The sequence below is a fragment of the Streptosporangium sp. NPDC023615 genome (assembly GCF_040640155.1).
Lineage (GTDB): Bacteria > Actinomycetota > Actinomycetes > Streptosporangiales > Streptosporangiaceae > Streptosporangium.
This window is the reverse complement of the sequence record NZ_JBFABE010000045.1, coordinates 1-41,262: the sequence shown is the minus strand read 5'-3', so window position 1 is coordinate 41,262 and position 41,262 is coordinate 1. Positions and strand designations below refer to the sequence as shown.

General features: G+C 73.4%; 37 protein-coding genes and 1 pseudogene. 15 read left to right on the top strand and 23 right to left on the bottom strand.

The features are described from left to right. Together AB0G16_RS26520 and ugpC are read right to left on the bottom strand one after the other, a co-directional pair. Positions 1-807 (bottom strand): ice-binding family protein (locus AB0G16_RS26520; protein ID WP_362810330.1); only part of this gene is annotated, 807 nt, incomplete at its 3' end. A 344-nt stretch (positions 808-1,151) separates the two neighbouring features. Continuing rightward, positions 1,152-2,372, bottom strand: coding sequence for a sn-glycerol-3-phosphate ABC transporter ATP-binding protein UgpC (ugpC, locus tag AB0G16_RS26515; protein ID WP_362810326.1), 1,221 nt, complete (start codon positions 2,370-2,372; stop codon positions 1,152-1,154). Positions 2,373-2,549: 177 nt separating this feature from the next. Between ugpC and AB0G16_RS26510 the strand changes: the two genes are divergently transcribed. Beyond that, positions 2,550-3,548, top strand: coding sequence for a LacI family DNA-binding transcriptional regulator (locus AB0G16_RS26510; protein ID WP_362810323.1), 999 nt, complete (start codon positions 2,550-2,552; stop codon positions 3,546-3,548). On the opposite strand, the gene AB0G16_RS26505 is transcribed toward AB0G16_RS26510, so the two are convergent. Further along, positions 3,520-4,005: a glutathione peroxidase gene (locus tag AB0G16_RS26505; RefSeq protein WP_362810320.1), complete on the bottom strand. Its 486-nt coding sequence runs from the start codon at positions 4,003-4,005 to the stop codon at positions 3,520-3,522. The two genes, AB0G16_RS26510 and AB0G16_RS26505, sit on opposite strands and share 29 nt — an antisense overlap. 308 nt (positions 4,006-4,313) lie before the next feature. Here AB0G16_RS26505 and AB0G16_RS26500 point away from each other — a divergent pair. Together AB0G16_RS26500 and AB0G16_RS26495 are read left to right on the top strand one after the other, a co-directional pair. Next, positions 4,314-4,616: pseudogene (locus AB0G16_RS26500) on the top strand (transglycosylase SLT domain-containing protein); the annotation flags it as partial. 337 nt (positions 4,617-4,953) lie between these two features. After that, positions 4,954-5,451: a transglycosylase SLT domain-containing protein gene (locus AB0G16_RS26495; RefSeq protein ID WP_362810317.1), complete on the top strand. Its 498-nt coding sequence runs from the start codon at positions 4,954-4,956 to the stop codon at positions 5,449-5,451. A gap of 157 nt (positions 5,452-5,608) precedes the next feature. On the opposite strand, the gene AB0G16_RS26490 is transcribed toward AB0G16_RS26495, so the two are convergent. From AB0G16_RS26490 to AB0G16_RS26475, 4 genes are all read right to left on the bottom strand, one after another. Beyond that, positions 5,609-6,379 carry a hypothetical protein gene (locus AB0G16_RS26490; RefSeq protein WP_362810314.1) on the bottom strand — a complete coding sequence of 257 codons (771 nt, stop codon included), beginning with the start codon at positions 6,377-6,379 and terminating at the stop codon, positions 5,609-5,611. Between the two features lie 22 nt (positions 6,380-6,401). Beyond that, positions 6,402-6,836: a DUF202 domain-containing protein gene (locus AB0G16_RS26485; protein ID WP_362810311.1), complete on the bottom strand. Its 435-nt coding sequence runs from the start codon at positions 6,834-6,836 to the stop codon at positions 6,402-6,404. Beyond that, positions 6,833-7,174, bottom strand: coding sequence for a DUF202 domain-containing protein (locus tag AB0G16_RS26480; RefSeq protein ID WP_362810308.1), 342 nt, complete (start codon positions 7,172-7,174; stop codon positions 6,833-6,835). Before AB0G16_RS26480 ends, AB0G16_RS26485 begins: the two co-directional genes overlap by 4 nt. Before the next feature lie 92 nt (positions 7,175-7,266). Then, positions 7,267-7,668: a hypothetical protein gene (locus AB0G16_RS26475; protein ID WP_362810305.1), complete on the bottom strand. Its 402-nt coding sequence runs from the start codon at positions 7,666-7,668 to the stop codon at positions 7,267-7,269. 150 nt (positions 7,669-7,818) lie between these two features. On the opposite strand from AB0G16_RS26475, the gene AB0G16_RS26470 reads away from it, so the two are divergent. Next, positions 7,819-8,082: a UBP-type zinc finger domain-containing protein gene (locus AB0G16_RS26470; RefSeq protein ID WP_362810302.1), complete on the top strand. Its 264-nt coding sequence runs from the start codon at positions 7,819-7,821 to the stop codon at positions 8,080-8,082. 193 nt (positions 8,083-8,275) lie between these two features. Here AB0G16_RS26470 and AB0G16_RS26465 read toward each other — a convergent pair whose 3' ends face one another. Next, complete coding sequence (locus AB0G16_RS26465; protein ID WP_362810299.1) at positions 8,276-9,859, bottom strand: Na+/H+ antiporter; 1,584 nt, start codon at positions 9,857-9,859, stop codon at positions 8,276-8,278. Between the two features lie 257 nt (positions 9,860-10,116). Further along, a complete protein-coding gene (locus AB0G16_RS26460; RefSeq protein ID WP_362810296.1) occupies positions 10,117-11,571 on the bottom strand; it encodes a hypothetical protein in 1,455 nt (484 codons plus the stop codon). A gap of 317 nt (positions 11,572-11,888) precedes the next feature. Between AB0G16_RS26460 and AB0G16_RS26455 the strand changes: the two genes are divergently transcribed. Beyond that, complete coding sequence (locus tag AB0G16_RS26455) at positions 11,889-13,979, top strand: ATP-dependent DNA helicase (RefSeq protein ID WP_362810294.1); 2,091 nt, start codon at positions 11,889-11,891, stop codon at positions 13,977-13,979. Positions 13,980-14,181: 202 nt separating this feature from the next. Here the strand turns inward: AB0G16_RS26455 and AB0G16_RS26450 are convergent, their stop codons facing one another. Beyond that, the gene (locus tag AB0G16_RS26450) at positions 14,182-16,809 is read right to left on the bottom strand and encodes an AAA family ATPase (RefSeq protein ID WP_362810291.1); all 2,628 of its coding nucleotides are present in this window, start codon (positions 16,807-16,809) and stop codon (positions 14,182-14,184) included. Between the two features lie 96 nt (positions 16,810-16,905). On the opposite strand from AB0G16_RS26450, the gene AB0G16_RS26445 reads away from it, so the two are divergent. Then, positions 16,906-17,655 (top strand): alpha/beta hydrolase, encoded by a 750-nt coding sequence (locus AB0G16_RS26445; protein ID WP_362810288.1) that lies wholly within the window; start codon positions 16,906-16,908, stop codon positions 17,653-17,655. A 79-nt stretch (positions 17,656-17,734) separates the two neighbouring features. Here the strand turns inward: AB0G16_RS26445 and AB0G16_RS26440 are convergent, their stop codons facing one another. Beyond that, on the bottom strand, positions 17,735-20,446 hold the full coding sequence (locus AB0G16_RS26440) for an AAA family ATPase (protein ID WP_362810285.1): 2,712 nt from the start codon (positions 20,444-20,446) through the stop codon (positions 17,735-17,737). 126 nt (positions 20,447-20,572) lie between these two features. Here AB0G16_RS26440 and AB0G16_RS26435 point away from each other — a divergent pair, with 126 nt between their 5' ends. The 4 genes from AB0G16_RS26435 (at position 20,573) to AB0G16_RS26420 (ending at position 24,601) form a co-directional block, all read left to right on the top strand. Continuing rightward, a complete protein-coding gene (locus AB0G16_RS26435; protein WP_362810282.1) occupies positions 20,573-21,487 on the top strand; it encodes an alpha/beta hydrolase in 915 nt (304 codons plus the stop codon). A gap of 44 nt (positions 21,488-21,531) precedes the next feature. Next, positions 21,532-22,854 (top strand): MFS transporter, encoded by a 1,323-nt coding sequence (locus AB0G16_RS26430; RefSeq protein ID WP_362810279.1) that lies wholly within the window; start codon positions 21,532-21,534, stop codon positions 22,852-22,854. A 66-nt stretch (positions 22,855-22,920) separates the two neighbouring features. Beyond that, positions 22,921-23,745: an alpha/beta hydrolase gene (locus AB0G16_RS26425; RefSeq protein WP_362810276.1), complete on the top strand. Its 825-nt coding sequence runs from the start codon at positions 22,921-22,923 to the stop codon at positions 23,743-23,745. A gap of 19 nt (positions 23,746-23,764) precedes the next feature. Continuing rightward, positions 23,765-24,601 carry an alpha/beta hydrolase gene (locus AB0G16_RS26420; protein WP_362810273.1) on the top strand — a complete coding sequence of 279 codons (837 nt, stop codon included), beginning with the start codon at positions 23,765-23,767 and terminating at the stop codon, positions 24,599-24,601. A 41-nt stretch (positions 24,602-24,642) separates the two neighbouring features. Here AB0G16_RS26420 and aroQ read toward each other — a convergent pair whose 3' ends face one another. From aroQ to AB0G16_RS26390, 6 genes are all read right to left on the bottom strand, one after another. Further along, complete coding sequence (gene aroQ, locus AB0G16_RS26415; RefSeq protein ID WP_362810387.1) at positions 24,643-25,077, bottom strand: type II 3-dehydroquinate dehydratase; 435 nt, start codon at positions 25,075-25,077, stop codon at positions 24,643-24,645. Positions 25,078-25,266: 189 nt separating this feature from the next. Beyond that, on the bottom strand, positions 25,267-26,343 hold the full coding sequence (gene aroB / locus AB0G16_RS26410) for a 3-dehydroquinate synthase (protein WP_362810270.1): 1,077 nt from the start codon (positions 26,341-26,343) through the stop codon (positions 25,267-25,269). Positions 26,344-26,449: 106 nt separating this feature from the next. Next, positions 26,450-26,953 (bottom strand): shikimate kinase, encoded by a 504-nt coding sequence (locus tag AB0G16_RS26405; protein ID WP_362810267.1) that lies wholly within the window; start codon positions 26,951-26,953, stop codon positions 26,450-26,452. 64 nt (positions 26,954-27,017) lie between these two features. Beyond that, complete coding sequence (gene aroC / locus AB0G16_RS26400) at positions 27,018-28,196, bottom strand: chorismate synthase (RefSeq protein ID WP_362810263.1); 1,179 nt, start codon at positions 28,194-28,196, stop codon at positions 27,018-27,020. Positions 28,197-28,284: 88 nt separating this feature from the next. Further along, positions 28,285-29,079 (bottom strand): A24 family peptidase, encoded by a 795-nt coding sequence (locus AB0G16_RS26395; RefSeq protein WP_362810260.1) that lies wholly within the window; start codon positions 29,077-29,079, stop codon positions 28,285-28,287. A 109-nt stretch (positions 29,080-29,188) separates the two neighbouring features. Beyond that, on the bottom strand, positions 29,189-29,800 hold the full coding sequence (locus tag AB0G16_RS26390) for a TetR/AcrR family transcriptional regulator (protein WP_362810257.1): 612 nt from the start codon (positions 29,798-29,800) through the stop codon (positions 29,189-29,191). 58 nt (positions 29,801-29,858) lie between these two features. Between AB0G16_RS26390 and AB0G16_RS26385 the strand changes: the two genes are divergently transcribed. The 4 genes from AB0G16_RS26385 to AB0G16_RS26370 all read left to right on the top strand — a co-directional run bounded on the left by AB0G16_RS26385 (position 29,859) and on the right by AB0G16_RS26370 (position 32,919). After that, positions 29,859-30,275 carry a VOC family protein gene (locus AB0G16_RS26385; protein WP_362810254.1) on the top strand — a complete coding sequence of 139 codons (417 nt, stop codon included), beginning with the start codon at positions 29,859-29,861 and terminating at the stop codon, positions 30,273-30,275. A gap of 75 nt (positions 30,276-30,350) precedes the next feature. Then, positions 30,351-30,818: a DUF6196 family protein gene (locus AB0G16_RS26380; RefSeq protein WP_362810251.1), complete on the top strand. Its 468-nt coding sequence runs from the start codon at positions 30,351-30,353 to the stop codon at positions 30,816-30,818. A 110-nt stretch (positions 30,819-30,928) separates the two neighbouring features. Beyond that, the gene (locus AB0G16_RS26375; RefSeq protein WP_362810247.1) at positions 30,929-31,921 is read left to right on the top strand and encodes a hypothetical protein; all 993 of its coding nucleotides are present in this window, start codon (positions 30,929-30,931) and stop codon (positions 31,919-31,921) included. Beyond that, a complete protein-coding gene (locus tag AB0G16_RS26370) occupies positions 31,918-32,919 on the top strand; it encodes a hypothetical protein (RefSeq protein WP_362810244.1) in 1,002 nt (333 codons plus the stop codon). The genes AB0G16_RS26375 and AB0G16_RS26370 overlap by 4 nt, the downstream gene beginning before the upstream one ends. On the opposite strand, the gene AB0G16_RS26365 is transcribed toward AB0G16_RS26370, so the two are convergent. The 3 genes from AB0G16_RS26365 to AB0G16_RS26355 form a co-directional block, all read right to left on the bottom strand. Then, the gene (locus tag AB0G16_RS26365; RefSeq protein WP_362810241.1) at positions 32,840-33,394 is read right to left on the bottom strand and encodes an SseB family protein; all 555 of its coding nucleotides are present in this window, start codon (positions 33,392-33,394) and stop codon (positions 32,840-32,842) included. The two genes, AB0G16_RS26370 and AB0G16_RS26365, sit on opposite strands and share 80 nt — an antisense overlap. Positions 33,395-33,506: 112 nt before the next feature. Beyond that, positions 33,507-34,598, bottom strand: a complete 1,092-nt coding sequence (locus AB0G16_RS26360; RefSeq protein ID WP_362810238.1) for a ring-opening amidohydrolase — start codon at positions 34,596-34,598, stop codon at positions 33,507-33,509. 24 nt (positions 34,599-34,622) lie between these two features. After that, on the bottom strand, positions 34,623-35,579 hold the full coding sequence (locus AB0G16_RS26355) for a carbamate kinase (RefSeq protein WP_362810235.1): 957 nt from the start codon (positions 35,577-35,579) through the stop codon (positions 34,623-34,625). A gap of 207 nt (positions 35,580-35,786) precedes the next feature. Between AB0G16_RS26355 and AB0G16_RS26350 the strand changes: the two genes are divergently transcribed. Further along, the gene (locus tag AB0G16_RS26350; protein ID WP_362810232.1) at positions 35,787-36,698 is read left to right on the top strand and encodes an alpha/beta fold hydrolase; all 912 of its coding nucleotides are present in this window, start codon (positions 35,787-35,789) and stop codon (positions 36,696-36,698) included. A 105-nt stretch (positions 36,699-36,803) separates the two neighbouring features. On the opposite strand, the gene AB0G16_RS26345 is transcribed toward AB0G16_RS26350, so the two are convergent. The 3 genes from AB0G16_RS26345 to AB0G16_RS26335 all read right to left on the bottom strand — a co-directional run. After that, the gene (locus AB0G16_RS26345; RefSeq protein WP_362810229.1) at positions 36,804-37,532 is read right to left on the bottom strand and encodes an alpha/beta fold hydrolase; all 729 of its coding nucleotides are present in this window, start codon (positions 37,530-37,532) and stop codon (positions 36,804-36,806) included. Positions 37,533-37,557: 25 nt separating this feature from the next. After that, positions 37,558-37,770: an MbtH family protein gene (locus AB0G16_RS26340; protein ID WP_362810226.1), complete on the bottom strand. Its 213-nt coding sequence runs from the start codon at positions 37,768-37,770 to the stop codon at positions 37,558-37,560. Then, positions 37,767-41,262, bottom strand: a 3,496-nt coding sequence (locus AB0G16_RS26335) for an amino acid adenylation domain-containing protein (protein WP_362810223.1), incomplete at its 5' end; no start/stop codon positions are given. The genes AB0G16_RS26335 and AB0G16_RS26340, both read right to left, overlap by 4 nt.

The window sequence follows — 41,262 nt, the reverse complement described above, 5'->3', positions numbered from 1 at the left end:
GACGGTCGGCGTCACCGTCGGAGTCACCGTCGGGGTGACGGTCGGAGTCACCGTCGGGGTGGGGGTCGCGTCGCAGACGGCCCGGGTGATGGTGTTCGTGTCGAGGCTGACCTGTCCGTTGCGCGCCAGCACGCGGCCGTCGACGACGGCGCCGGTCGTCACCGTGATCGACGTCAGGGCGAGGATGTTGCCGACGAAGGTGGAGTTGGTCCCCAGCGTCGCCGAGCTGCCCACCTGCCAGAAGACGTTGCACGCCTGGGCGCCGTTGATGAGCTGGACCCGGCTCGCCGAGCCGGTGATGAGCGTGGAGGCGACCTGGAAGATGAAGATGGCGTCGGGGTCGCCCTGGGCGTCGAGGGTGAGGGTGCCGGTCAGCCCGAGCGAGGAGGTGGAGGTGTAGACGCCCGACACCAGCGTCCGGCCGACCAGGTCCCCCGCGACGAGGGCCGTCGAGGCCTGTCCCGCCGCGTTGTTGTAGGCGATGGTCAGGTCGTTCTGCGCCTGGAGCGCGACGGCGTCGGCGATGTTCTGGGTGCCGAACACGGTTCCCGGCGGGAAACCGGTCACCGCGGTGCCCGGGCTGAGGCCGAGGTTACCGGTGATCACGCTGGGGCCGGTGTTGGTGACGGTGGTCCCGGCCAGCACGGCGAAGGCGTCCGCGGTGCCGAGGTTCACCGGCTCCTGCACGACCTTCGCGCCGGACTGCGTGGCGACGAGCACGGCGATGACGGGAAGGGCGATGATCCCGGCGAGCACCCCGAACAGCACGGGTGACTTCCGGGCAAGACAAGTGAGAAAAACTATCATTTGCCGGATTTCTCCTTAAAGGGGCGGCGAACGCGCCTGGACTTATAGGAGCGGTGAAGACATCCGGCCGTTTGAGTCCCCCGCAGGTCGAAAGCGCCCGTCGGCGCGATCAACGGCCCGGGAGGTCCGAGAGCCCTACCCCGCGATTCCGCACGCTACCCGGGGATATCGGAAAGCCTCGAACCGAACCACTGAAACGAGAAACAAAGATCGCTCAATTCTTCATTGAACGATCAGGCGGACACGACAGGGCCCGCGCCACGGGAGGGGGTCGTGGCGCGGGCCCTGTCGGCCTTACGGGATGTGGTTCCGGGACGGGCCGGTGCCGGCCCGTCGTGAGGGGGTCAGACGCGGGCGTTGGCCGGGTGACCGATGGCGAGACCCGAGACCGGGTCGAAGAAGTGCAGGTTGTGCGTGTCGACGACCAGCTCGATGTTCTGGCCGGGACGGACGTGGCTGCGGGAGTTGACGCGGGCGGTCCACAGCGACTTGTCGCCGACCAGCGGCAGCGTGGCGTCCTCCTCGCCGTCGTCGGCGGCGGCGGCCACGGTGTCCTGGTGCTGGACCGGCGGGGCGTCGATCAGGAACAGCACGTTGATCTCGGAGCCGAGCTCCTCGGTGACCTCGGCGCGGACCTGCAGGCGGGTCCAGCCACCCGGGGTGCCGTTGGCGGCCACCGAGTCGTCGAAGTCGGAGGGGCGGATGCCCAGAATGATCTTCTTGCCGATGTAGTCCTCGAGGCCGCGCTTCTCGGCGAAGGTCTCGGCCGGCACCGGCAGGTTGAAACCGGCGAAGGTCACGGCGGCGCCACCGTCACCGCGTACCAGCTCGGCGTTGACGAAGTTCATCGAGGGAGAGCCCATGAACCCGGCGACGAACAGGTTGACCGGCTTGTCGAAGAGGTTCTGCGGGGTGTCGACCTGCTGGAGCAGGCCGTCGCGGAGGACGCAGACCCGGTCCCCGAGGGTCATCGCCTCGACCTGGTCGTGGGTGACGTAGACGGTCGTCACGCCCAGGCGCTCGTGCAGGGTGTTCAGGGAGGCGCGCATGGAGACACGGAGCTTGGCGTCCAGGTTGGACAGCGGCTCGTCCATCAGGAAGGCCTGGGGCTCGCGGACGATGGCGCGGCCCATGGCGACACGCTGGCGCTGACCACCGGACAGGGCGGCGGGCTTGCGCTTGAGGTACTGGTCGAGGCCGAGCATCCTGGCCGCCTCGCCGACCCGCTTGGAGATCTCCGCCTTGGGCATCTTGCGGAGCTTCAGACCGAAGGCGAGGTTCTCCTCGACGGTCATGTGCGGGTAGAGCGCGTAGTTCTGGAAGACCATGGCGATGTCACGGTCCTTCGGGGGCAGGTGGTTGACCACCCGGTCACCGATCGCGATCTCTCCGCCGCTGATGTCCTCAAGCCCCGCGATCATGCGCAGGGCGGTGGACTTGCCACAGCCGGAGGGGCCGACCAGGACCATGAACTCGCCGTCCTTGATCTCAAGGTCGAGGCCGTTCACGGCTTTGACGCCACCCGCGTAGATCTTGTCGACTTTGCTGAGAACGATGGATGCCATGGATGTCCTTACCGCCCCGGGCCAACCCCGTGTTCACCCGATATTGGATACGTTTTCATGCATCTCATCGGAAACGGACATCGGTGTCAAGAGGTTGCCCGGTTCTGGCCTGTCAGCAGGGCGGCCGTTATGCCTCCGTGGTGGATCGTTCGCGGAAAACATGATGGAATCGTTTCCATGAACATGCGTCGCGCGACGATCAGGGATGTCGCCGAGGCGGCCGGGGTCGGGGTCGCCACCGTGTCACGGGTCCTGTCGGGGGGGTCGGCGAGCCCCGAGACCAGGGAGCGGGTGCTGACCATCGCCGCCCAGCTCGACTACCGGCCCAGCGCTCTCGGCCGCAACCTGCGCCAGCGGCGCTCGGGCGGGATCGGGCTGCTGCTGCCCGACATCACCGACACCTTCTACGGGCGGGTGGCCGACGGGGTGCTCGCCTGCGCGCGCTCGGCGGGCGAGCCGGTGATCCTGGGCACGACCGGCGACGACCCCGAACGCGAGGCCGAGGCGATCGGCGTGCTCCTGGAGCAGGGGGTGGACCGGCTGGTCGCCATCCCCTCGGGAGACGGCGAGAGCTGGGCGCCGACCCTCCGGGCCGGGCTGAACACCGTGTTCGCGCACCGCACCTCGGCCGGGTACGACGACATCCCGGCCGTGCTGGCCGACGACCGCGCCGGGGTCAGGACCGCGCTGGACTACCTGACCGGGCTGGGGCACCGGCGCATCGCCTATCTGGGCGGCCCCGGGCAGGCCCAGCGGCTGACGGCCTTCCGGCAGGTGCTGGGCCCGCTCGTGGACGAGGAGCTCATCGTGGTGGCCCGGGGCAGCCGCGACTCCGCCTACGCCGCCGCGGCCGGGCTCTTCCAGCACCGGCCCGACCTGACCGCGGTGCTGGCGGGCGGCAACCTGCTCGGTGAGGCCGCCGTACTGGCCGCGCGCGAGCTGGACCTGCGCCTGCCCAGGGACATGTCGCTGATCATGTTCGACGACGTGCCCTGGGCCGAGCTCTGCTCGCCGTCGCTGACGGTGATCGCCCAGCCGGCCCAGGACATCGGCTACCGCGCCGCCGAGCTGGTGCTCCGCGGCGGCGGCAGGCGCCCGCGCGGCGTGCTGCTGCCCACCGAGCTGATCGTCAGGGGGAGTTGCGCGGCTAGAGGGACTTCTCGATCGCCGCGATGACGGCGGGGTCGGCGGGCTCGACGCCGGGCCTGAACCTGGCCACCACCTCGCCGTCGGCGGAGACGAGGAACTTCTCGAAGTTCCACTGGACGTCCCCGGCCTGGCCCTCGGTGTCGGGGACCTCGGTGAGCTCGGCGTAGAGGGGGTGCCTGCCCTCGCCGTTGACCTCGCTCTTGGCCAGCAGCGGGAAGTCGACGCCGTAGGTGGTGGAGCAGAAGTCCTGGATCTCCTCGGCGCTGCCCGGCTCCTGGCCCATGAACTGGTTGCACGGCACGCCGACCACGGTGAGGCCCCGGTCGCCGTAGGTCCGCTGGAGCTCGACGAGCCCGGCGTACTGAGGCGTCAGCCCGCACTTGGAGGCGACGTTCACCACGAGGACGGCCCCGTCCCCTGCCAGCTCGGCCAGGGTGGTGGGGGTGCCGGAAAGAGTCTGTACGGCGATATCACGGATTCCCATGCTGTGCACCCTAATCCCCTTGTCACATTTGAGAGTTATGCCGTCCATAAAGTGAAATGTGACTGACGCCACAGGCGGGACGGCGCCCGCCTCACCACCGCTTTGATCATTCCCTTACCGATCTCTGACATGACTCCTGACACGACGCTGTCGGCTGGCCAGCCGCCGGATCGCGAGGCATCGTGACGCCGTCCCCCGACCTCAAGGCACAAGGGAGTCCCATGTCGACGCTACGCCGTACCGGTGCACTGGTGATCACTTCGGTGCTCGCCCTCGGCACCACCACGGTCGCCCAGGCGTCCTCGGCGAGTACGGACAACCGGGCGGTCGCCAGGCCGATGGTGTCCGCTCACGGCTGGAACAGCACTCAGTTCGACTGCCTCAGCAGGCTCTGGACCAAGGAGAGCAACTGGAACCACCGCGCCCACAACCGCTCCTCGGGCGCGTACGGCATCCCGCAGGCCCTGCCCGGCGGGAAGATGGCCAGCGCGGGACGCGACTGGCGCAGCAACCCCAGGACGCAGATCAAGTGGGGACTCGGGTACGTCAAGCAGCGCTACGGCTCGCCGTGCCGGGCGTGGTCGCACTTCCTGTCGCGCGGCTGGTACTGATCGGCGGAGAGCGATCCGAAACCCCATGGTGGACTGATTTTCATATCGTCTCCCGGCATGGGTGATTCGCCCGCCGTAATCGGTCAACCGTCGAATCACCCGTAAATCCCGAAGATCGGGCAAACACCTTCCCTTCGCGTGTCCCAACCGCCCTGCGGCGCTCTCCGGCGTACTAGAAAGCCGCCTAGAGAGACCGCCGCGGCGTCTCATGCCGGAAACAGGCCGGCGAGACCACGCGGGCGCTCCCCGTCCGAGCCACGGACGCCGGATCGTCAGGCGGGCGGGCGCATCCGTGCCCTCGCCCGCCCCCGCACGCGGCCCGAGGACAAGGAACCATGTGAACAGCAGCCACCGTGTTCTACGCGGTACCGTCGTGACCGTTCTCGCCGCCTCGGCGATGGTCGGTCCGTCGACGGAGGGACGAGCAGAGAGCACCGCCGAGTCGTCCAGGAAAGGGACGGCCCGGATGGTGCACCGCTTCACCTGGGTGACCCAGGTGAAGCCCACGATGAAGGCGGTCGCCAGGACCGCCAAGAGCAGGAACAAGACGATCGCCTACCGCCTGGTCTCCCGGCGGGCCTGGCCGCACAGGCAGTTCCGCTGCCTGGACAGCCTCTGGACCAGGGAGAGCAACTGGAACCACCGCGCCTACAACCGCTCCTCGGGGGCCTACGGCATCCCGCAGGCGCTGCCCGGCTCGAAGATGGGCGGCAGCGGCGGCGACTGGCGGTACAACCCGATCACGCAGATCCACTGGGGTCTGCGCTACATCAAGAGCCGCTACGGGTCACCGTGCGGCGCGTGGGGTCACTTCCGGTCGAGCAACTGGTACTGACCCGCCCGGAGAGTGTCCAGGGGAAGGGAACACTCTCCCGGCGCCCGGGGCCGTCAGGCCCCGGGCGCCACGACCGGCCCCGGAAGCACGACCGGCCCCGGGAACACGACCGGTCCCGGAAGCACGACCGACCTCGGAAGATCGCCTCATGGCCGCCTCACGGCAGGTCGAGGGCGCTCAGGCCGAGCAGGAACGCCTGCCGGTCACGGGTGGTCAGGACCTCGTACGGCCGCGCGGCGCCGTGGTTGGTGTCGACCTCGATCCGGTCCCGGGCCGGCCCCGGGGGCAGGGAGATCATCTGAGCCGCGGTCAACCCCGCCCGCGCCCAGGCGGCGGCGTGCGCGTCGGCGCGGTGGTAGCGCAGGGTCGCCAGCCGGTTGAACAGCAGCACGCCCGGCGGGGTCCCCGCGGGCTCGTACGGCGGCGCGACCTGGGCGAAGGCGGCCCCGCCGGTCGCCGCGCCCGCCCGTACGAGCCGTCCGGCGATGTCGGCCAGTTCGGGCAGCCGGTCGGCCTGGGCGGCCCACAACCCCTCGGTCACCCTGGCGTGCACCTCGTACAGGGAGGTGATGAAGGCGTGCGTGACCGGGGTCGCGCGCAACGCGCCCCCCTCGGCGGCATCCGGGGCGCCGGCGCCCGGAACGGCGTCGGGGGCGGCGTCCTCGTCGAGGGTGCCCTGGGCGAGGTGGACGTCGATCTCGGCCCGCCGCAGGGGGTTGTAGCGGTAGACGGCGGCCAGCCCGCCGGGGGTGAGCGGCCTGATCGGGAGCACGAATCGGAGATCGACCAGCAGGTCGGCCTGGAGACCCGAGCGCTCGGCGAGTTCCCGGCCGAGCGGCCTGCTCGCGATGTGGACCCCGAGGTTGACCGCGTCGATCAGGGGGCCGATCGACGCCGCGTAGCCAGGTAGATCATCGAAGCGGGACATGATGCGATATCTTTCCGCATTTTCACCGTCCGATCCCCGCGAGCACGGAGACGGCGGCCCCGGCGACGACGGCGAGGGTACCGATCCAGGCGATGAGGGCGTCGGCCCGGTCGTCGAGGGGCCCGCCCCGGCGGAGGGCCTCCTGGGCGCGCCGGTAGCGGATGCCGGTCTGGGTCAGCAGCAGGAACGCGCAGAACACCGCGGGAACGAACAGCAGGACGGCCCCCGCGGGGGCGCCGGCGCGCAGGGCCACCCCGGCACCGCCCAGGCCTCCGGCGGCCAGCACGGTGGCGGTACGGACCCAGGCGAACCGGGTCCGCTCACCCTGCAGACCGGAGTCCACGGCCCCCTGAGGGTCACCGGTGCTCCCGGCGCCTCCGGCTCCCCCGGTGCCGTCGTCGTTCCCGGGAACGCTGCCGGGAACGCTGCCGGGGGCGCTGCCGCCGGGGCCGTTCACCGGGAGAGCAGGATGAGGATCAGGGCGAGCACGGCGACCCCCGCCACCCCGTACCCGAACAGCGGGGCCAGGGCCGGGGGCGGGAGCGGCGCGGAGGTGCGCAGGGCGCGCTGGACGCTGCGCCAGCGGGGGTAGGCCATCGCGGCGGCCAGGGCGGACAGCGATACCAGGACCACCGCGAGCAGGGTGCGCATCCACGGGATGAAGACGTCGGCCGAGACCGCGGCCATGGCGACGCCGCCCGCGCTGAGCGCGAGCGACGTACTCAACCAGGTCAGATAGGTGCGTTCGTTGGCGAGGGTGAACCGGGGATCCGGCTCGTTGTCCTGGGAGTCCATGCAACGACGCTATTTCAGCGGTATTCCCCCGGGGAAAGCCGGGTTCGGGGCCGGGGGCCGATCACCCGGTCACCGGTGAGCCGCCGGACCCGTCACCCGCAGGCGTTGGTCAGCTGCTGGACCCACGCCACGGAGTCGGTCGCCACCTTCTGCGCGGCGTCGACGGCGCTGTTGGCGTCGGTGACGTTGAAGCCCTGCAGGTTGTTGGAGACGTTGTCGGCCGCCTCCTTCAGGGAGGTGTTGGCGGCCTTGTCGGCGAGGTCACCCAGCTTGGCGCCCCCCTCGTTCAACGCCTTCTCCATCCCGGCGGGGTCGTTGAGCAGGCCGGAGACCTTCGAGACGGTATCGGTGACGATGCCCGCGGCCTGCACGCACTGTTGCGCCTTGTCGATGCCCTGGCTCACCTGCTGGACCTCGGAGCAACCCGTGATCAGCAGGGCGGCGGCGGCCGCTGAGGCGGCGAGGACGGGAATTCGTCGCGGAAGGGGTCGCATGTCCCGACCCTACCCAACGTGTCGGCACCGCAGGCGCCGTCGTACCGGCTCGTTACCGGCCGGGGTCCGCCGTCCGGGGACGCTGAGAGTTGAGCGGGCCCGATTACGACCCGGGTCGTACGATCCTCTGTATTCACACGAGGGGGAAGCATGGAACTCTGTCAGCATCTCACCACGGCACAGACCCAGGACCCGCCGGCGCGCACACCGCAGGGGTGCGAGGAGTGCCTGGCCATGGGCTCCCGCTGGGTCCACCTGCGCAGGTGCATGTCGTGCGGCCACATCGGCTGCTGCGACTCGTCGCCCAACCGGCACGCCACCGGTCACGCCACGGAGATCGGCCATCCGGTCGTCGCCTCGTTCGAACCGGGCGAGAGCTGGCGCTGGTGCTACGTGGACAACGTCATGGGCTAGAACAGCTAGAGGGCGGACCCGGGCGGGACACCCGGACGGCGTCACGGGAAGGGGCGGCGTCACGGGAGGACCCGCCTGCTGGGCCCCGGACCTCCAGGGCCCGGCCGCGGGGCCACGTCCCAGGGCCCGAGCCCCGGGTCCCGGGTCACGGGTCCCGGGGCCCGGTCATGGGGCCCGGGGCGCGGCCCCGGGCTCAGTCGCGCTCCAGCGTGGCCTCCTCGAAGTCGATCTCGTGGAGGACCCTGCTGAGCACCTCGTCGTCGACGCGCCGCTCGTCGCGGAGGCGGACGAAGACCTCGCGCTCGACCGCCAGCATCTCCCTGCGGAGCCGGCGGTAGACGGTGCTGGGCGTCTCCTCGCCCGCCGGGCCGGTCCCGCCGCCCAGCCGCTCCCAGGCGGTGAGGGCGCGGCGCTCGGTGCGCGACCTGAGCTGGTCGACCACCTCCCGGTGCACGTCGTCGACCCCGTCGGCCACCAGCTCGTCCAGCCGGGCCAGCGACGCCGAGGCCGCGGCCTGCTGGGCGGCGGCCTCGGACAGGTTGTCGGCGTAGATCTCCTGCTCGTTGGAGATCCGCAGCCTGCGGATCAGCGCGGGGAACGTCAGGCCCTGCAGGAGCAGGGTGCCGATCACCACCGCGAAGGTGAGGAAGAGCAGCATGTCGCGGCCCTCGAAGCTCTGCGGGATGGCGAAGGCCGCCGCCAGGGAGACCACGCCGCGCATGCCGGCCCAGCTCACGATGACCGTGTACCGCCAGGACGGGGGGTGGGTCTCGCGCTCGCGGACCTTCCGGGACAGGATCCTGGGCAGGTAGAGGCTGGGCACCACCCAGACCGCCCTGGACACCACCACCGCCACGAAGACGGCCAGCGCCATCCCGGCGAGCTCCCAGCGGTCGCCCCACTCCAGCCCTCTCACGATCGGCCAGAGCTGCAGGCCGATCAGCGCGAAGACGATCGTCTCCAGGAAGAAGCCGAGGACCCGCCAGATCGCGTCGGACAGCAGGCGGGTGCCGAAGCCCGCCTTGGGCATCCGATGCCCGATGTAGAGGCCGACGATCACGACGACGATCACCCCGGAGACGTGCACGCTCTCGGCCGCCAGGTAGACGGCGAACGGGGCCAGCAGCATCACGGTGTTCTCGATGAGCGCCTCGCGCACCCGCAGCAGCACCCAGGTCAGCATCCAGGCGAGCGCCAGGCCCATGATCACCCCGCCCACCGCGGCGCGGACGAAGTCGACGGTGACGTCCAGCCAGGTGATGCCCTGTCCCAGCGCGGCGGCGATGGCCACCCGGTAGGCGGTGAGCGCGGTGGCGTCGTTGAAGAGGCTCTCCCCCACCAGGATGGTGACCACCTTGCGGGGCAGCCCCAGCCTGCGGGCCACGGCGACGGCGGCGACCGCGTCGGGCGGGGCCACGATGGCGCCCAGCGCGAACGCGGCGGCCAGCGGCAGGTCGGGCAGCAGCAGGTGGGTGACCCAGCCCACGATCAGGGTGGTGAACAGCACCAGGCCGATCGAGAGCAGCGCGACCGGCCTGCGGAAGTCCTTGAGCCTGAGGTAGGAGCTGTCGATCGCCGCCGCGTAGAGCAGCGGCGGAAGGAAGACCAGCAGGACGAGCTCGGGGTCGAGCTCGTACTCGGGGAACAGCGGTGACAGCACCAGCCCCGCCAGCACCAGCAACAGCGGTGCCGGCCACCCCCTGCGCCTGGCCACCGCGGCCACGGCGATTCCGACGACCGACACGGCCAGCATCTGCAGCACCGTCGACTGGTCCACGCCACCCCGCCCGATAGGGATCCGATCAATCCACCCGCCCGGAGCCTCCGGGGAGCCGCCCGCGGGCGGGGACGCCGACCGGAGCCGGAGCCCGCATCCGGCGGACGGGTTACCGTATCCCCTCCGAGGCCGGACTGGCGAACGGGCACGACGGGAGCGCACCCGGAACCTCGGGCCGGCCGGGCGTGATCCGCCCGGGGACCCGGGGCCGCCTCACCCGGTCCCGCCGTGCCGTCGCCGGTACGTCCCGGCGACGATCACCAGTCCTGCCGGTCTCCCCGGTCTCCCCGGTCACCGCGGCGCCTGCCCTCGTGGCGCCCGTCCTCGTAGCGGGGCTCCTCGAAGCGCTGGTCGGGGTGCTGCTCTTCGTGATGCTGTTCGGGACGGAGCCGGTCACCGGTGGAGTGCGGCGTCTCCTGCACGTAGGGGCGTGGCAGCCGCTGGTCCGGCGTGGAGCGGCCGAACAGGCCCAGCGGGTCGGACGGGTCGACGTCCTGCTGCGGGTAGGCGGGCGGCGAGCTGTACAGGTCCCGCAGGTCGGCGGGGTGCCCGGCCTGGTGGGGCTGCTGGGCGCCGGGCGCGTAGGGGTCGGGCACGTAGGGATCGGGCTGCGCGGGGGACGGGTAGCCGTAGGGCGCCCCCTGCGCGGCTTCCTGTGCGGCCTGCTGGGCGGCGAACCCGAAGGGGTCGGTCGAGTTCTGCTGGGTCTGCGCGTAGGGGTCGGGCTCCACCGGGCGGGCGTGTCCGGGGAAACGGTCGGCCGGCGGCGCGAAGGGGTCGACCGGCCCGACCGGCCCGGCCGGTCTCTGCCGGTCGGAGGGGGCCGCGAAGGGGTCCACCTGGCGCGGCTGCGGTGACGCGTCGTACGGGTCGGACCGCGGGGCGCCGTACGGCTCGGGCTGCCGGCCGCCGGGGTAGGCGTCCGGCTGCGGGGCGCCGTAACCCGGCTGCTGGGCGGGCGCGCCGTAGAAGTCGGCCTGCGGGACCGGGCCGGGGTAGGCCTCCTGGCGCGGGGCGCCGCCGTACGGCTCGGGCTGCCGTCCGCTCCCGGGGTAGGCGTCCGGCTGCGGGGCGCCGTACGGGCCCGGCTGCTGGGCGTTCGGGTAGCGGTCGCCGGGCAGCTGGTAGCCGGCCTCGCCGGGCGCGGGATCCGCGCCGGGCGGCTCGACGGGCTGGGGCTGTCCGTAGGGCAGCGCGTCGTTCACGATGAGGTTCTCGCGCGGCACGACGTCGGACGGGCCGTACCCGGGCGGTGTGCGGTCGGGGGCGGGCGTGACGCCTCGCGCGACCAGCACGTCGTTGGGCCCGAGCGCCGGGGCCGGGCGGGAGTCGCCCGGCTCGGCGACGTGACCCGCCGGGTCGGCGTACTGCTGGGGCTGGGCGTAGTCCTCGGGCCGGGGCCGGGCGTACTGGCCGGTGCCCGGATACTCGCCGTAGGCCTGCGGCTCGCCGTGGGGGGGCTGTTCGGGCCGGACGGGCTCGTCCACCTCGTCGGGATACTGGCCGCCGGCCTCGATGAAACCCTCGTCGAGGGTGTCGACCAGGCGCCCCACGTCGTTCATGGGCATGCGGAAACTCGCCGTGCACATCTCGCCGCGCCACAGGCTCAGCACCAGGGTGCCCTCGTGCCAGGTGACCCTGAGCACCCGCTCCTGGCCACGCTCGTCAAAGAACACCTCGCCGAACGACGGCAACGGCACAACTTCCGACATGGAAGACATAGTGCTTTAACCAGCCTTTATTCGTCCACTCGACCTCGGGAAACCCTACCGAACCGGCCTTTCCCTCCCCATCTTCCGCCCCGGGGACACCAGAACGATAGATCTTCTGTGACCTTATGAGGCTCGACAAGCCGGGTGATCCAGCCAGTTTGCCATGCGGGGTGAACGCCGGGTCCCGGAATACCGCCATGCGTCCCCGCGGTGTGGCCCCGCGGGCCGTGGCCGGAACCGGCCGGAGCCCGGCCGGGGCCCGGCGCGGACGCCGGAGCCGCCGCGACCGTCGGAGTGAACGGGTACGGTTGGCTGTCGTGCCGACCGACTCCATCGCCCCGTCCGAAGACGTCTCCTCGAAGGTGGATCTTCCCCCCGTCGAGGACCTGCTGAGCACCGCCGTCGAGGCGGTGGGCGGGGTGGAGCGCCCCGGGCAGATCGCGATGGTGAGGGCGGTGCAGCACGCGATCGAGTCGGGCGACCACCTGGCCGTCCAGGCCGGTACGGGCACCGGCAAGTCGCTGGCGTACCTGATCCCCTCGATCAGGCACGCGATGACGTCCAAGGGCGCGGTGGTCGTCTCCACCGCCACCATCGCGCTCCAGCGCCAGCTCGTCGACCGCGACCTGCCCCGCCTCGCCACGGCCCTCGCCCCGCACCTGCCGCACGAGCCGGCGTTCGCGATCCTCAAGGGCCGTCGCAACTACCTGTGCCGGTACAAGGCGAGCGCCGGCTGGCCCGACGACGAGCAGGACCAGCTCTTCGACCCGCGCGAGGTGAACGCGACGGGCCGGATGGTCCAGCGCATCCAGGAGTGGGCGAACGAGACCGAGACCGGTGACCGCGACGAGCTCGTCCCCGGCGTCAACGAGCAGGCCTGGCGCCAGTTCTCGGTCAGCGCCAGGGAGTGCCTGGGCGCGATGCGCTGCCCGAACGGGGCCGAGTGCTTCGCCGAGCTGGCCCGCGCCCGCGCCGGCGAGTCCGACGTCGTGGTGACCAACCACGCGCTGCTCGCGATCGACGCGATGGAGGACTTCCCGCTGCTGCCCGAGCACGAGGTGGTCGTGGTCGACGAGGCCCACGAGCTGGTCGACCGCGTCACCTCGGTGGTCAGCGGCGAGCTGTCGGAGACCATGGTCGCGGTGGCCGTGCGGCGGGTCGGCAAGCTCATCGAGCAGCATCTCGCCGACCGGCTGATGGAGGCCGGCGAGGATCTCAAGGCACTGCTGGGCGCCGCGCCCGCCGGGCGCCTCGACGACCTTCCCGAGGTGCTGGGCATGACGCTCGCCCTGATCCGCGACGCGGCGTGGGCGTGCATCACCGCGCTGGGGCCGCGCGGCGGCGACAAGGACGACCCGGAGGGCGCGGGGCTGCGCAAGGCGGCCTTCACGTCCCTGGACGAGGTGCACGACACCGCCCAGCGCATGCTCGACGCCTTCGGGCACGCCACGGAGGTGGACCGGGCCGAGGTGGTCTGGCTGGAGGAGGGCAACGACCGGCGCCCTCCCCTGCTGCGGGTGGCTCCGCTCACCGTGGCGGGCATGCTCCGCGACAAGCTCTTCGGCGACCGTACGGTGATCCTGACCTCGGCCACGCTCGCCCTGGGCGGCGCCTTCGACGGCCTGGCCCGCCAGTGGGGCCTGGGAGCCGGCGGCAACGGCGGCAACGGCGGGAAGACCGGTGGCAGGGGCGGGGAGAAGGGCGACGGCAAGGACGGCGGGGAGGGCGCCCGGCGGCGGGCGGGCTGGACCGGCATCGACGTCGGCTCCCCCTTCGACCATCCCCGCAGCGGCATCCTCTACGTCGCCAAGCACCTGCCCCAGCCGGGACGCGACGGGCTGCCCGAGGCCTACATCGAGGAGATCACCGAGCTGATCGAGGCCGCCGGGGGGCGCACCCTCGGGCTGTTCTCCTCGATGCGGGCCGCCAAGGCGGCGACCGAGGCGCTGCGCGACCGGCTGAGCGTGCCGCTGCTGTGCCAGGGCGACGACTCCACGATGCTGCTGGTCAAGCAGTTCGCCGAGGACGAGCCGACCTGCCTGTTCGGCACGCTCTCCCTGTGGCAGGGCGTCGACGTCCCGGGCCCGTCGCTGCGCCTGGTCATCATCGACCGCATCCCGTTCCCGCGCCCCGACGACCCGCTCAGCTCCGCCCGCCAGCGTCACGTCGCCGCCAAGGGCGGCAACGGGTTCATGTCGGTCGCCGCCACCCACGCCGCGCTCCTGCTGGCCCAGGGCGCGGGCCGCCTGCTGCGCAGCCAGCACGACAAGGGGGTGGTCGCGGTCCTGGACCCGCGGCTCTCCACGGCCCGCTACGCCGGGTTCCTGCGGGACTCGCTGCCGCCCTTCTGGCCCACCGAGGACCCGGCGAAGGTGCGCAGCGCCCTCAAGCGCCTCGGCTCCTCCTGACCGGGCGGGACGGCCGGCGCCGCTGAACGACCGGTGGCCGGCGCCGATGGGCGGCCGGCGCCGGCGGCCGACGGGAAGCCCGGCCCCTGGAGAGCACCCGTGGGACCGGGCCTTCGAGCGTGACGTCAGCGGGTGGCGGCGAACACCTACGGCGTCTGGTTACGGCACGAGCATCCGCCGCCGCGGCGCCTCCACGAATCGGTCAGTTGGCTGCGCCGTCCTCCAGCGCGTCGCGTAAGGCGGCGCGGGAGGTGATGCCCAGCTTGGGGAAGATCCGGTAAAGGTGGGCGCTGACGGTCCGCGACGACAGGAACAGCCGCTCGCCGATCTCCTTGTTGCTCAGCCCCGAGGCGGCCAGGCGGGCCACCTCCAGTTGCTGGGCGGTCAGACCGTGGGTGGCGTTGGGCCGCCGGCTGACCGCCACGCCGGTGGCGCGCAGTTCCTGCTCGGCCCGCTGCTGCCAGGCGGTCGCGCCGACGGCGGCGAACAGGTCGGCCGCCCGGCGCAGTTCGGGCCGGGCCTCACCCGGTTGCAGGCGGCGGCGCTGCAACTCGCCCAGCGCCAGGCGTATCCGGGCGTGGTCGAAGGGCCAGCGTTCGGTTCCGGGCAGCGCGAGCGCGGTCTTGAACAGCGGTACCGCCTCCTCCTGCGGCGCCACCAGCGCTCGCGCCGCCGTCACGTGCAGGCGCAGCCGGGGTGCCCGTTCCGCCAGGTGCGCCGCGGCGGCGGCGTGCGCCCCGGCCTCGGCCGTCCTGCCGGTGCGCACGGCCGAGTCGACCAGCTCGAGGACCGCCCAGGGCGCGAACGCCACGTGCGGGAGGATGACGCCGGGTGGGCTGATGCTCGCCCAGTGCGCGTAGGCCGTCTCGTAGTCGCCGTGCGCCATCGCGGCCAGCGCGAGGTTGCGGGAGGCCAGCGACAGGTGCAGGCCGCTGCCGCGCGGCGCGGCCCACCGTTCGACGGTCCTGCTGTACTCGCGGGCGCTGTCGGCGTCGCCCCGCGCGGCCGCGATCCAGCCCAGGCTGCAGCGCAGGTCGTGGGCCGTCAGCTCCAGGTCGTGGCGGACGCACAGGTCCAGCCCGGCGTTGGCGGTGCTCTCGGCGTCGTCCCACCGCCCGGCCAGGAAGTGGTCGTGCGCCGCGAGCCAGTGACCGCCCGCGGCGTGGGTCACCGCGCCCCGCCCCGCCTCGCCCTCGGTCAGCGCGCGGATGCGGTCGCGGTAGTGGGGCAGCAGGTCCATCCAGGTCGCCGCCCGGCACAACGCGGCCACCTGGCCGGGCGGTGCGTCGCCGGGCAGCGTGTCGAGCGCCGCCCGCACCCGCTGCGCCGTGCCGGCGCCCAGGAACACGTCGTGCAGCAGGCGCGCGTGCTCGTCGTCGCAACCGGCGACCACGTCCGTGACCTCCGCCCACTCCTGGGGGTCCTGGGCGTAGGAGGCGGCCATCACCCTGACCAGCGGACCGGCCCCGGGCGTGCCGCGCAGCAGGCGGCGGGCGGCGTCCAGGTCCCCGTCGCGCAGCAGGAGGATCTGCGCCCGCACCGCCAGGGCCCTGGCCGGGTCGTCCAGGTGGCGGCGCGCCTCGTCCAGCAGTTCCTGAGCCAGGTCCAGCTGCCCGGACTCGCCGGCCAGCTCCGCCGCGTGCTCCAGCCGCGCCGCGCGGGCCGCCGGGTCCGGGGTGAGCTCGGCCGCCCGCTGCAGCGCCTTGACCGCCAGCCCGCTGCCGCCGCGCAGGCTCACCGCGCGGGCCGCCTTCTCGATCTCGGCGGCCACGCCCTCGTCCGGTTCGACCCTGGACGCCGCCAGGTGCCACATCCGCCGTTCCGGGTCGGCCCGGTGCTGTTCGGCCAGCACCGCGTGCGCCTGCCGCGTCTCCTCCGGCGAGGCCGTGTTGATGATGGCCGACCTGACCAGCGGATGCCGGAAGCGCATCCCGGACGGGGTCGAGTCGCGCGTGACCAGGCTCAGCCGCTCCACCTCCAGCAGGTCGTGCGGCGACAGCTCGGCCCGGTGCTCCAGCCGGTCGCCGTCCAGGGCGGTCACCAGCAGCGTGGTACGGATCTCGGGCGGCAGCTCCAGCACCCGTCCGGCGAACGCGGTCTCCAGCCGGGTGCGCAACGGCACGCGGGCGGGCAGCATCTCCACTCCGACCGAGGTCTGCGCCAGCTCGGTGAGCGCGAGCGGGTTGCCCGCGGCCTCGCCCAGCACCCGCTCGCGCACCGACCCGGGCAGGCCGGGGTGCAGCAGGTCCAGCAGTTCCCCCGCCGCCTCGTCCGCCAGCGGCCCGACCTCCAGCATGCCGATCCCCGGGGTGACGCGTTCGCTCGCCGTGAGCGGCCGCCGCGCGAAGATCGCTCGCAGGTCGTACGGCTTGAGACGCATCAGGATGAACATCATCGTCTCGCGGGTGGGAAGGTCCACCCAGTGGGCGTCCTCCACGGCGATCAGCACGGGCGTGTCCCGGGCCACGGCGGCCAGCACGGCCAGGGACGCCACCGAGACCGCCAGCCGGTCGGGCACCGGCCCGTCCTGCATGCCCAGCACCCGGCGCAGCACGTCCCGGTGGAAGGGCTCCACCCGGTCCAGGTACTCCATGACGGGCGCGAAGAGCTGGTGCAGCCCGGCGAAGGCGAGCTGCGCCTCGCTCTCGAAACCGCTGCCGCCCACCACCCGCATCCCCCGCCCCTCGGCGTAGGCGACGCCCGCCCGGAGCAGGACCGACTTGCCGACGCCAGGGTCGCCGTGCAGCACGACGTTCGGCAGGACACCGGGGGCGCGGTCGATGGCCTGCCGCAGTGAGGCCAGTTCCCGTTCGCGACCGATGATCTCCATGTGTTCCTCTCCCTCGGGTGCAGTCATTTGACCGATGGCGCGCGACAGCGGCCGCGCCATGCTGGGCGGGTGCCGCTTCTACAGGTGGAAAGAGACGTGAGCCTCTTCTATGAGGACTTCGGCGACGGTGAGCCGGTCGTGCTGGTGCACGGCTGGCCGTTGTCGCAGCGGTTCTGGGAGGCGCAGGTCGGCTCGTTCGTCGCGGCGGGCCACCGGGTGGTCTCCTACGACCGGCGGGGCTTCGGCCGTTCCAGCCGGCCCTGGAGCGGCTACGACCACGGCACCTTCACCGCCGACCTGGCCGCGGTGGTGGACGCCCTCGGGCTGACCGGGGTGACGCTGGTGGGCTTCTCCACCGGCTGCGCCGAGGCCGTCACCTACGCGGCCGGGTCGGACCGGGTGGACAGGCTGGTGCTGGGCAGCCCCGCGGTGTACCCGGACCCGATCGCGCACGAGCTCATGACCGCCTGCCGGTGGCACCGCATCCCCATGCTCGACGACGTGCTGCTGCGCTTCTTCGCCGTCGACGGCCACAGCGCGCTGGACGAGCGGACCCGCCTGTACCTGCTCGGGCTCGCCGCCGACGCCTCTCCCCAGGGGACCGCGGACTCGCTGGCCGCGTGGGGTTCCGCGGACCCGGCCGCGGACCTGTCGCGCGTCACCGTGCCCACGCTGATCGTCCAGGGCGAGGGGGACGCGTTCGTGCCGCCGCGGGACGGCGGGGCACGGCTGGAGCGGGCGATCGCGGGCAGCGCGCTCGTCACGATTCCCGACGCGCCGCACGGAGCCCCGCTGACCCACGCCGAGCAGTGGAACCGGTCGCTGCTGGAGTTCCTGGCGGGATGACGGCACGGCACCACGGTAGGCAACCGGCCGCGAGAAGGGTATCGGTCGCATGACGTAGGCGGCGGGGGTGCCGCGCGGCTCAGAGGACGTCGCGGAGCTGACCGCGGGAGGCGATCCCCAGTTTGCGGAAGGCGTGGTGCAGGTGGGTGCCGACCGTGCGGTGCGACAGGTAGAGCTGCTGGCCGATCTCCCGGTTGGACAGGCCGGTGGCGGCCAGCTTGGCGATGTGCAGTTCCTGCGGGGTCAGCCGCTCGGCGGAGCTGGGCACGCGCAGGTGGCTGCCCTCGCCCGTGGCCCGCAGCTCCCGGCGGGCCTTCTCGCCCCAGGCCAGCAGCCCGAGCTTGTCGCAGGCGTCGCGGGCCGCTCGCAGCGGGCCGCGGGCCTCCGTGATCCGGCGCCGGCGGCGCAACCAGACGCCGTGCGCGAGCAGCAGCCGTGCCCGCGCGGTGGGCCAGGAGGACAGGTCCGCGTCCAGCGCGGCCGTGAACAGGCCTTCGGCGTCGGCGTCGTCGGCCAGCACCGCCCTGGCGTGGCGCAGGCCGACGTGCAGGTAGGGGGAGGGCGTCCGGGCGCCCATGTCCTCCAGCTCGGCCAGGGCCGTACGGGCCAGGCCTCGGTGTTCGGCGGTCACCGCCGCCTCGGCCAGCTCGCCGATCGTCCACGAGCACCAGATGGGGTGGTGGGCGGCGTCACGACGGTCGAACACCCGCCACAGGTGGCCGAAGGCGGCGGCGTGCCGGCCCGCGCACAACGCGATCACCCCTCGGGCGTACTGGATCTGGGCGATGTTGGAGGCGATCGTGACACTGCCCAGCACCCGCTCGCTCCGGGCGGCCAGCTCCAGCCCCTGGTCCACCTCCCCCCGCAGCCCGGCGAGGAGCGCCAGGACGGACAGGGCCGCCGACTGCCAGCGGGGCTGCTGGGTCTCCCTGGTCAGCCGTTCGCACTCCTCGGCCACCAGCATGGCGCCGGACCAGTCGCCGCCCAGGACGTGGTTGAGCATCTGCGAGGTCAGTGACTGCGCCAGCACCCCCAGGCGTCCCTGGGCGCGCAGCTCGCCGATGGAGTCGTCGAGGAACGCCGCGGACAGCTCGTGCGCGCCGATCGTGCTGGCGGCCACGCCCAGCAGCCTGGCCATGGCGCCGTCCATCCGGGTCTCCCGCAACCTCGTCAGCCGGCCGATCAGCTCTCCGGCTCGCTCCACCGGCGCCGCGGCGGCCAGCGCGACCAGCAACTCGGGATCGTCGTCGTGCGCGGCGAGCCGTTCCGCCAGGGAGATGACCCGGGCGCGGAGCTCCGGACCGGGATCGCGCCACCAGCAGCGGAGCGCGGCCGCCCGGACGAAGTTGCGCGCCAGGGCCTGGTCCTCCGCGCTCTCCAGTTCCTCGGCGGTCGCGACGAGCCTGCGCACGCGCTGCGGGCCCTCGTTGCGGCCCTCCTCCAGCATCTCGTTCAGCCACGCCAGCCGGGCCCGTTCCGGCCCGCCGAGCCGGGTCGGGTCGGTCAGGGCGAGCAGTTCCTCGATCAGCTCGCCGCGGCCCAGCTCGAAGGCGAGTTCCGCGGCGCTCAGGAGCCGCATGGCGCGGTCGGTCGGCTGCTCGCTCAGCTCCGCCGCGCGGCGCAGCGCGGTGACCGCCACGGTGAGCGCGCCACGCCGCCGGGCCCGGAGCGCCACCTGCTCCAGGTCGGCGGCGACGCTCTCGTCGGGGTGGTCGAGCGCGGCCGCCCGGTGCCAGGCCCGGCGGTCCGGGTCCGGCGCGTGCACGTCGGCCAGCGCCAGATGGACGACCTGCCGATCCAGCGGCCCGGCCTTCTGGTAGATCGCCGACCGCACGAGGGGGTGGCGGAACCGGATGGCCCGCTCGTGCAGCGTCACCAGGCCGAGGTCGATCGCCGGGGCCAGGTCGGCCAGCGACAGCCGGGTGCCGGTGACCGTGCCGGCGGCCGCCAGGGCCTCGCGCAGGCCGTGACCGTCGTTGGCGGCGCCGGCCAGCAGCAGCACCCTGGTACGCCGCGGCAGCTCGGCCAGCCGGGTGGCGAAGGAGCGCTCCAGCCGGGCCGTGAGCGGCAGGAACTCACCCGAGGGCGGGCCAGGCTCCCTGTCGAGGGCGATCGGCAGCTCCACCAGGGCGAGGGGGTTGCCGGCCGCCTCGGCCAGCACCCGCCAGCGCACGCCGGCGGAGAGCGCGGACGACCGGCTGTCCAGCAACGCCTCGGCCGCGGCCAGGTCGAGCGTGCCCAGGGTCAGCTCGGGCAGGCCGATGTCGTCCAGCGTGGTCGCGTACCCCTCGCGCACGGCCAGGAGCATCCCGATCGGCTCGGATCTCAGGCGCCGGGCGACGAAAGCCAGGACCTCGGTGGTGGGCCGGTCGAGCCATTGCAGGTCTTCGACGACGACGAGCAGCGGCCTGGCCGCGGCGGCCTCCCCGAGCAGGTTCAGCACGGCCAGGGCGATGAGGAAGGGCTGTGGATCCTGGCCGTCGCCCATGCCGAAGGCGTCGAGCAGGGCGTCGCGCTGGGCGGCCGGCAGCTCGGACGCGGCCTGGAGCATCGGCTGGATCAGCTGGTGCAGCCCGGCGAAGGGCAGGTGGGTCTCGCTCTGCACGCCCGTGGCGACGGCCGTGGCGAAGCCACGGGCCCGCGCGTGGTCCAGCGCGACCGCCAGCAGCGCCGACTTGCCGATCCCGGCCTCGCCCCTGACCAGCAGCGCGTCGCCCTGCTCGGGGATCCGCGCCACCAGGCTTTCGATCCGGGCGATCTCGCGCTCACGCCCGAACAGGGCCATGGCCATCAAAGCTCCGCTTCTCTCGCAAGAAACGCCCTTCGGTGTCGCGAGAAATACGTCATGCGACGCATACCCCGTGGCGTGTCCTCACCCTAATGTCGAGACGCCGTCCGCCGTTCTCCGGGAGCCCTCATGTCCAAGCCCGTGCTGGACCCCGCCGCTCAGGCGTTCGCCGACGCCACCGCCAGCCCGCCCTTCCTGTACGGCATGCCGCCGTGGGAGGGCCGCAGGGCCATGCGCGACGTCCAGTGTCCGCAGATCCCGGTCCCCGGCACCGTCGCCCAGGAGATCGCCGGCCTGACCGTCTACCGGCCCGAGCGCCTCGACGGCGCCTTGCCGGTGGTGCTGTACCTGCACGGCGACTGGGTGTTCGGCGACGAGCACTCCGAGAGCCGGCTCGCCCGTGAGCTGGCGCTGAGTGCGGGCGCCGCGGTGGCGTTCGTGCACTACAGTCTCGCTCCCGAGGCGCGGTACCCGGTCGCGCTGGAGGAGTGTCTCGGCGCCCTGGAGTGGGTGAGGAGACACGGCGCCGGGCTCGGGCTGGACGCCTCCCGCATCGCGGTCGCCGGGGGGAACCTGGCCGCGGCCCTGGCACTGCGCGCGGGCGCGCGGCTGGCCGGGCAGGTGCTGCTCTGCCCGGCCACCGACGCCTCCTGCGACACCGCCTCCTACCGCGAGTTCGCGGAGGGCTACTTCCTCCGGGCGGACGGCATGCGCTGGAGCTGGGACCAGTACGTCCCGGACGAGGGCCGAAGACCCGAGAGCACCGCCTCGCCGCTGCGGGCCACGCGCAGGGAGCTCGCCGGTCTCCCCCCCACCCTGGTGATCACCGCGGAGGCCGACGTGCTGCGCGACGAGGGCGAGGCCTACGCCGCCAATCTGCGCGGGGCGGGCGTGCCCGTGAGCGCGGTCCGCTACCAGGGCGTCATTCACGGGTTCCTCACGCTCAACGCCCTGCGTGGCACCCACACCGCGCAGGAGGCGATCGACCAGGCCGGGCGTTTTCTCGCCCGGACGCTCGGCACCACCGGCGGGGGGCGGCCATGACGGACGGACGGGAGACGGCCACGGCGAGCGGGGGGAGGACGGCCGTGACGAGCGGACGGGCGGCGGCCGTGACGAGCGGGTCGGTGGCCAGGGCCGCCGTCATCGGCACCGCGATCGAGTTCTACGACCACGCCCTCTTCGGGCTGGCCGCGGCGGTCGTCTTCGACGACCGGTTCTTCCCCGCCGACACCCCTCTCGCGGGCACCCTCGGCTCCTTCGCCGCGTTCGCGGTCGGATTTCTCGCCCGTCCCGTCGGCGGTGTCGTGTTCGGCCACTTCGGCGACCGCGCCGGGCGCAAGCCCGCGCTGGTCGTGACGCTGCTGCTGATGGGACTGGCCACGGCGGGCATCGGGCTGCTGCCCACCTACGACCAGGTGGGCCTGGCGGCGCCGATCCTGCTCGTGCTGCTCCGGCTGGCGCAGGGCTTCGGCGCCGGAGCCGAGTACGCCGGCGCCCTCGTCCTGGTGGCCGAGACCAGCGATCCCCGCCGCCGGGGCCTGTGGGCCTCGCTTCCCGGCGCGGGCGTCCAGATCGGCATCCTGACCGCCACGCTGGTCTTCACCGCGGCCGCGGCGCTGCCGTCGTTCGAGACGTGGGGCTGGCGGGTGCCGTTCCTGCTCAGCCTGGTGGGCGTGGGTGTGGGACTGTTCCTCAGGGGCCGGGTGCCCGAGTCGGAGATCTTCGAGCGTGAGCGCGCACGCGGCCTGAGCCGTTTCCCCGCGCTGGAGGTGGCCTCCAGGCAGCCGCGGAGCCTGCTGATCGCCGTCGCGGTCAACGCCCCCTTCGGCGCGATCGGCTACATCGTGAACGTCTTCGTGCTGTCGTACGTGACCAGGACGCTCGGCCTGCCCGCCACGGTGGGGCTGATCGGCAACGTGCTCTCCTCCGCCGTGGCGATCGCGGTCACGCCGCTGTTCGGGCTGCTGGCCGACCGTGTCGGCCGCCGTCCCGTCTTCCTCGGCGCCGCGCTCGCCCTGTCCCTGTTCGCGTTCCCGATGTTCTGGCTGGTCGACACCGGCCACCCCGCGCTGGTGATCCTCGCGGTCACGCTGGGGTACGGCGTCTGCGTCGCCGGCATGTTCGCCGTGCTGGCCGCGCTGCTCACCGAGCTGTTCGGCACCCGCTACCGCTACAGCGGTATCGCGATCGCCCGCGAGTGGACGGCCGCGCTGACCAGCGGGCCCGCTCCGCTCGTGGCGGCCGCCCTGGTGGCGGGGGCGGGCGGCGCGTCCTGGCCCGTCGCCCTCCTGCTCGTGGTCTGCGGGGCGATCGCCTTCCTCGCCGTCCTGCTCGCCCCCGAGACCCGCGCCAGGGATCTGGACGGCCGCCTGAGTCAGGAGCCCGTCGGCTCAGGTGCAGTCATCTGACCGATTTCCGCCGGCGGCCGCGAATCTAGCGTCATGCCCATCGACATCGATCCGAAGGAACGGGACATGCCTTACGTGACCACCGCCGACGGGGCCGACATCTTCTACAAGGACTGGGGCTCCGGCGGTTCGCCGGTCCTGCTCAGTCACGGCTGGCCGCTGAACTCCGACGCCTGGGAGGCGGCCGCCCTCTTCCTCGCCGAGCACGGGCACCGCGCCGTCGCCCACGACCGGCGCGGCCACGGCCGCTCGTCGCAGACCTGGCACGGCAACGAGATGGACACCTACGCCGACGACCTGGCCTGCCTGATCGAGCACCTCGACCTGCGCGACCTCACCCTGGTCGGGCACTCGACCGGCGGCGGGGAGGTCGCCCACTACCTCGGCCGCCACGGCGGCGACCGCGTCTCGAAGCTGGTCCTGGTGTCCGCCGTGCCGCCGCTGATGCTGCGGAGCGACGACAACCCCGAGGGACTGCCCGTCGAGGTCTTCGACGCGATCCGCGCCGGTGAGGTCGCGAACCGCTCCCAGCTCTACCGCGACCTGGCCGACGGCCCGTTCTTCGGGCACAACCGCCGGCAGGACGTCGCCCGGGGCTTCCGGGACGCGTTCTGGCTGCAGAGCATGGCCTGCGGGCACCGGGGCGCGTACGAGTGCATCGAGGCCTTCTCCGCCACCGACTTCCGGCCGGACCTGGCGAAGATCGACGTCCCCACCCTGGTCGTCCACGGCGACGACGACCAGATCGTGCCGTTCGAGGTCGGGGGGAAGCGGTCGGCCTCGATGATCGACGGCGCCGTCCTGAAGGTCTACGAGGGCAGCGGGCACGCCCTGCCCGACACCGATCGCGACCGCCTGCACGCCGACCTGCTCGCCTTCATCGATTCCTGACCGGACCAAGGAGCCCTTCATGAACCACGATCTTCGCCCGGACACCGTCGTACTCGTTCACGGTCTGTGGATGACGCCCCGAAGCTGGGAGGAGTGGGTCACGTACTACGAGGCCAAGGGCCTCACCGTGCTCGCCCCCGCCTACCCCGGCTTCGAGATCGAGGTCGAGGCACTGCGCGAGAACCCCGGCGTCATCGCCGGGCTGACCGTCCCCGAGACCGTCGACCACCTCGCCGGCGTCATCGAGGCCCTCCCGAAGCCGCCGATCATCATCGGCCACTCCTTCGGCGGCACCCTGACCCAGCTGCTCCTGGCCCGCGGCCTCGGAGCCGCCGCGGTGGTCATCGACTCCGCGCCCACCGAGGGGGTCCGGGTCAACCCGCTGTCGCAGGCGAGATCACTGTTCCCGGCGCTGAAGAACCCGGCCAACCGCCACAGGGCCGTCGGCTTCACCCCCGAGGAGTTCCACTACGCCTTCACCAACACCCTCACCGAGGAGGAGTCCCGCAAGGTGTGGGACCGCTACGCCATCCCGGCCCCCGGGAACTGGGTCTGGGAGTACGGGCTGTTCGCGAACTTCAAGCCCGGACACCAGGACACCTGGGTCGACTACTCCGCCGACCGCGCCCCGCTGCTGTTCATCGGCGGCGAGAAGGACCACATCATGCCGCCCTCGGTGAACAGGTCCAACGCCAAGCACTACGGCAGGTCACCCGCGGTCACCGAGTACCACGAGTTCGAGGGCCGCGACCACTGGACCTGCGGCGCGCCCGGATGGGAGGCCGTGGCCGACCACGCCCTGGCCTGGGCCGTGGAGCACGCGACGGCCTCCGGCGGAACCTCCGTCAGGTCCTGAACCGGGGCTCGGCCGGGCTCGCGGCTCGGACGGGACGCGGCTCAGACGGTGTCGTCGGCGATGGCGTGCAGGGCCAGCACGTAGGACCTCAGGCCGAAGCCCGCGATGGTGCCGGTGGCCACCGAGGCCACCACCGAGTTGTGCCGGAACTCCTCCCGCGCGGCCGGGTTGGAGATGTGCACCTCCACCAGCGGGGCGGTGCGCTGGGCGATGGCGTCACGCAGCGCGTAGGAGTAGTGGGTGAACGCGGCCGGGTTCAGCACCACCGGGATCCGGCCGTCGGCCGCCTCGTGCAGCCAGCCGAGCATCTCCCCCTCGTCGTCGGTCTGCCGTACGTCGACCGAGAGGCCGAGCTCCCTGCCGGTCTCCCGGCAGAGCGCCGCCAGGTCGGCGAAGGTCTCCGCGCCGTAGACGTCCGGCTCCCGGGTGCCGAGCCGCCCCAGGTTGGGGCCGTTGAGCACGTAGACGGGTCTCATCGGATCACTCACCGCTCCTCGGTGGCCGCGCGCCCGCCGCGCGGCCGACGTTCCTCGCCGGGCTCTTCCCGGCCTCCCGCCGGGCGCTCCCCGCGTCACCGGACCGGCCGGGCCCGCCCACCGGGCTCGTCCGGCTCGTCCGGTTCATCCGACTCGCCGGGATCGCCGGGGTCGCCGGGCCCGCGGGGTTCATCGGGCGACCTCGTGGTAGGCCGCCTCGAGGAGCTCCTCGGGCGGGTCCACCAGCGGGGAGACCTTGGCCAGGCCGTCGAGCAGGACGAAGCGCAGCGTGGCGCCGCGGCTCTTCTTGTCGAGGCGCATGTGGTCGCGCAGCTCGGGCCAGGCCTCGCGGCGGTAGGCGGTGGGCAGGCCCACGGAGGTCAGTACGGACCGGGTGCGCTCCACCAGGTCGGCGCCGATCCTGCCGTCCAGGCGGGACAGCTCGGCCGCGTAGACCATGCCGATCGCGACGGCCTCGCCGTGGCGCATCCGGTAGTCCTCGACGCGCTCGATGGCGTGGGCCAGGGTGTGGCCGTAGTTGAGGATCTCCCGGAGGCCGCTCTCGCGCAGGTCGGCGCCGACGACGTCGGCCTTGACCTGGATCTTCCGCTCGATCAGCTCCCGGGTGTGCCGCCCCTCGGGGAGCCGGGCGCCCTCCGGGTCGTCCTCGATGAGCGTGAGGATCTCCGGGTCGGCGATGAACCCGCCCTTGATGATCTCCGCGAGGCCGCCCACGTAGTCGTCGCGGGGCACCGAGACCAGCGTGGCCAGGTCGCACAGGACCCCGGCCGGCGGGTGGAAGGACCCGACCAGGTTCTTGCCCTCGGGGGTGTTGATGCCGGTCTTGCCGCCCACCGCCGCGTCGACCATGCCCAGCAGGGTCGTCGGCACCTGCACGACCTTGACGCCGCGCAGCCAGGTGGCGGCGGCGAACCCGGCCAGGTCGGTGGTGGCGCCGCCGCCGACGCCGACCACGGCGTCGGAGCGCGTCATGCCCGCGCGGCCGAAGGCGGACCACAGCGCGGCGGCCACCTCGGCCGTCTTGGCGCGCTCGGCGTCGGGCACCGGCAGCGGGACGACCTCGTACCCGGCCGCCTCGACCGCGCCGCAGACCGGACGGGCGATCTCCGGCAGGCCCTCCGGGTGGATCACGGCGACCGTGCGGACCCCCGCGCCCAGCAGGCCGGGAAGCTCACCGAGCACCCCGGCGCCGACCACCACGTCGTACGGGCTCTCGCCCTTCACGGAGATCCGGGTGACGGTCACCAGTCACCGGCCATGGGCGGGCGGGCTGCGTTCAGGAACACGTGAGGACTCCGTGGTGAGTTGTTCCGGTGGCCGCATGGGCGGGCGCGTCGGCACCCGGTCACGGTCACTCCTTCAGGCGCGCGACGATCTCGTCCACGACCTCCGCCGGGGAACGGTCGTCGGTCGCCACGGTGATCGTGGCGAGACCACTGTAGAGGGGGCGGCGGGCGTCCATCAGTTTCTTGAGCTGGCTGCGGGGGTTCAGCACGAGCAGCGGACGTGCCGACGCCAGGCCCACCCGCTGCACGGCGCTGGAGAGGCCGACCTCCAGGTAGACGACCTGGTGGCCGGCCAGCAGGTCGCGGGTTGCCTCGGAGAGGATCGCGCCGCCGCCGAGGGCGAGCACGCCGTCGTGCTCGGCCAGCGCCAGCCGCACGGCGTCGGCCTCCAACGCGCGGAAGGTCTCCTCGCCGTCCTCGATGAAGACGTCGCTCACCGGCTTGCCCGCCGTGAGCTCCACGTCGGCGTCGGTGTCGCGGAAGGCCAGGCCGAGCCGGTCGGCCAGGAGCCGTCCGGCGGTGGACTTACCCGACCCCGGAGGGCCGATCAGCACTGCTCGGGGACTCACGTGTTCTCCTCGGACCGCGGGCCGCGCGCCGGGAGGCCGGAGGCTCCCCGGTGCCGGGACCCGCTCACTTGATCACCAATGACGAGAGGTAGCCGGACAGGTTGCGGGCGACCTCGTCGACGGAGTCCCCGCCGAACTTCTCGATCACGGCGTCGGCCACGATCAGCGCGACCATCGCCTCGGCGACGATCGCGGCGGCCGGGACCGCGCACACGTCGGAACGCTCGTGGTGGGCCTTGGCGGCCTCGCCGGTCAGCACGTCGACGGTGGCCAGCGCCCTGGGGACGGTGGAGATCGGCTTCATCGCGGCGCTGACGCGCAGCGGCTCGCCGTTGGTCATGCCGCCCTCGACGCCGCCGGCCCGGTTGGTGATCCGGCGGATGCCGCCCTCGGTGTTCTCGATCTCGTCGTGGGCCTGGGAGCCCGGACGGCGGGCCGTCTCGAAGCCGTCCCCGACCGCGACGCCCTTGATCGCCTGGATGCCCATCAGCCCGGCCGCGAGGCGGGCGTCGAGGCGGCGGTCCCAGTGGGTGTAGCTGCCCAGGCCCGGCGGCAGGCCGTAGGCGACGACCTCGACGACGCCGCCGAGGGTGTCGCCGTCCTTGTGGGCCCTGTCGATCTCGGCGACCATCGCGGCGCTGCCCTCGGGGTCGGCGCAGCGCACCGGGTCGGCGTCGATCGCCTCCAGGTCGCCGGGTCCCGGCAGGACGCCCCGGGTGGCCGCGGCCCCGCCGATCGAGACGACGTGGCTGACGATGTCGACGTCGAGGGCCTGCTTGAGGAAGCTCCGCGCCACCTGGCCGAGCGCGACGCGGGCGGCGGTCTCCCGGGCGCTGGCCCGGTCGAGCACCGGGCGCGCGTCGTCGAAGCCGTACTTCTGCATGCCGGCGAGGTCGGCGTGGCCCGGGCGGGGGCGGGAACGCGGCGCGTTGCGCGCCTGGCCCTCCAGCACCGCCGGGTCGACGGGGTCGGCCGCCATGACCGTCTCCCACTTGGGCCACTCGGTGTTGCCGACGCGGATGGCGACGGGGCTGCCGAGGGTGCGGCCGTGGCGGACCCCGCCCACGATCGTGACGAGGTCCTGCTCGAACTTCATCCGCGCCCCGCGGCCGTAGCCGAGGCGGCGGCGGCGCAGCGCCTCGCCCAACTGGGCCGTGGTCACCTCCACCCCGGCGGGCAACCCTTCCAGGATCGCGACGAGCTCGGGGCCGTGGGACTCTCCGGCGGTCAACCAGCGCAACATGGTGACAAGTCTTCCACGTGCCGCCCACTGGAATGGCCCGGGTTCACGGGTTGAGACGCGCCCGCGCCCGCCGGGCCGTACGGGAGCGTCAGAGCGCGGTGAGAACGGCGGCCAGGGCGCCCGCCGCCATGAACGGGCCGAAGGGGATCTCGCTCTTGCGGCCCGCGCGGCGCAGGAGCATCAGGACGGCCCCGTACAGGCCGCCGGCCACCAGGCCGAGGAAGGCACCGGTCACCAGGGTGTCCCAGCCCAGCCAGCCGAGGGCGGTGCCCAGGCTCCCGGCGAACTTGACGTCGCCCAGCCCCATGCCCGCCGGGTTGATCAGGAAGAGAACCAGGTAGAACCCCACCAGGGCGAGGCCGCCGAGCGCGGCTCCCCGCAGGTCGGCGAGGCGGCCGTCGGCGAGGGCCGACGCGGCCAGCGGGGCGGCGGTGCCCAGGTAGGCGGCCAGGGTGAGCCGGTCGGGCAGCCGGTGGACGGCCGCGTCCACGAAGACCAGGACGACGGCCACCGTGGCCAGCCAGCCGAAGGCGAGCAGCTCCGCCGCCCTTCCGGCCGGCGTCACCCCGGCCCCGTCGGTCATGCCGGATATGCCGGGCCATTGCGCGCGCAGGGCCAGGGCGGCCAGCACCACGGCGGTGACCGCCTCGACGGCGCCCGCCGCCGGGTGAGGGCGTCCGGGCCGTCCGGTCTCGGCCACCGGGTGGGAGCGGCCGGGCCTTCCCGTCCCGGTCGTCGGGCGGGACCGGCCGGACCTTCCCGGCCCGGCCACCGGATCGGGCGCCGCGTACAGGACCACCAGGCGTCGCGTCCAGGACCCGATCGCCAGGCCCGCCAGGCCCGCCAGGACGGTGAGGAGCGCGAGCGAGGCCTGGGGGGTCATGGGGCGACGATAACCCGCGCCTCTCCCCCGCGCCCGTGACCTTCCACGATCGGATCCCCCGCGCCCGCGACCTTCCACGATCGGAACCCCTGGCGGCGGAGGCGCGAGGTCAGGCGGCGCGCAGTGACTCCAGCATCCGCGACAGGGCGGCCCTGGTCGCGGCGAGGTCCTCGGGATCCTCGGAGCCGGCCAGCCACAGGGCCGCCTCGTTCATGGCCCCCGACAGCAGGTGGGTCAGCGGCGCGACGGGCTGCCGGGCGATCGTTCCCGCGTCGATCAGGGCGGTGAGCGCCTCGGCCAGATGGCGGGCGGAGGCCGCCTCGTCCAGCGCGCGCCATTCGGCCCAGCCCAGGACGGCGGGGCCGTCGACGAGCATGATCTGCCGGACGTCCGGGGCGGTCCCGGCGTTGAGGAAGGCCTGGCATCCGGCGACCAGCCGCGCCCACGGATCGTCCTGGGCGTCGGCGGTCGCGGCCACCTCCTCGGCCACCTCCTCCTGGACCTGCTCCAGGACCGCGCGGAACAGGGCGGCCTTGCCGTCGAAGTGGTGGTAGAGCGCGCCCTTGGTGACCCCGGCGGCGCGGACGACCTCCGACAGGCCCACCGCCCCGTAGCCCAGCGTCGCGAACAGGCGCCTGCCCTCACGGAGAAGGGCCTGCCTGGTCTGCTCGCGCTGCCGGGCCCTGCCGCCGTCCCTCATCCCGCCTCCGCTCATTGACATACCGACGGTACGCCAATAGCGTACCCTCACATACCAACGGTATGTGAAAGGAGCTCTCATGAGGCTGACCAGCTTCTATCCCGTCATCTGCACCTCGCGGCTCGAGCGGTCCCGCGATTTCTACACCGGCCTGCTGGGTTTCGAGACGACGTTCGAGGCCGACTGGTACGTGAGCCTCCGGCGGCCGGGGACGCCGTCGTACGAACTCGCGCTGCTCGACCACCGTCACCCGACGCTGCCCGAGGCCTACCGCCTCCCCGTGCGGGGACTGCTGCTCAACATCGAGGTGGAGGACGTGGACGCGGAGTGGGAACGGCTCGTCGTCCGCGAGGGACTGCGGCCCGAACTGGAGCTGCGCGACGAGGACTTCGGGCAGCGGCACTTCATCGTGGCCGACCCCGACGGCGTCCTGATCGACGTGATCACGCCCACCGCGCCCACGGCGGCGTACGCCGACAGCTACGTTGATCCCTGACCTCGGGGGACGGCCACGTGGACCGCCGTCCCGGGGACGCCACGGATCACGGCCGCACGCAGAGGGGACCCGCCCATGGTCAGCGTCAGCATGGAGACCGCGGAAGAGACGGAGACGCGCCTGCGACGCGTGATCGCCGCGGCCGAGTTCGTCGTGCACGACGGCCTCTGGTGCTTCGAGGAGTCCCCGGCCGGCAGTCCGCCCGCCCTCACCGCCGACACGCTGGCGGTGGTCCGGGACGACGAGAGCTGGAGCGCCCTGGTCCCGTTCGCCCGCGACCACGGTGACGTCGAGCGGTTCGGCGTCTTCTCCTTCCACTTCCCCGCCGGCCTGGACAACAGCGGTTTCGTCGGCTGGCTGGCCACCCGTCTCAAGGTCCGGCTGGGGACCGGCGTGTTCGTCGTCTGCGGCAGCAACCGCGCCGGCGGGGGGATCTACGACTACTGGGGCTGCCCCGCCGACCTGGCCGACGACGCCGTCGCGGTCGTCCGGGAACTGCGCGCCGACGGCCCCGACGCCCCCGGGGGACCCCCGCCGGTGTGAGGGCGAGGCCACCCGGCGAGCGGCAGGTGACCTCCGAGGTCATTGACGGGAACCGCGACGATCACGGAGGCTGAGGGCCCATCCCCCTTACCCCCGGAGGGTGCGACGACGTGGACACGGACCGCTTCAGCAAGCTGCCCGCGATCATCGCGTCCCTCGTCCTCCTGCCGGTGCTGCTCGAACTCCTCGCGTGGTACATCGAGGGCGAGGAGTACGACGTGGCCCGCGCGGTCACCGTGATCTCGGTGATCGTCACGCTCGCCCTGATCGCCACCGTGCTCGGCCGGATCCGGGCACGGCTGCCGGTGCTGCTGGTCGTCGGCCTGACCGTCACCGCGGCGGGCGAGGCCGTGCTGGGCTTCGTGGCGGCCTTCGGCCCGGTGCTCTGGCGGGGCGGGGTGCCGGGCGAGGTGCACGGACTGATCACCACGGGCATCAGCGTGTTCGCGGTCGTCACCGGCGTCTACCTGCTCGTCCAGTACCGGCGGGGCCTGTACCTGCCCTACCTGGAGGCCGGGATGGGCCCGCTGCCGACCTCCACCAAGCGCAAGGTGATCGGCGAGTCGGAGATCCTGATCCGCACGATGCCCTCCGTCGGGCCCTCGGTGGAGAAGAGCCTGACGAGCTGTGTCGCCATGGTCGACCAGGAGGACCTGCACTTCGTCGCCTACTACGCCGACAAGCGGTGCTGCTTCTACGTCGACGTGCTCGACGACGCCGACCTCGCCCACTTCTTCCACGAGACCGACCAGGAGCAGCGCAGGACGATCTACCTCCAGGCGGGCAACCAGCTCAGCTGGCTCACCCAGCGGCTCAACCGGCAACTGCAGCGGCTGGAGGGCGGTTCCCTGATCCGGACGGTCCTCGACGTGGAGCGCGGGGCGATGTACCTGCACTGGATCGACGAGACCCGCTACCTGGTCGGCGTGACCCTGGACCAGCGCAGGGTCGACGCCGCCGACGCCAAGATGGCCGAGCTCGTGGACCTGATCCGCGGGCACTTCGGCCTCCCCCCGATCAGCCAGCGCAAGCGTCCCCCCGCCTCGCCGGGGCAGTTGCGTTCCGTCCCGAGGAGTGAGCGGTGGCCCGAATCGGGCTCTTGATCGTCGTTGTCGGCCTGGGATGGCTGGCCGCCGACCTGGGAGGCCTGCGCGAGCTGGAGCACTCGGGCGCGTACGTGCTCCTCAGCAGCCTGCTGCTGGCGATCGGCCTGTACGGCAGCACGCACGGCATCGACCGCGCCGAGGCCAGGGAGCACACCCGGCTGATCACGCTGGCGGTCACCGTCGGGGTGCTGCTCAAGGCGGCGTTCATCGCCGGGGTGGTCTACCTCGTCTCCGGGGACCCCCGGGCGCTGATCATGGCGGTGGTGGTCGCCCAGATCGACCCGCTCTCGGTCGCCGGGGTGATGCGGGACGACCGGCTGTCGAGCCGGGCGAAGACCATCCTCGGGGCCTGGTCCTCGTTCGACGACCCGGTGACGATCATCCTGGCCGTCTACGCGGCGGCGCTGGTGAGCGGTTCGGGCCAGGGCGGCCTGTCGGTCTCCTACTTCGCCGACCTGGGGTGGAACGCGCTGTTCGCGATCGTCGCCTACCTGGTGTGGCGGCTGGTCAGGAAGGCCCCGCCGGTCCTGGCCTACCTGGCCGCGGCCGGGGCGGTCGCGTCGGCCGCGTGGAGCTCCCTGATGCTCGGCCTGGCGACCGCCGGTCTCTACCTGCGCCTGCCGGACGCGCGCTGGCTGGGCCGGGCGGTGAGCGCGGCGTTCGCGCTCTCGGCGTTCCTGATGGGCCTGCTGCTCGTCGGCGGGGCGAACATGGGGATGGGCGTGCTGCTCGGGCTGTCGGCGTACGCCGCGCAGATGGTCGCGGCGCTGGCGCTCACCCACGGCCTGCCCGTCATCGACCGGGTGCACCTGGGGCTGGCCCAGCAGAACGGTGTGACGGCCGTGATCCTGGCCCTGGTCTTCGAGCGTGACTTCGGCGGGTTCGTCGCCGTGATCGCGCCTGCGATCCTGACGGTCAACCTCGTCCACGCGGCGGCCAACCGAACCGCCGACGCCTGGGGGGCTCGGAGGTCTCTTCCATCCGCGCCACGGTGACGCCGGGTCCCAGCCCGTCCAGGGTGCCCGACTCGACGGCGGCCAGGACACGCAGCAGGTCGCCCTCGATGACGAAGGGCACCGGGCCCGCGACGTCCACCACCACGGCGGCGGCGTTCTCGTGCGCGGCGGCCCGGCAGACCTGCAGGGCGGTGGTCTGGATGGGCCGGGCGTCGGCGCGCCAGCGGCGCAGCGCCCCGGCCCCGGTGAAGGCGAGCACCGCCTCGCGGCCGTCGGCGCCGACGAGCTTCGGGAGGGCCATCTCGCTCTCCTTCTCCTGCCGCAGGCCGTGCTCGCCGATCTCCGACTCCTTCAGCAGGGCGACCACCGGCACGAGCAGCCGGGCTCCGCCGAGGGCGGTGACCACCTCGCCCGCGTGCGCCGTCCCCGCGGCGAAGGCCGCGAGGGCGGACGTCACGGCGGCGTCGGCGGCGCCGTCGTCACCGGGGACCAGGGGTTGCGGAATGCTCGGCACGAACCGGGAGCCTACCGGCGGCCGGGACGGGCGGGCGACCGCCGCGCCCCGGTCACCGTTCCCGGTCCCCCCGGGAGGCGGGCGGACGGGGACGCGGGGCGGCGGGCGGTCCTCAGCCCAGGTCGGCGATGGCGGCCACCGGTCCGCCCCCGCTGGGGCCCTGGTGGACGGCGGCGACCGAGACGAACACGGCCGGGTCGCCGGTGACGCTGGCCGCGACGCCGCCGACGGTGGCCTTGATCTGGCGGTGCCAGTGGACGTCGGAGTCGTCGAGCATGATGTTGCGGCGGCCCCGGACGCTGCCCGAGGGGTCGGCCTCGCACTTCATGAACACGTTGACCAGCCGGTCGCCCAGGTCGGACGGGTGCGGGCGCTCGGGCAGCTCGATGCCGCTGGAGCGGATCGCCTCCCAGATGCCGTCGGCGTCCAGCGCGTCCTTCATGACCGAGTGGCCGATCCGGTAGCGGCCGCCGATGCCCCGTACGTTGCCGACGACCACGATCTGCGCGCGGTCCAGCTCGACGCCCGAGGAGCACGACGCGACCGAGGAGTACAGCGACAGGTCGCGGTGGATCTGGTCGGCGGCGGGCATCTCGATCTCGCCCAGCGCCACGGCGATGCCCAGCGCGGTGGTCGAGTTGGAGATGTCCATCGACGGGCCGGTGTCCTCGATCACCACGTCCTTGCCGCGCGACTTGGCGTCGTTGATCGTGGACAGGGTGAGCAGGGGGGTCTTGGTCTGGACGTAGTGGACGTCGGCCGGGTCGTCGATCCCCGCGAGCTTCATGGCCTCGCGGACCCCGGCGGCGACCTTCTCCACCATCGCCGGGCGGCCGATGTCCTCGGGCAGGATCACCTCGCTCATCGCGATGCCGACGCTCACCCGGGGTTCGTCGTTCGGCTCGGCGTCCGCAGTGGTGGCGAAGATCGTGGCGTGCGGGCTGAGCACGCCGTCGGTGCCGCCCGACCAGACCAGCGGGACGCTCTCCGGGGACGGGTGCCCCTTGTCCGCGAGCACCTCGCGGAAGGCGCGGTCGGCCAGGATGCGGGTGTAGTCGTTGACCCCGCCGTTGCCCTCGGTCTTGCCGATCACCGCGAGGACGCGGGCGGCCTCGATCACCCCCTCGTCGATGAGGCGGGCCAGGCCGGAGGCGTCGGTCACGCTCTCGATGGGCACCTTGCGCACTTCAATGGGTTCCGGCATCCCTGCCACCTTTCACAGTCCTGTTCACTTTCGCACCACGGTGCCGGTCTTCCCGGTCAGCGACGTCCCGATCTCCTCCAGGGAGGTGATCACCGAGCGGTCGCCGCCCCGCTCGACGAAGCGGAGCGCGGCCTCGACCTTGGGACCCATGCTGCCCCCGGCGAAGTGCCCGGCGGTGTGCAGCGCGCGCAGTTCCGTCACGCCGACGGCGCCCAGGGGCCTGGCCGAGGCGGTGCCGAACCCGACGACCGCGGCGGGGACGTCGGTCGCGATGACCAGGACCGTGGCCCCCACCGCGCGGGCGAGCACGGCGGCGGCCAGGTCCTTGTCGACCACGGCCTCGACGCCGCCCAGCCGCCCGTCCGCGTCGCGGACCACGGGCACGCCCCCGCCGCCCGCGGCCACCACGGTGAACCCGGCGTCCGTCAGCGACACCACGGCCGGCGCGTCGAGGATCTCCAGCGGCTCCGGGGAGGCCACCACCCGGCGCCAGCCCCGGGCGAAGCGGCGCCAGGTCTGGCCGAGCCCTTCGAGGTGGCGGACCTCGGCCTCGTCGAAGTAGCGGCCGACGGGCTTGACCGGGTCCCGGAATGCCGGGTCGGCGGGATCGACGAGCGTGCGGGTCACCACGACGGCGGCCCGGCCGCCGAGCGCGTCGAGGAGCAGCGTGCCGACGGTGGCCTGCGTCTGGGCCACGCACCAGTCCAGCGGCACGGGCGGGACGACGTGCGCGGCGAGTTGGTTCTTCAGGAGCAGGTTGCCGACCTGGGGGCCGTTGCCGTGGGTGAGCGTCACCCGGTGGCCGTCCCGGACGAGCGCCGCCACGTGGCGTACGGCGCCTTCGACCGCGCGATGCTGGTCGAGGGGCGAGGCGGCGCCGTCGGGGCCCGTCATCGCGTTGCCCCCGAGCGCGATCAGTACTCGCTCACCCACCTGGTTCACCCACAGGCCGACGCTAACGGCCTGCCCGCCCCGTCTCATGGGCACTCCTTGCCCAAGGAATGCCCGCCCTTCGGCGCAATGCGCCAACCGCCCGGCGGGCCCGGGCCCGCTTGTCACGACAGGCCAACGCGGGGACGGCAACAGGCGCGGGCAGCGCCTAGCTCCGGGGCGGGGCGGCGGGAAAGGCTCGGACCGGGACTTCCCCCGCGCGAGGAGGGAACCCCTTTCTTTCCGAGGAGGGATCGGGTGGAGCGGCTCCGGCTCGGCCACGTCGTCGTGATCGTCCTGTGTGTCGCGGCGGGCCTCACGGTGCTCAGCGTCACGGCCGGGAGGCTCGTCACCGGGCCGGGCACGCCCGCCGTCCCCTCGGCCTCCCCGCCGCCGTCGCCGACGCCGAGGGCCGACATGACCGGCGAGGCGCGGCGGATGGCGTCGGCGGGCCTGCGGGCCGCCAACGACTTCGGCTGCCGGCCCCGCGAGGACGCCCCGTACCCGGTGGTGCTCGTGCACGGGGCGCGGAGCACCGGGGCGGTCACCTGGACGGTGGCGGCCCGGTACCTGACCAAGCAGGGCTACTGCGTCTTCGCGCTCGACTACGGGTGGAGCAACTCGATCGAGCGGTCGGCCCGGACGCTGGGCGTCTTCGTCGAAGGGGTGCTCCAGGCCACCGGCGCCCGGCAGGTGGCGATCGTCGGGCACAGCCTCGGGGGGATCGTCCCCCGGGCGTACATGCGCTCGGAGGGAGGGCCCGGCAAGGTCGCGGAACTGATCACGCTGGGGGCGCCGCACCACCGGCCGGCCCGCGAGCTCGGCAGGAGCTGCGGCCGGGAGACGGTCTGCGCCGAGCTGCGGCCGGGCTCGCCGCTGATGCGCCGGCTCGCCGTCCCCTCCATGGTCGAGGCGGGGGTCGCCTACACCGCGCTGGGCCTGCGGGCCGAGCAGGAGGCCGCCTCCACCTTCGTCGAGGGGCCGCCCGAGCAGGTGACCAACCGGCTGCTACAGGACGACTGCCCGCTCAAGGGGGCCGTCGAGGGCGCCCTGGGGCACAACCTGGAGACGCTCGACCCGGTGATGCTCTCCTACGTCAACAAGGCGCTGGAGACCCCCGGGCCGATGCCGCGCGACTACCGGCCCGACTGCTTCGCGCTCATCCTCTGAGCGGCCCGCCCCTGGACCGGCTCACGCCGGGAACGATCGGACCTTCATCGCGCCGCGACCGGCTCACGGCGGGAACGACCGACCTCGGCCGCCCCGGGCGCCGGTTCACGCCGTGAGCGGCCGGGCGACCTCCCCGACCACCGCCGCGCGGTGCGGCTGCAGGTAGAAGTGGTCGCCGGGGAAGACCTTCAGGGAGAACTCGGAGAAGGTGCGGGCCTCCCACGCCTTGGCCTGCTCCGGGGTCACCACCGGGTCGGCGTCGCCGACGAGGACGGAGATCGGGGTGCGCAGCGGCGGTCCCGGCCGGTGCCGGTACGCCTCCAGCAGGCGGAAGTCGGCGCGGACGTAGGGCAGCACGATCTCGCGCATCGCCTCGTGGGCGAGGATCTCCACCTCGGTGCCGCCGAGCTTGGAGAGTTCGGCCACCAGGGCGTCGTCGTCGTACGTGGACAGCGCGCGCGTGTCGCGGCGGTCGTGCGGGGCCGTCGACCCGGACACGAACAGCCGCGCCGGGGCGAGCCCGCGCGCCTCCAGGCGGCGGGTGACCTCGTAGGCGACCGTCGCCCCCATGCTGTGGCCGAACAGCGCGAAACGCCGGTCCAGCAGCGGGAGCATCGCCTCGGTCAGCGCGTCGACCAGCGCCTCCATGCTCTCCGGCGGGGCCTGGGCGAACCGGTCGGCCCTGCCGGGCAACTGCGTGGCGTGCAGCTCGACCGTCGCGGGCAGCAGCGCGTGCCACTCGCGGTAGGCCACGGCCGACCCGCCCGCGTGCGTGAAGCAGAACAGCCGCGCGGCCGCCGCCGGACGGCGGACGGCACAGCGCAACCAGGTCATGCGAGCCCCCCGCGGGTCCGTCCGCTCACTGCCCCATGGCCCTGATCAGGCTGTTGGGCCGCATGTCGGTCCAGTTGGCCTCGATGTACTCCAGGCACGCCTGCCGGGTGTCCTCGCCGAAGGCGACGGTCCAGCCGGCCGGGACCTCGGACCAGGCGGGCCAGAGGGAGTACTGTCCCTCGTCGTTGACCAGCGCCAGGTAGACGCCGTCGGGGTCCTCGAACGGGTTGGTGCTCATTCCTGGTCCTCTCTGAGAAGCGCGGCGATCTCCGCGATCGGCCCGGGGTTCAACATGCTGGAATGGTCGCAGGCGACGACGCGTTCGTCGACGGCGCCCCTGACGTACGGCTTCCAGTCCGCGGCGGTGGGGTCGCCCTCCTTACGGCCGTGCGCCGCGGTCACGAAGAGCACGTCGCCGTCGAACGGCCGCGGCACGTACTCCCCGGAGATTTTCACACCGTTGACGTAGTTGCGGTAGACACCGCGCAGTGTCCGCTCGTCCAGGGTCGCGTACGGGCCTGCCATGCCGCGCAGGAACGCCACGACGTCGCCGATGTCGCCGATGTCGCCGATGTCGGCGGGGCCGGCGGGGCCTTCGTAGCCGACGGCGGCCAGCAGCTCGGACCGGATGTCGCGCCCGTCCGCGTCGGCCCTCCGCCCGGGGTAGGCGTCGAGCAGCGCCAGCAGCGCCACCCGCTCGCCGCGCTCGCGCAGCTCCACCGCCATGGCGTGGGCGACCAGGCCGCCCATGGACCAGCCCGCCAGCCGGTACGGCCCGTGCGGCCTGACCTCGCGCAGGCACTCCAGGTAGTCCAGGGCCATCGCCTCGATCGACGGGGCCGTGTAGCCGGGCTCGGTCAGCACCCTGGCCTGCAGGGCGTACAACGGCTGGTCCGGGCCGAGGTGGCGCAGCAGGCCCGCGTACGGCCAGCCCAGGCCGGCGCCGGGGTGCACGCAGAACAGCGGCGGGCGCGATCCCGAGGTGCGCAGCGGCAGCAGCGTCTCCAGCCCCCCGGCCTCCTCCTCCCGCCCGGCGCGCTCCCCCGCGCGGGCCAGCGCCTCGGCGGTCCGGTGGGCGAACACCTCGCGCGGGCTGATCACCGCCCCCTCCCGCGCGGCCAGCGACACCAGCCGGAGCACCGCGATGCTGTCACCGCCCAGGTCGAAGAAGCCGTCGTCGGCACCGGCCCGCTCCAGGCCGAGCACCCGGGCGAACAGGCGGCACCAGAGCTCCTCCGCGGGCGTGCGGGGGTCGCGCCCGGGGGCCGGGACGTCGGGGTCGGGCAGGGCCGCCCGGTCGACCTTCCCGTTCGGGGTGAGCGGCAGCGCGTCCAGGCCGATCACCGAGGCGGGCACCATGTACTCGGGGAGCGTGCCCTCGGCGAACCGGCGCAGCTCCCCGGGCTCGGCCGGACCGGTCGCGTAGGCGAGCAGGCGACCCCCCCGGACGACCACGGCCACCTGGCCGGCCCCCGGGTGCCCTGCCAGGGCGGCCTCGATCTCGGCGGGCTCGATCCGGAAACCCCGGATCTTGACCTGGCGGTCGGCGCGCGCCAGGTACCCCAGCTCGCCGCCGGCCGACCACCTGACCAGGTCTCCGGTCCGGTACATCCGCCCGCCGTACGGGCAGGCGACGAACCTCTCCGCGGTCAGGCCGGGACGGCCGAGGTAGCCGCGGGCCAGCCCCGCGCCCGCCAGGTACAGCTCCCCGGGCGTCCCGGCGGGCACCGGCCGCAGGAAGCGGTCCAGCACGTACGCCCGCCCGCCGTCCATGGCCCGCCCGATGGGCGGCGCGTCCGCGCCGACCTCGGAGACGGTGTGGCAGGTCGCGTACGTGGTGGTCTCGGTGGGGCCGTAGACGTGGCCGAGCAGCGTGTCCGGGCAGGCCGCCGACACGGCGCGCATGGCCGCCGCCGAGGCCGCCTCCCCGCCGGTGAGGACCTCCTCAAGCGGCGCGAACGTCTCCGGTGCCTCCTGGGCGACCAGGTTGAACAGGGCCGTGGTGATGAACAGGGCGGTCGGCCGGTGCCGCGCGACGACCCCGGCGAGCCCGGCCGGGCCCAGCTCCCCGGGCGGTGCGACGACGACCGTGCCGCCGTTGAGCAGCGGCACCCAGATCTCGTAGGTGGAGGCGTCGAAGGCGTACGGCGAGTGCATCACCACCCGCCGGTGGCGCGACCCCCACCTGCGGTCCGCGGCCAGGGCGACGACGTCGCGCTGGCGCACCCCGACCCCCTTGGGGGTGCCCGTCGAGCCGGAGGTGTAGGCGACGTACGCGAGATGCTCGGGGTGGGTCCGGGGTGTCCCCGTCCGGGGTGTCCCCGTCCCGGTCCCGGTCCCCGTCCCGGTCCCGGTCTCCGTCTCGGTCCCGGTCTCCGTCCCGGTCCCGGTCCCGGTCGCCTCGGATCTCTCCGGCGTCCCGGGCCTCTCGGACCGGCGGGACGCGCCCCGGGGGCGGCCGTCCACGCCGACCACCGCGGCGGCGTGGTCGAAGCCGGGCTCGCGGTCGGTGACCAGGACGGGGGCACCGGTGTCGGCCATGACCCAGCTCATCCGGGCCGGCGGGTGACCGTGATGGATCGGGACGTACGCCCCTCCGGCCTTGGCCACGGCCAGGCTCGCCACCACCACGTCGGCGGACCGGCCGAGCAGGACCGCGACCGGCGTCTCGGACCGTACGCCCAGCCCGGCCAGCCGGTTCGCCAGCAGGCCGGCCCGCCGGTCCAGCTCGGCGTAGGTGAGGCGGACGCCGTCCCCGACGACGGCCTCGGCGTCCGGAGCCCGTTCCACCTGGCCGGCGAAGACCTCCGCGATCGTCGCTGCGTCCCGGGGCGCGGTGCCGGTCGTGTCCCCGCTCCATTCGTACAGGATCCGGGCTCGCTCGTCGGCGGCGAGCAGGTCGAGCCGGGCGAGCGGCAGCCCGGGATCGGCGGTCAGGGCCCCGAGGAGCCGGGTGAAACGGTTCAGGATGCGCAGGGCGTCGGCGCGGGGGACCACGTCGGGGCGGTGATCGAGCCGCAGGGAGAGCCGCTCGCCCGGGACGACCGCCAGGGCGAGCGGATAGTGGGTGGCGTCGGTGCCCGACGCGCCCACGAGCCGCGGCCCGTCCCCCGCCGGGGTCTCGGCCCCGGCCCCCGCCACACCCTCCGCTCCCACCCCGGCGCCCAGCGCTCCGGCGTCCAGGGGGTAGTTCTCCAGGACCGTCATCGTGTCGAAGAGCCGCCCGGCCCCGCAGGCGCGCTGGATGTCGGCCAGTCCCAGATGGTGGTGGGGGAACAGGTCGGACTGCTCCGCCTGGAGGCGTCCGAGCAGGTCGGCCAGGGGCTCGGCGGGGTTGAGCCGTACCCGGACCGGCAGGGTGTTGATGAACAGCCCGATCATGCGCTCCACGCCGGGCAGCTCGGGCGGGCGGCCGGAGACCGTACCGCCGAAGACGACGTCGTCACGGCCGGTCAGCTCGGCGAGGACGATCGCCCAGGCGCCCTGGACGGCGGTGTTGAGGGTGAGCGAGCGGGCGCGCAGGACGGAGGTGAGGCGGCCGGTGAGGTCCTCGCCGAGACGGGCCCGGACGCGCCCCGGGTTCATCGGCGGCCGGGCGTCGAGGTCCGCGGCGACGAGGGTCGGCCCGTCGACCCCCTCCAGGGCGCGGCGCCACGCCCGCGCGGCGGCGGAACGGTCCTGGCGGGCGAGCCAGGCCAGATGGTCCCGGTACGGACGCACCACACCCGGC

What these genes read in the sequence shown, in the direction of transcription:
- ugpC (WP_362810326.1), bottom strand. Translation starts at nt 2,372, where the DNA reads ATGGCATCCATCGTTCTCAGCAAAGTCGACAAGATCTACGCGGGTGGC.
- AB0G16_RS26510 (WP_362810323.1), top strand. Translation starts at nt 2,550, where the DNA reads ATGAACATGCGTCGCGCGACGATCAGGGATGTCGCCGAGGCGGCCGGG.
- AB0G16_RS26505 (WP_362810320.1), bottom strand. Translation starts at nt 4,005, where the DNA reads ATGGGAATCCGTGATATCGCCGTACAGACTCTTTCCGGCACCCCCACC.
- AB0G16_RS26490 (WP_362810314.1), bottom strand. Translation starts at nt 6,379, where the DNA reads ATGTCCCGCTTCGATGATCTACCTGGCTACGCGGCGTCGATCGGCCCC.
- AB0G16_RS26480 (WP_362810308.1), bottom strand. Translation starts at nt 7,174, where the DNA reads ATGGACTCCCAGGACAACGAGCCGGATCCCCGGTTCACCCTCGCCAAC.
- AB0G16_RS26475 (WP_362810305.1), bottom strand. Translation starts at nt 7,668, where the DNA reads ATGCGACCCCTTCCGCGACGAATTCCCGTCCTCGCCGCCTCAGCGGCC.
- AB0G16_RS26470 (WP_362810302.1), top strand. Translation starts at nt 7,819, where the DNA reads ATGGAACTCTGTCAGCATCTCACCACGGCACAGACCCAGGACCCGCCG.
- AB0G16_RS26460 (WP_362810296.1), bottom strand. Translation starts at nt 11,571, where the DNA reads ATGTCGGAAGTTGTGCCGTTGCCGTCGTTCGGCGAGGTGTTCTTTGAC.
- AB0G16_RS26450 (WP_362810291.1), bottom strand. Translation starts at nt 16,809, where the DNA reads ATGGAGATCATCGGTCGCGAACGGGAACTGGCCTCACTGCGGCAGGCC.
- AB0G16_RS26440 (WP_362810285.1), bottom strand. Translation starts at nt 20,446, where the DNA reads ATGGCCATGGCCCTGTTCGGGCGTGAGCGCGAGATCGCCCGGATCGAA.
- AB0G16_RS26435 (WP_362810282.1), top strand. Translation starts at nt 20,573, where the DNA reads ATGTCCAAGCCCGTGCTGGACCCCGCCGCTCAGGCGTTCGCCGACGCC.
- AB0G16_RS26425 (WP_362810276.1), top strand. Translation starts at nt 22,921, where the DNA reads ATGCCTTACGTGACCACCGCCGACGGGGCCGACATCTTCTACAAGGAC.
- AB0G16_RS26420 (WP_362810273.1), top strand. Translation starts at nt 23,765, where the DNA reads ATGAACCACGATCTTCGCCCGGACACCGTCGTACTCGTTCACGGTCTG.
- aroQ (WP_362810387.1), bottom strand. Translation starts at nt 25,077, where the DNA reads ATGAGACCCGTCTACGTGCTCAACGGCCCCAACCTGGGGCGGCTCGGC.
- aroC (WP_362810263.1), bottom strand. Translation starts at nt 28,196, where the DNA reads ATGTTGCGCTGGTTGACCGCCGGAGAGTCCCACGGCCCCGAGCTCGTC.
- AB0G16_RS26395 (WP_362810260.1), bottom strand. Translation starts at nt 29,079, where the DNA reads ATGACCCCCCAGGCCTCGCTCGCGCTCCTCACCGTCCTGGCGGGCCTG.
- AB0G16_RS26390 (WP_362810257.1), bottom strand. Translation starts at nt 29,800, where the DNA reads ATGTCAATGAGCGGAGGCGGGATGAGGGACGGCGGCAGGGCCCGGCAG.
- AB0G16_RS26385 (WP_362810254.1), top strand. Translation starts at nt 29,859, where the DNA reads ATGAGGCTGACCAGCTTCTATCCCGTCATCTGCACCTCGCGGCTCGAG.
- AB0G16_RS26380 (WP_362810251.1), top strand. Translation starts at nt 30,351, where the DNA reads ATGGTCAGCGTCAGCATGGAGACCGCGGAAGAGACGGAGACGCGCCTG.
- AB0G16_RS26360 (WP_362810238.1), bottom strand. Translation starts at nt 34,598, where the DNA reads ATGCCGGAACCCATTGAAGTGCGCAAGGTGCCCATCGAGAGCGTGACC.
- AB0G16_RS26355 (WP_362810235.1), bottom strand. Translation starts at nt 35,579, where the DNA reads ATGAGACGGGGCGGGCAGGCCGTTAGCGTCGGCCTGTGGGTGAACCAG.
- AB0G16_RS26345 (WP_362810229.1), bottom strand. Translation starts at nt 37,532, where the DNA reads ATGACCTGGTTGCGCTGTGCCGTCCGCCGTCCGGCGGCGGCCGCGCGG.
- AB0G16_RS26340 (WP_362810226.1), bottom strand. Translation starts at nt 37,770, where the DNA reads ATGAGCACCAACCCGTTCGAGGACCCCGACGGCGTCTACCTGGCGCTG.